General features: G+C 66.5%; 38 protein-coding genes and 7 tRNA genes. 22 read left to right on the forward strand and 23 right to left on the reverse strand.

Going from position 1 to position 54,476, the window contains the following annotated elements:
* The first annotated feature begins 88 nt into the window (after positions 1 to 88).
* The 10 genes from E8M83_RS13375 to E8M83_RS13420 all read left to right on the forward strand — a co-directional run bounded on the left by E8M83_RS13375 (position 89) and on the right by E8M83_RS13420 (position 10,282).
* Complete coding sequence (locus E8M83_RS13375; protein WP_229491518.1) at positions 89 to 2,692, forward strand: diguanylate cyclase domain-containing protein; 2,604 nt, start codon at positions 89 to 91, stop codon at positions 2,690 to 2,692.
* A gap of 22 nt (positions 2,693 to 2,714) precedes the next feature.
* Positions 2,715 to 4,112: an aminotransferase class I/II-fold pyridoxal phosphate-dependent enzyme gene (locus E8M83_RS13380; RefSeq protein ID WP_229491519.1), complete on the forward strand. Its 1,398-nt coding sequence runs from the start codon at positions 2,715 to 2,717 to the stop codon at positions 4,110 to 4,112.
* Positions 4,105 to 7,692: an AMP-binding protein gene (locus tag E8M83_RS13385; protein ID WP_137173849.1), complete on the forward strand. Its 3,588-nt coding sequence runs from the start codon at positions 4,105 to 4,107 to the stop codon at positions 7,690 to 7,692. The genes E8M83_RS13380 and E8M83_RS13385 overlap by 8 nt, the downstream gene beginning before the upstream one ends.
* Positions 7,693 to 7,773: 81 nt before the next feature.
* Positions 7,774 to 9,165: a glutamate--tRNA ligase gene (gene gltX / locus E8M83_RS13390; protein ID WP_137173850.1), complete on the forward strand. Its 1,392-nt coding sequence runs from the start codon at positions 7,774 to 7,776 to the stop codon at positions 9,163 to 9,165.
* Between the two features lie 272 nt (positions 9,166 to 9,437).
* A tRNA-Ala gene (locus E8M83_RS13395) sits at positions 9,438 to 9,513 on the forward strand.
* A gap of 55 nt (positions 9,514 to 9,568) precedes the next feature.
* Positions 9,569 to 9,644: transfer RNA gene (locus tag E8M83_RS13400), tRNA-Glu, on the forward strand.
* Positions 9,645 to 9,731: 87 nt separating this feature from the next.
* A tRNA-Ala gene (locus E8M83_RS13405) sits at positions 9,732 to 9,807 on the forward strand.
* Between the two features lie 44 nt (positions 9,808 to 9,851).
* Positions 9,852 to 9,927: transfer RNA gene (locus tag E8M83_RS13410), tRNA-Glu, on the forward strand.
* Positions 9,928 to 10,001: 74 nt separating this feature from the next.
* Positions 10,002 to 10,077 (forward strand) — tRNA-Glu (locus E8M83_RS13415).
* A gap of 129 nt (positions 10,078 to 10,206) precedes the next feature.
* Positions 10,207 to 10,282, forward strand: a tRNA-Glu gene (locus E8M83_RS13420).
* A gap of 85 nt (positions 10,283 to 10,367) precedes the next feature.
* Here the strand turns inward: E8M83_RS13420 and E8M83_RS13425 are convergent.
* The 3 genes from E8M83_RS13425 to E8M83_RS13435 are packed head-to-tail and all read right to left on the reverse strand — an operon-like array spanning position 10,368 to position 13,513.
* A complete protein-coding gene (locus E8M83_RS13425) occupies positions 10,368 to 12,266 on the reverse strand; it encodes a S8 family serine peptidase (protein WP_137173851.1) in 1,899 nt (632 codons plus the stop codon).
* A gap of 24 nt (positions 12,267 to 12,290) precedes the next feature.
* Entirely contained in the window at positions 12,291 to 12,545 is a 255-nt protein-coding gene (locus E8M83_RS13430; protein ID WP_137173852.1) for a hypothetical protein, read from the reverse strand.
* Positions 12,546 to 12,604: 59 nt separating this feature from the next.
* On the reverse strand, positions 12,605 to 13,513 hold the full coding sequence (locus E8M83_RS13435; RefSeq protein ID WP_137173853.1) for a hypothetical protein: 909 nt from the start codon (positions 13,511 to 13,513) through the stop codon (positions 12,605 to 12,607).
* Positions 13,514 to 13,879: 366 nt separating this feature from the next.
* On the opposite strand from E8M83_RS13435, the gene earP reads away from it, so the two are divergent.
* Both earP and E8M83_RS13445 read left to right on the forward strand, forming a co-directional pair.
* Positions 13,880 to 15,055: an elongation factor P maturation arginine rhamnosyltransferase EarP gene (gene earP, locus E8M83_RS13440; RefSeq protein WP_137173878.1), complete on the forward strand. Its 1,176-nt coding sequence runs from the start codon at positions 13,880 to 13,882 to the stop codon at positions 15,053 to 15,055.
* Between the two features lie 108 nt (positions 15,056 to 15,163).
* Positions 15,164 to 15,739: an elongation factor P gene (locus E8M83_RS13445; RefSeq protein WP_123072262.1), complete on the forward strand. Its 576-nt coding sequence runs from the start codon at positions 15,164 to 15,166 to the stop codon at positions 15,737 to 15,739.
* 83 nt (positions 15,740 to 15,822) lie between these two features.
* Here E8M83_RS13445 and ilvD read toward each other — a convergent pair whose 3' ends face one another.
* Positions 15,823 to 17,685, reverse strand: coding sequence for a dihydroxy-acid dehydratase (gene ilvD, locus E8M83_RS13450; protein ID WP_137173854.1), 1,863 nt, complete (start codon positions 17,683 to 17,685; stop codon positions 15,823 to 15,825).
* 181 nt (positions 17,686 to 17,866) lie between these two features.
* Here ilvD and E8M83_RS13455 point away from each other — a divergent pair, with 181 nt between their 5' ends.
* The gene (locus tag E8M83_RS13455; protein ID WP_137173855.1) at positions 17,867 to 19,468 is read left to right on the forward strand and encodes an amidase; all 1,602 of its coding nucleotides are present in this window, start codon (positions 17,867 to 17,869) and stop codon (positions 19,466 to 19,468) included.
* On the opposite strand, the gene E8M83_RS13460 is transcribed toward E8M83_RS13455, so the two are convergent.
* The 6 genes from E8M83_RS13460 to E8M83_RS13485 all read right to left on the reverse strand — a co-directional run bounded on the left by E8M83_RS13460 (position 19,465) and on the right by E8M83_RS13485 (position 24,316).
* Positions 19,465 to 19,944: a TssQ family T6SS-associated lipoprotein gene (locus tag E8M83_RS13460; RefSeq protein WP_229491520.1), complete on the reverse strand. Its 480-nt coding sequence runs from the start codon at positions 19,942 to 19,944 to the stop codon at positions 19,465 to 19,467. The two genes, E8M83_RS13455 and E8M83_RS13460, sit on opposite strands and share 4 nt — an antisense overlap.
* A complete protein-coding gene (locus E8M83_RS13465; protein ID WP_137173856.1) occupies positions 19,941 to 21,158 on the reverse strand; it encodes a hypothetical protein in 1,218 nt (405 codons plus the stop codon). Before E8M83_RS13465 ends, E8M83_RS13460 begins: the two co-directional genes overlap by 4 nt.
* Before the next feature lie 133 nt (positions 21,159 to 21,291).
* The gene (gene dbpA / locus E8M83_RS13470; protein WP_137173857.1) at positions 21,292 to 22,701 is read right to left on the reverse strand and encodes an ATP-dependent RNA helicase DbpA; all 1,410 of its coding nucleotides are present in this window, start codon (positions 22,699 to 22,701) and stop codon (positions 21,292 to 21,294) included.
* A 28-nt stretch (positions 22,702 to 22,729) separates the two neighbouring features.
* Positions 22,730 to 22,963 carry a hypothetical protein gene (locus E8M83_RS13475; protein WP_137173858.1) on the reverse strand — a complete coding sequence of 78 codons (234 nt, stop codon included), beginning with the start codon at positions 22,961 to 22,963 and terminating at the stop codon, positions 22,730 to 22,732.
* Positions 22,964 to 23,040: 77 nt separating this feature from the next.
* Positions 23,041 to 23,117 (reverse strand) — tRNA-Met (locus tag E8M83_RS13480).
* 47 nt (positions 23,118 to 23,164) lie between these two features.
* Complete coding sequence (locus E8M83_RS13485; RefSeq protein ID WP_267874222.1) at positions 23,165 to 24,316, reverse strand: MFS transporter; 1,152 nt, start codon at positions 24,314 to 24,316, stop codon at positions 23,165 to 23,167.
* A gap of 73 nt (positions 24,317 to 24,389) precedes the next feature.
* Between E8M83_RS13485 and E8M83_RS13490 the strand changes: the two genes are divergently transcribed.
* The gene (locus tag E8M83_RS13490) at positions 24,390 to 24,839 is read left to right on the forward strand and encodes a helix-turn-helix domain-containing protein (protein ID WP_137173859.1); all 450 of its coding nucleotides are present in this window, start codon (positions 24,390 to 24,392) and stop codon (positions 24,837 to 24,839) included.
* A 7-nt stretch (positions 24,840 to 24,846) separates the two neighbouring features.
* On the opposite strand, the gene E8M83_RS13495 is transcribed toward E8M83_RS13490, so the two are convergent.
* The gene (locus E8M83_RS13495; protein WP_170976798.1) at positions 24,847 to 25,983 is read right to left on the reverse strand and encodes a class I SAM-dependent methyltransferase; all 1,137 of its coding nucleotides are present in this window, start codon (positions 25,981 to 25,983) and stop codon (positions 24,847 to 24,849) included.
* Position 25,984: 1 nt separating this feature from the next.
* A complete protein-coding gene (locus E8M83_RS13500; RefSeq protein ID WP_137173860.1) occupies positions 25,985 to 26,194 on the reverse strand; it encodes a hypothetical protein in 210 nt (69 codons plus the stop codon).
* 200 nt (positions 26,195 to 26,394) lie between these two features.
* On the opposite strand from E8M83_RS13500, the gene E8M83_RS13505 reads away from it, so the two are divergent.
* Positions 26,395 to 29,286, forward strand: coding sequence for a glycosyl hydrolase 115 family protein (locus tag E8M83_RS13505; RefSeq protein WP_137173861.1), 2,892 nt, complete (start codon positions 26,395 to 26,397; stop codon positions 29,284 to 29,286).
* A gap of 69 nt (positions 29,287 to 29,355) precedes the next feature.
* Here the strand turns inward: E8M83_RS13505 and E8M83_RS13510 are convergent, their stop codons facing one another.
* The 7 genes from E8M83_RS13510 to E8M83_RS13540 all read right to left on the reverse strand — a co-directional run bounded on the left by E8M83_RS13510 (position 29,356) and on the right by E8M83_RS13540 (position 37,520).
* A complete protein-coding gene (locus tag E8M83_RS13510; RefSeq protein ID WP_137173862.1) occupies positions 29,356 to 30,741 on the reverse strand; it encodes a Gfo/Idh/MocA family oxidoreductase in 1,386 nt (461 codons plus the stop codon).
* Between the two features lie 27 nt (positions 30,742 to 30,768).
* Positions 30,769 to 32,064: a Gfo/Idh/MocA family protein gene (locus E8M83_RS13515; RefSeq protein WP_137173863.1), complete on the reverse strand. Its 1,296-nt coding sequence runs from the start codon at positions 32,062 to 32,064 to the stop codon at positions 30,769 to 30,771.
* Positions 32,057 to 32,869: an FAD:protein FMN transferase gene (locus E8M83_RS13520; RefSeq protein WP_170976799.1), complete on the reverse strand. Its 813-nt coding sequence runs from the start codon at positions 32,867 to 32,869 to the stop codon at positions 32,057 to 32,059. The genes E8M83_RS13515 and E8M83_RS13520 overlap by 8 nt, the downstream gene beginning before the upstream one ends.
* 30 nt (positions 32,870 to 32,899) lie before the next feature.
* The gene (locus tag E8M83_RS13525) at positions 32,900 to 33,709 is read right to left on the reverse strand and encodes a DUF1080 domain-containing protein (RefSeq protein ID WP_206077456.1); all 810 of its coding nucleotides are present in this window, start codon (positions 33,707 to 33,709) and stop codon (positions 32,900 to 32,902) included.
* An 83-nt stretch (positions 33,710 to 33,792) separates the two neighbouring features.
* Entirely contained in the window at positions 33,793 to 34,944 is a 1,152-nt protein-coding gene (locus E8M83_RS13530; protein WP_137173865.1) for an endo-1,4-beta-xylanase, read from the reverse strand.
* A gap of 36 nt (positions 34,945 to 34,980) precedes the next feature.
* Positions 34,981 to 36,000: a glycoside hydrolase family 43 protein gene (locus tag E8M83_RS13535; protein ID WP_137173866.1), complete on the reverse strand. Its 1,020-nt coding sequence runs from the start codon at positions 35,998 to 36,000 to the stop codon at positions 34,981 to 34,983.
* Positions 36,001 to 36,032: 32 nt separating this feature from the next.
* Positions 36,033 to 37,520, reverse strand: a complete 1,488-nt coding sequence (locus tag E8M83_RS13540; RefSeq protein ID WP_137173867.1) for an MFS transporter — start codon at positions 37,518 to 37,520, stop codon at positions 36,033 to 36,035.
* 284 nt (positions 37,521 to 37,804) lie between these two features.
* Here E8M83_RS13540 and E8M83_RS13545 point away from each other — a divergent pair, with 284 nt between their 5' ends.
* Both E8M83_RS13545 and E8M83_RS13550 read left to right on the forward strand, forming a co-directional pair.
* Complete coding sequence (locus E8M83_RS13545) at positions 37,805 to 38,902, forward strand: LacI family DNA-binding transcriptional regulator (RefSeq protein ID WP_137173868.1); 1,098 nt, start codon at positions 37,805 to 37,807, stop codon at positions 38,900 to 38,902.
* A 94-nt stretch (positions 38,903 to 38,996) separates the two neighbouring features.
* Positions 38,997 to 40,274, forward strand: a complete 1,278-nt coding sequence (locus tag E8M83_RS13550) for an SGNH/GDSL hydrolase family protein (protein WP_229491521.1) — start codon at positions 38,997 to 38,999, stop codon at positions 40,272 to 40,274.
* On the opposite strand, the gene E8M83_RS13555 is transcribed toward E8M83_RS13550, so the two are convergent.
* The 4 genes from E8M83_RS13555 to E8M83_RS13570 are packed head-to-tail and all read right to left on the reverse strand — an operon-like array spanning position 40,256 to position 46,763.
* Positions 40,256 to 41,884, reverse strand: a complete 1,629-nt coding sequence (locus tag E8M83_RS13555) for a glycoside hydrolase family 43 protein (protein ID WP_137173870.1) — start codon at positions 41,882 to 41,884, stop codon at positions 40,256 to 40,258. The genes E8M83_RS13550 and E8M83_RS13555 overlap by 19 nt on opposite strands.
* The gene (locus tag E8M83_RS13560) at positions 41,881 to 43,179 is read right to left on the reverse strand and encodes an MFS transporter (protein ID WP_137173871.1); all 1,299 of its coding nucleotides are present in this window, start codon (positions 43,177 to 43,179) and stop codon (positions 41,881 to 41,883) included. The genes E8M83_RS13555 and E8M83_RS13560 overlap by 4 nt, the downstream gene beginning before the upstream one ends.
* Entirely contained in the window at positions 43,176 to 44,546 is a 1,371-nt protein-coding gene (locus tag E8M83_RS13565) for an enolase C-terminal domain-like protein (RefSeq protein ID WP_137173872.1), read from the reverse strand. The genes E8M83_RS13560 and E8M83_RS13565 overlap by 4 nt, the downstream gene beginning before the upstream one ends.
* A gap of 39 nt (positions 44,547 to 44,585) precedes the next feature.
* A complete protein-coding gene (locus E8M83_RS13570) occupies positions 44,586 to 46,763 on the reverse strand; it encodes an alpha-glucuronidase family glycosyl hydrolase (RefSeq protein WP_170976800.1) in 2,178 nt (725 codons plus the stop codon).
* Between the two features lie 552 nt (positions 46,764 to 47,315).
* Between E8M83_RS13570 and E8M83_RS13575 the strand changes: the two genes are divergently transcribed.
* From E8M83_RS13575 to E8M83_RS13595, 5 genes are all read left to right on the forward strand, one after another.
* On the forward strand, positions 47,316 to 50,393 hold the full coding sequence (locus E8M83_RS13575) for a TonB-dependent receptor (protein WP_137173873.1): 3,078 nt from the start codon (positions 47,316 to 47,318) through the stop codon (positions 50,391 to 50,393).
* A 183-nt stretch (positions 50,394 to 50,576) separates the two neighbouring features.
* Positions 50,577 to 51,761 (forward strand): fumarylacetoacetate hydrolase family protein, encoded by a 1,185-nt coding sequence (locus tag E8M83_RS13580; RefSeq protein WP_137173874.1) that lies wholly within the window; start codon positions 50,577 to 50,579, stop codon positions 51,759 to 51,761.
* Between the two features lie 39 nt (positions 51,762 to 51,800).
* A complete protein-coding gene (locus E8M83_RS13585) occupies positions 51,801 to 52,601 on the forward strand; it encodes an SDR family NAD(P)-dependent oxidoreductase (RefSeq protein ID WP_137173875.1) in 801 nt (266 codons plus the stop codon).
* Positions 52,598 to 53,473: an SMP-30/gluconolactonase/LRE family protein gene (locus E8M83_RS13590; protein WP_137173876.1), complete on the forward strand. Its 876-nt coding sequence runs from the start codon at positions 52,598 to 52,600 to the stop codon at positions 53,471 to 53,473. The genes E8M83_RS13585 and E8M83_RS13590 overlap by 4 nt, the downstream gene beginning before the upstream one ends.
* Before the next feature lie 18 nt (positions 53,474 to 53,491).
* Positions 53,492 to 54,476: dihydroxy-acid dehydratase (locus tag E8M83_RS13595; RefSeq protein WP_170976801.1), on the forward strand; the 985-nt coding region annotated here is incomplete at its 3' end.

The raw sequence follows: 54,476 nt of genomic DNA on the forward strand, positions 1-54,476 counted from the left end.
GAAAATAAAGTCGTTAGGAAATTCCCTACCTACACTCTGAGCTTGAGCATCCACGGCACAAGTGTGCGCAACGGGGATTGGGAATCACATGGACGACGACAGCACACAGCGGTGGAGCGGGCGCTACCTGGGCGTTGCGCACCGCTTCATCCCGGCCGCGCTGCAGCAGGACGCGGCCCAGGCCGCGCGCGCCACGAATGTGGTGAACGCGGCGGTGATGGCCGGCACCGCCGGGCCGCTGTATGCGCTCGCCTACTGGTCGCTGGGCCTGGAAACGGCCGCCGTCGAGATCCTGCTGTGCTGCGCGGTGATGCTGTCGGCGCCGCCGGTGCTGCGCCTGAGCGGCAGCGTGGTGGCGGCGCGCGAAGTTTTCCTGTGCGCGCTGTTCTTCAATTTCAGCTGGCTCAGCTGGCACCTCGGCGGCATCGTCTCGCCCACCGTCAGCTGGCTGATCACGGGGCCGGTGGTCGCCATGTTCCTGGGCGGGAGGCGCTGCGCCGGCGTCTGGCTGGCCATGAGCTGTGCCAGCGCTACCCTGATCTACCTGCTCGAGGCGAACGGCCTGGCCCAGCCGCTGGCGCCGCGTACCGACATGCCGCTGCTGCACCTGGTGTGCGACCTGGGCCTGTACGTCGTGGTGCTGGTATTCGTGCTGCTGTTCGAGCTGACCAAGAACGAGGGTTTTTCGCGCCTGCGCCAGGCGCTGTCGACGATCAACGAGCTGGCGATCCGCGACGAGCTGACCGGCATCCACAACCGCCGCTTCCTGCTCGACCTGGTGGAAAAGGAAAAGGAGCGCGCCGACCGCAATGGCAGCGAATTCTGCCTGTGCCTGTTCGACATCGACTTCTTCAAGCGCATCAACGATACCTACGGCCACGCGGCCGGCGACACCGTGCTGCGCGACTTCGCCCGGACGGTGCAGGACCAGCTGCGCGCGCTCGATGCCTTCGGGCGCTATGGCGGCGAAGAGTTCCTGCTGATGCTGCCCGAGACGCCGGCGGCGAGCGCGATCGCGCTCGCCGAACGGGTGCGCGGCGTGGTCGAGGGCTTGCGCTGCACGGACGGCGAACGCAGGATCACCATGACGGTCTCGGTCGGCGTGGCCGAGTACCGGCTCGGGGAAAAGGTGGCGCAAACCATCGTGCGCGCCGACCAGGCCCTGTACCTGGCCAAGTCGGGCGGCCGTAACCGGGTGCTGTGCCATGGCGAGGACGGCCCGGTCGACGTCGTTCCTGCCCCGGCGGCGGTAAGCGATGCGCGGGCGCCGGTCGAGGGCGCGGACGGCCACGGGCGCGACCAGTTGACGGGCCTCCTGAACCGGCGCCTGCTGCGCGACCGGCTGCGCCATGCGATGGACCGCGCGCGCCGCAACGGGCGCGTGGTGGCGCTGCTCCTGTTGAACATCAACCGCTTCAAGGAAGTCAACGACGCCCTCGGCTACGAGGCGGGGGATGCGCTGCTGCACCAGGCCGGCCATGCGATCCGGCGCTGCCTGCGCGACTGCGACACGGTGGCGCGCTGGGGCGGCGACGAATTCGTGGCCCTGCTCGAAGACCTGGGCAGCCAGGCCGATGCCCAGCTGGTGGCGGACAAGATCCTGGACCGGTTCACCGCGCCGCTGCCGGTCGCCGGGCGCGATTGCTATCTCACGCTGGCGGTGGGCATCGCCCTGTATCCGGTTCCCGCCGCGGCGCCCGATTGCGATGTCGATGCGCTGCTCAAGCGCGCCGACATGGCCAAGCGCAGCGCCAAGGGCTGGGGGCAGAACATCGTGCGCATCTATGCCGGCGCCGCCGCCAATGCGGTCGCCGGGGGCGGCGCGGCGTCGCAGAGCGAGCGCCTGGCACTGAAGAACGGCCTGCGCGACGCGCTGGCCCAGGGCCAGCTGTTCATCGAATACCAGCCGCAGGTCGAGCTGCGCGAGCGGCGCGTGATCGGGGTCGAGGCGCTGCTGCGCTGGCAGCATCCAGTATACGGTCGGATCGACCCGGGCCGCTTCATTCCGCTGGCCGAGGAAACCGGGATGATCGTCCCGATCGGCGAATGGGTGCTGCGCTGCGCCTGCCTGCAGAACCGCGCCTGGCGCGCCGCCGGCCTGCCCGAGATCAAGACCGCGGTCAACCTGTCGGCGCGCCAGTTGCGCGAGCCGGGCCTGGCGGGGCGCGTGATCGATATCCTGGAACAGACCGGGATGCCGCCGGCCTGCCTCGACCTGGAGATCACCGAAGGCATCCTGATCGAGGACCTGGCTGCCAACTGCGCCGTGCTGAGCCAGCTGCGGCGCGCCGGGGTGCTGGTCTCGATCGACGATTTCGGCACCGGCTACTCGAGCCTGAACTACCTGTGCGAGCTGCCGGTGGACATCCTCAAGATGGATGGCCTGTTCGTGCGCCGCCTGGGCGCGGCCAGCGGGCGGGCGCGTGCCTACGCCGTGGCCGACAGCATCGTGGCGATGGCGCACCGCCTCGGCCTGGTCGTGATTGCCGAGTCGGTCGAGACCGCGGAGCAGCTGGGCGACCTGTGCGCGATGGGCGTCGACGCCGCCCAGGGCTATCTGTTCGACCGGCCGCTGGCGCCCGAACTGGTGGCGGCGCTGCTGGCGCGCCAGGCGCGCGAATATGCGCCTGTTCCTGTGCCTGTGCCTGCGCGCGCGCCCGGGCCCGAGCCGCCGGCCGTGCTGCCGGCGTGAAGGCAAGGACTTGCGAAGCCCCATGGACCTCATCCTCGAAGTGCAGCTGGAGAACGCCGTGCAGAATGAATCGATCCCCTTCGACCCGGTGCGTGACCCGGCCGCCCTCGGCGCTTCCGGCGCGCTGGACGGCAACGTTGCCATGTATGCCCAGCCGCGCGGGCCCGACCTGCTGCGCCGCGGCGGGGCGCTCGACGCCTGGGTACAGCTGCGCGCGCGTCATGGCGTGTGGCCGTATGGCCGGGTGCTGACCGGTGCGCCCGGGCCGCTGGCCAGCGTCGCAGCCGGCGGCGAGGCGCCCGCGCGCGGCATCAATTTCGCCTCCCAGGATTACCTGTCGCTGGCCGCCCATCCGGCGGTGCACGAGGCGGCGCGGCGTGCGCTGCACGACGCCGGGCCGCACAGCGCCGGTTCGGCCGTCTTGCTGGGCAATACCCGCTATTCGCAGGCGCTCGAAAGCGCGCTCGGCGAGCTCCTGGGCCTGGACCAGCTGGTGCTGTTCCCGACCGGCTGGGCGGCGGCCTTCGGCGCCATCACGGCGCTGGTGCACTCGCTCGACCACGTGGTGATCGACGCCCTGGCCCACGCCTCGCTGCGCCAGGGCGCCGCCTGCGCCACCCGCAATGTGCTGGTGCACCGCCACCTGGATTGCGACCATGTGCGCGAGCTGCTGGCGCGGATCCGCGCCCAGGATGCGGCCAATGCCATCCTGGTGGTGACCGAAGGCCTGTTCAGCATGGATGCCGACAGCCCCGACCTGCCGCTCCTGCAGCACCTGTGCCGCGAATACGGCGCGACCCTGCTGGTCGACGTGGCCCACGACCTGGGCGCGCTGGGAGCGGGCGGGGGCGGGGTGCTGGCCAGCCAGCGCATGCTGGGCAAGGTCGACATCGTGATGGGCAGCTTTTCCAAGACCTTCGCCACCAATGGCGGCTTCGTCGCCTGCGCCAGCCAGGCGGCGCGGCGCCAGCTGCAGCTGTACGCCGGGCCGCATATGTTCTCGAATGCGCTGTCGCCGATGCAGGCCGCGGTGGCGGGGGAGAGCCTGCGCATCGCGGCGTCCGGCGAGGGCGACGGACTGCGCGCCGACCTGCTGCGCAACGCGGTCGAGTTGCGCGCGCTGTTGACCTGCTCTGGCCTGCATTGCCTGGGCAATCCGTCGCCGATCGTGCCGGTGTGGACCGGCCACGAGTCGGCCGCGCGCGTGGCCGGCATGCTGCTGGCGCGCGACGCGGTGTTCGTCAATCCGGTCGAGTTCCCGGGCGTGCCGCTCGGCGCCGCGCGGCTGCGGCTGCAGCTGATGGCCCAGCACACGCCGGCCCAGCTGCGGCGCGGCGCCAGCCTGGTCGCCAGTGCCTGTGGGCGTGCCGGCGTGACGCGTCCTGCAGTCCCGGCTTGCCAGGGGCGTTATCGTGGCTGAGCGCGAGCCGCTGCAGGCGGCTTTCGTCCTTCGCCAGATCGAGCGCCACGCCAGGGTGGCGCCCGAGCGCATCGCCTTCACCTTCGTGCGCGAAGACGGGCGCGAGGATTCCATGAACAATGGCGAGCTGGCGGCGCGGGTCGACGCGCTGGCCGGCCTGCTGGTGCACGAGGCGGCGCCAGGCGAGCGCGCGCTGCTCCTGTATCCGCCTGGCCTGGCTTTCGTCACCGCCTTCTTCGCCTGCCTGCGCGCCGGATTGGTGGCAGTGCCGGCCCCGCTGCCGCGCCGTCATGGCGGCGCGGCGCATCTACGCGCGCTGATGGTCGACGCCGATCCGGCGCTGGCGCTGGCCATGCGCGAGGCGGCGCCCGCCCTTGCTCCGGCGTTGGACGGCGGGCGTACGCGCCTGCTGTGCACCGATGCGGTGGAGGGCTGGCCGGCGCCGGGGCCGCTGCCGGCGATTGCCGGCGATGCGCCGGCCTTCATTCAATACACCTCGGGCTCCACCATGGCGCCGCGCGGGGTCGAGGTCGGCCACGCCAGCCTGGCCGCCAACGTCGCGATGATCCGCGCCGCCTTCGGCTTCGATGCCGACAGCGTGATGGTGAGCTGGCTGCCGCCGTTCCACGACATGGGGCTGGTGGGCAGCATCGTGACGCCGGTCAGCGTGGGGTTTCGATCGGTCTTGATGGCGCCGGCGACGTTCCTGCGCCAGCCGCTGCGCTGGCTCGAGGCGATCCACGCCTACCGTGCGACCTGCGCCGGCGCCCCCGACTTCGCCTGGGACCTGTGCGCACGGCGCCTTACGCAAGACGACAAGGCGCGACTGGACTTGTCCAGCCTGACGGTGGCCTATAACGGCGCCGAACCGGTGCGCGCGGCCACAGTGCGCCGCCTGTTCGCGGCCTTCGCCGAATGCGGGCTGCGGCCCGGCGCGATCTTTCCGTGCTACGGCCTGGCCGAGCACACACTATTGGCCACCGGCGGCCCGCGGGGGCAGGCGCCGCGCACCTTCGCCATCAGCCAGTCGCGGCTCGAGGCCGGCCAGGTGCGCGAGGCCGAGCGCAGCGACCCGGATGCACGCGAACTGGTCAGCTGCGGCCCGCCGGCGCCGGGTGTCGAGCTGCTGGCGGTGGACCCGGACAGCTGCCGTCCGGCGGGGCCGGGCAGGGTCGGCGAGATCTGGCTGGCCGGCGCCGCGGTGGCGCGTGGCTACCGCAACGCGCCGCCGGCGGCCCAGGCGGCTTTCGAGGCCACGCTGGCCGATGGGAATGGCCCCTGGCTGCGCACCGGCGACCTGGGTTTCGTGCGTGACGGCGAGCTATACGTCACCGGGCGCCTGAAGGACCTGGTGATCGTCAATGGCCGCAATCTCTATCCGCAGGACGTAGAGATGCTGGTGGAAGAGGTGGCCGGCTTCCTGGAGCCGAATCGTTGCGCCGTGTTCGCCGTCGACGACAGTGGCCAGGAGCGGCTGGCAATCGTGCTCGAGGCCGACCGCCGGCTGGTGCGGGTGGCGCGCCGCGCGCGCAGCGACGCCGCCAGCCTGGCCCAGCTCGACACGCTGGCCCAGCGCATCCGCAGCGCGGTGGCGAGCCGTTTCGGCACCACGGTCGAACTGCTGGTGCTGGTGCGGCCCGGGAGCTTTCCGCGCACCAGCAGCGGCAAGGTGCAGCGCGCGCTGTGCCGGGCGCTCAGTGCGCGCGGCGAACTGGATGTGGTGTATGCGGCCAGGGAATTGCATCCGCGCCGTCGCAGCAGCGACGCGCACGCGCTGGGCGCGGCCGAGCAAAGCCGGCGCACGGCGGGCGAGATGCGCGACTGGCTGCGGCGCTGGGCGCCGCGCCGGCTAGATTCGCGCCTGATGGACGAGCGCCGCACGATGCCGCCGCATGTCTTGCTCGACCTGGGCAACCACGGCTTCCTGGGCATGCAGGCGCCGGTCGCGCTGGGCGGCAAGGCGCTGGCGACGGGCGACTTGCTGCGCCTGATGGAGCAGCTGGCCGCGATCGACCTGACCCTGGCCACGGCGGTGGGCGTGCACAACGGCCTGGGGCTGCGGCCCTTGCTGCGCTTCGCGCCCGAGCGCCTGCGCGCGGCGGTGGCGCCGCACCTGGCCGGCGGGCGCCAGCTGGCCGCGTTCGCGCTCACTGAACCGGCGGCCGGCGCCAATCCGCTGGCGATGCGCACGCGCGCCCAGCGCTGCGCCGGCGGCTGGCGCCTGAACGGCGACAAGCACCTGATTGGCCTGGCCAACTGGGCCGGCTGGATCACGGTGGTGGCGCGTGCGCTGGATGAAGACGGCATGGCGCTGGGGACAGTGGCGTTGCTGCTGCCGGACGACGCGCCGGGCCTCCGCCAGCAAGCCGAGGCGCTGACCATGGGCATGCGCGCCATGGTCCAGAACGCGTTGCGCTTCGACGATGTGTTCGTGCCCGATACCCACGTGCTGGGCCAGCCCGGCGCCGGGATGGAGGTGGCGCGCGATGCGATGGCCTTCGCCCGGCTCGGCATCGGCGCGCTGTGCGTGGGCGGCATGAAGCGCTGTGCCCAGTTGATGCTGCGCTATGCCGGGCGGCGCGAGGTGGCCGGCGGGCGCCTGCTCGACCATCCGGTGACCCTGGCGCGCCTGGACGGCCTGACCGGCGCGATCGGCGCGCTCGAGGCGCTGGTGCGCGCGCTCGGCGCGTACGACGATCGCGGCAACGCTCAGGGCGGCCTGCCGCAAGAGGCCTGCATGGCCTGCAAATGCGTGGCCTCGGAACTGCTGTGGGAGGCAACCGACATGCTGATGCAGCTGCTGGGCGGACGCGGTTACCTGGAGCCGAACCTGGCGCCGCTCTTGATGCGCGATGCGCGCGTGATGCGCATCCTGGAGGGGCCGACCGAGGCGCTGTATGTGCATTTGGGCGCTGGCGCGCTGGACGGCGGCTGCCTGGCCTTCGCCGCCGAGATGCTGGACGCACCTGGCGTGGCGCAGCAGGCGCGCGCTGCGCTGCTGGAGGCCGGCGCATCCTGCCCGAGCCATGCGGCGGGCGAGCTGTGCGCATGGACCCTGCTGGTGGCGGCTTGCGGCGACGGTCCGGCCGCCGGCTGGGCGCGACGCCGCTGGTCGGCCTTGCTGGCGCAACTGGAACAGCCCGGCACGCCGGCGCCGGCGGCGACGCTGGCGGCGCGCATCGCGGCCTATGCCGATGCAATCGGCACGCCCGACCAGGACGCGGCCGGGCAGGGCAGCGAGCGCGATCCGCTGCTGGGGGCGGACTGGATGCCCGGCGCCGGGGAAGCGGCCGCGCCGGCGCCGGATACCGGGAAGGTTGAGGTGGTGGCGGATGCGGGCGATACCCGGGCGCTGGTGCGGCGCTGCCTGCTGTATGGCCTGGATGGCGGCGTCGAGACGCTGGGCGACGACCAGCCCTTTGCCGAGGTGGGGCTCGATTCCCTGTCGGCGATGCCGGTGGCCTTGGCCCTCGAGCGCCAGACCGGGATGACGATCAATGCCGAGCTCTTATATGAATACCAGACGGTGGCGCAGCTTGCCGCCTATCTCGACGCGAGGAGGGCGGCCGGACCGGGATAGGCTCCAGCCACGGGCCTGGGCGATGCTGCCGCGCGCAGGGCAACGGGGTAAAATAGGCCTTTTACCTGATTGCTTCCTGCCATGACCGTCCGCACTCGATTCGCTCCCAGCCCGACCGGCTACCTCCACCTTGGCGGCGCGCGCACCGCGCTGTATTCCTGGGCCTATGCCCGCCACTTCGGCGGCACCTTCATCCTGCGCATCGAAGACACCGACCTTGAACGCTCGACCCCTGAAGCGGTGCAGGCGATCCTGGACGGCATGAAGTGGCTGGGCCTGGAGCACGACGAAGGTCCGTTCTACCAGATGCAGCGCATGGACCGCTACCGCGAAGTGGTCAAGGGCATGCTGGAAGCCGGCACCGCCTACCTGTGCTACTGCTCGCCAGAAGAAGTCGAGGCGATGCGCGAGCGCATGCGCGCGGCCGGCGAGAAGCCGCGCTACGACGGCACCTGGCGTCCGGAGCCGGGCAAGACCCTCCCAAGCGTACCGGAAGGCGTCAAGCCGGTGGTGCGCTTCAAGAATCCGCTGGACGGCGAAGTGACCTGGCTTGACGTGGTCAAGGGTCCGATCACGATCGGCAACAAGGAACTCGACGACCTGGTCATCGCGCGTCCGGACGGCACCCCGACCTATAACTTCTGCGTCGCGGTCGACGACTGGGACATGAAGATCACCCACGTGCTGCGCGGCGACGACCACGTGAACAACACCCCGCGCCAGATCAACATCCTGCGCGCGCTCGGCGCCGAGCTGCCGCAGTACGGCCACCTGCCGATGATCCTGGGCGCCGACGGCCAGAAGCTGTCCAAGCGCCACGGCGCCGTGAGCGTGATGGAATACCCGGAGCAGGGCTATCTTCCAGAGGCGATGCTGAACTACCTGGCGCGCCTGGGCTGGAGCCACGGCGACGACGAGATCTTCTCGATGGCGCAGTTCACCGAGTGGTTCAACCTGGAGCACCTGACCGCATCGGCGGCCCAGTTCAACCCGGAAAAGCTGGGCTGGCTGAACAACCACTATATCAAGGCGAGCGACAACGAACGCCTGGCGCAGCTGGCGCTGCCGAAGCTGGAACGCGACGGCGCCCGCTTCGACGGCGCGCCGGCTTTGCCGACCGTGCTGGGCCTCATGAAGGAACGGGTCAATACGATCAACGAGCTGGCCGATGCGGCGATGCTGTTCTACCGCGATCCGCAGCCGGATGCGGAGCTGCTGGCCCTGCACCTGACCGAGGCGGTACGTGGTGCGCTGGCGACCTTCGCCGAGCGCTGCGCCACGGTGGAATGGAACAAGGCGGCGCTGGCGGCCATGCTGAAAGAAGTGCTGGCGGCCCACAGCCTCAAGATGCCGCAACTGGCCATGCCGCTGCGCCTGCTGTTGACGGGGCAGCTGCAGACGCCGGCGATCGACGCGGTGCTCGAGCTGTTCGGCCGCGAGGTAGTGCTGGCGCGGGTGCAGAAGGGGTTGTAAGAAGGCGTAGGGTTGGCGGCTACGCCGCCGACGCGGTGATTGTTACCGGCGCCGATCTCGCGCCGAATGACCTCGCTGCCAACCATCACCGCGTCGGCGGCAAAGCCGCCAACCCTACGGATGTGGCGTCGATGATGCGGCGCCGAATGACGGCACAGGCGATGTGCCGCAATTGAAGTAAATCGGCCGCCAAATTGAGCGCTACACAAACGCCAAATCGTAGTTTGCGAAATGCAAGGGCGTCCTATATAATGCTCGCACTTCAGCGCTGCGGGGGTATAGCTCAGCTGGGAGAGCGCTTGCATGGCATGCAAGAGGTCAGCGGTTCGATCCCGCTTACCTCCACCAACCCTGAAGTGGCAGTAAGGTAGTAGAACAGTAAAAGTAGTATCGGTTGTTCCCGGTCCCTATCGTCTAGAGGCCTAGGACATCACCCTTTCACGGTGAGTACCGGGGTTCGAATCCCCGTGGGGACGCCAGGTAACTGGCAAGAATGACCGGACGAAAGCAGCGAAAGCCGCACTAGTCGAAGCAGTAGCAGTGTAGTAAAATGTTGTTTTCCCGTAGGGGGTATAGCTCAGCTGGGAGAGCGCTTGCATGGCATGCAAGAGGTCAGCGGTTCGATCCCGCTTACCTCCACCACGTTGGAAGAACAACAGCAGTTTGCAGTATCGGAAGTTACTAGGGTCCCTATCGTCTAGAGGCCTAGGACATCACCCTTTCACGGTGAGTACCGGGGTTCGAATCCCCGTGGGGACGCCAAGAATTTGGTAATGCGCCGCGCCAGCGGCGGCGCATGGTAAGGTATCGGTAGTTTAAGTTTTGTGCAGTTTTAGGTCCCCATCGTCTAGAGGCCTAGGACATCACCCTTTCACGGTGAGTACCGGGGTTCGAATCCCCGTGGGGACGCCAGCTTAAAACCGGAGTAGACCAACGCGCATGCGCGTCGAAGGTACTCCGGTTTTTCTATTGTGCTGGCAAAATAGGCCCGACATGATGCAGCAGTAGTCAAGTCGGCCAGTAGCAGTAGTACAGTTTTAGGTCCCCATCGTCTAGAGGCCTAGGACATCACCCTTTCACGGTGAGTACCGGGGTTCGAATCCCCGTGGGGACGCCAGACAGAAGCCGGAGCCGGCCACGCGAGTGGGGCTCCGGTTTTTCTTTTGGCGCGCCATATTCGGTGGCCTGGACGCCAGGTGGTATCACCACCCCGACGAACGCAATGCCCTGAACGGATAGTTGATCGCCCCAGGCTGCCCCGCGGCGCCGATGCCGGGCGGCCCCACGCCCATGCGCGCACCGTCGCCCGGCGCCCCTGCGAACATGCCGGCCGGAATGCCAAAGCCGGCAGCCACACTCTGCCACGCCATGCCGGGCTGCGCCACGGGCAGGCCCAGCGCCACCAGCGCGTCCGGCAATCCATAGCCGATCCGGTTCGGATCGCTCACCGTGACAGGGCGCGCACTCATGCGCAAGACCTGGAACAAGCGCTCGACCCGCTCTGGCGAGCGTGGCAGGGACATGGACTGGAACTCGGGCCGGTGCGCAAGCACCAGCGCCGCCAGGCCGGTGACGTGCGGCGCCGCCATCGAGGTCCCGTCCCAGGCCGCGAAATTATTGGGCGGCACCGACGACACGATGGCCACGCCCGGTGCGCAGACGTCGACCTGCGGACCGAAGCAGCTGAACCTGGCCGTAAAGTAGCCTTGCGCATCGCGGTCGGGACCGATGGTCTCGGCATGGTAGCTGTCGGGAGGAAACTCGTGGACATTGCCGATCGCCGCCACCGCCAGCACATGCGGTGACGATGCCGGGTACTGGACGGCCGCGGCCGAGTTGCCCGCCGCGGCGATGCAGGCCACGCCGGCCTGCCTGGCGCGCACGATCTGCCGCTCCAGCGCCTCGGACGGCGACCCGCCGCCCAGGCTCATGTTGACGACGTCGATTCCCTGTTCGATGCAGTATTCGAGCGCATCGATCAGCTGGCTGACCTGGCCGCCCGGGAACAGCTTGCAGACGTGGATCTCGGCCTCGGGCGCGAAACCGCGGATGCCCCAGGCGGGATCGGTGGCGGCGATCACACCGGCGCAGTGCGAGCCGTGGCCAAACGTATCGACGTTCCAGGTGGAGCGGTCGACCTGCTTGTTGACGACGTCGAAGCCGGAGCGGATCTGGTTCAGGTTGCCGTGGGTGGTGGCGGCGCCGGAATCGATCACGGCGATCTTGACGCCGCGGCCGCGGAACTGCTGCGGCACCTGGTCGAGGCGCATGGCGCGGGCGCCCCAGCCCAGGGCGGCCTGTTGCGGCATGCCGCGCAGCGCCGGCCAGTCGGCCAGCGCACGTACCATGACGACGTTCGGCTCGTCCAGGCTCAGGTCGGGGTCGCGCTGGTAGAGGCTCCAGTAGTCGGTGCGCGGCTTGACGTACAGGCCGCTGATCGTGTGCGCGTCTTCGCCATACAGGCGCAGGCGGGCCACGCCGTCGGGACCGGTGACCGCGGTGCTCGGCAGCGCGCCGCCGAACAGCGAGACCTCGACGTCGGCCAACGGTACGCCATCCTTGCCGACCACGGCGAGCAGCAGCTCGGCCTGTGGCCCCTGATAGGGCGTCAGCGAATTGACCAGGTCGGGCCGCCGCAGCATGGGATCGAGCAGCTCGAGATGCTGGTCGCGCTCGACCAGCAACTGGCCCTGGCCGCGCTGGAACAGCTCGCCCGCTTTCTGGTCGGTCATGCGCGCCACCACGACGCCGTCGGCCGGTTCGCCCATGGAGGCCGGGCCGAAGCCGGCCGGCGCCATGCCGCCGCGGGTGGCGATGGTGTCGACCACGTCGATGTCGGGCAGGGCGTGCAAAGCCTGCTGCACGGCCGACAGGCCGAGCGGCGCGACCCAGCTGCTGGCGCCGAAAGCGCCGCCGAGCGCCGTGCGCGGCGCGACCAGGTATTTCTTCTTGCGCTCGACGACCGGGCGGCCGCGCGCGATGGCCGCGGCGCCATCCACGGCGCCTTCGGCAGCCGCGGTACGCTTGCCTGCGGCGCCGTCAGGGGTTGGATCTGGCGTCTCCGGCGCTTCGCTGGCGGCGCTTTTCGTATGTTTTGGCATGGGATGTCCTTTGCCCGGATGCGCTCAGTCGGACAGTGAGAGCGGCTGGTCCGGTTCGATCGTTAACTGGTGAAGAGTCTGTTGCCGCAGCCGTTCGGCAGTCGGCGCGTCGGTCTCGACGACGGCCGTGTGCGGCGGCCCGGAAGAGGGGCCGATAATGTCGACCAATTGCACGCCGGGTTCGGAGGCCAGGGTCGTGAGAAACCGGGCGAGTGCGTTGTCGTCGCTTGCGGCGCGCACGATGTAGCGGCCGAGCGTGGGAGGCAGGGATGCCGGCATGGCGGAGCTCCTGGATACCGGCCTGCTGCCATGGCAACAGGCCGGCCGTGAGTGATGGTTTAGTGCACGGTTTGCTGGCCGCCGAACTGCTGGCCAGGGTAGGGGCCTTGCTGGACCGGATATTGTTGAACGGGGTATTGTTGACCGCCGAACTGCTGTTGCTGGCCATACGGATCAGCCGAGAACGGCACATAGCGGCCGAGCTCCTTGGCGACATTGCCGATCGCGCTGCCCAGGCCCTGGTTGCCCAGTTGTTCACCGATGAAGCCGCCGACCGGGCGAGCATACTGGGTGATCGCATTGCTCACCCAGCCTTGCGGTGCAATCTGGCCGCCTTGCTGGGCGCCCTGCTGGGCCAGTTGCTGTTGCAGCAGCGCCTGCTGTTGCTGGACTTGCTGCAAGGTTTGCTGCAATTGCTGTTGCAGCACTTGCAGCTGCTGCAGTTGCACCAGCGGCGACTGCGGCTGTTGCTGGGCTTGTTGCACGGCCTGCGGATCGGCGCCGAACGGCACCATGCGGCCGTAGCTGGAGCCCTCGCTGATGATATTGCCCAGCGTTTTATTGCCGGTCAGGTTGCCGATGAGGGCGCCGGCCGGACGGCCGATCGTGCTGATCAGGTTGCCGAAGAAGCCGCCCTGCGGGGTCAGCTGGCCTTGCTGTTGCTGCAGTTGCAGCTGCTGCAATTGCTGGAGCTGCTGCAGCTGCTGCAATTCTTGCAGCTGCTGCGGATCCAGTTGCTGTCCGCCGAGGCCTGCCGACGGATCGGCCGACAGCGGCGAGAAGCGGCCCAGGAAGCCGCCGGCCGTTTCACCGATGCGGCTGCCCAGGCCCGAATTGTTGAACAATCCGCCGATGCCGCGCCCGATCAGGCCGCCCAGCGGTGCGCCGAACATGCTGCCCAGCGATTGCGGTGCAAACTGTTGCGGTGAGAATTGTTGCGGATAGCCTGCTTGCTGATACTCGTTCATGTTTCAACTCCTCCAGGTAGTCGGCCGTGTTGCGGCGAGCGGATGACGGAAGCAAGCCTGCCGCAAACGGCCGTGTTCACATAGTCCGCGCCAGGGCAGGGCCGAAGGCGCGAGCGAAGGGCAGGAAGGGCTGCCATCGAGGCCGCCTTCCCTGCAGGTAGGCGTTCGACCGGGCGTCGATGGCGAAGTTTATGCATGCTGGTGCCCGAGGCTCACTTCGTTTTTGGTCATTGCGATAACGCAGACGCGCGCCAGAAAGGATGGTGTTTCTTCGCGCATTGCACTGTGTTCAAGGACATTTTGTCGGATGACGGTAGAATGGCGGCCCCTGCCACCGGGGCTTGCCAGGCCCGCTTCTTCTCCACCATGCTCCAGAACGCTTCCGCGCCATCGCTGGCCATTTTCTGCAAGGTCGTCGACAACTACGGCGACATCGGCATCTGCTGGCGCCTGGCGCGCCAGCTGCGCCACGAGCACGGGGTCGCGGTCACGCTGTGGGTGGACGACCTGGCGAGTTTTCGCCGCATCTGTCCGCAAGTCGATCCGGCGGCCGAGGAGCAGGCCGTGCAGGACGTCGCCGTCCGCCACTGGCGCGGCCAGGACGGCAGCCATGCCGCCAGCGACATTCCCGACATCGTCATCGAGTTCTTCGGCTGCGAACTGCCGCCAGGCTATGTCGAGGCGATGGCCGCGCGCACGCCGCGTCCGGCCTGGATCAACTACGAAGGCTTGACGGCCGAGGACTGGGTCGAGGGCTGCCACCGGCTGCCGTCGATGCATCCGCGGCTGAAGCTGACCAAGCATTTCTTCTTCCCCGGCTTTAACGAGCGCACCGGCGGCCTGTTGTGCGAAGCCGGCCTCGACGTACGGCGCCGCGCCTTCCAGCACGATCCCGCGCAGGCCGCCGCCTTCCTGGCGCGCTTCGGGGTGACGGCGCAGGAGGCGGCCGGGCGCAAGGTGTCGCTGTTCTGCTATCCGGATGCGCCGGTGGATGACTTGTTCCGCGCCTGGGAGAAAGACCGGCAGCCTACCCTGTGCCTGGTGCCCGAAGGCGTGGCGCGCGGGCAGGTCGAAGCCTTCATCGATGGCGCGGCGCTGGCGGGCACAAGCGCGACCCGCGGCCAGCTGACCGTGCGGGTACTGCCTTTCGTGCCGCAAGAAGATTACGACTCGCTCTTGTGGGCCTGCGACCTGAACTTCGTGCGTGGCGAAGACTCCTGGGTGCGTGCGCAATGGGCGGGCCGCCCCTTCATCTGGCATATTTACCTGCAGGATGAAAACCTGCACCACAAAAAGCTGCGCGCCTTCCTGAAGATATATGCGCAAGACTTGCCGGCGCTGGATGCCTTTATGCTCGGCTGGAACGGCGCGCAGGCAATTGGCGATTGGACGGCGGCCTGGATGGCGCTGGAGACCGAGTTGCCGCGCATCGCAGCCCGGGCCGAAGCCTGGCGCGAGCAGGTCACGGCGCATGGCGATTTGGCGACGAAGCTGCTCGATTTCGTACGCGAGCTGGGGCAGGGCCAGGAAAACCGCGTATAATGCCCGGTTAGTTTCTTCCGGATTCCGACGATCAAACGCAGGTTCCGAGGCGCTCAGCCCGCCAGCCCGCGATGATTTAATGCAACTATCTTTTTACGTAAAATACCTATGAAACCCGCAAAAGAAATTCGTGTTGGCAACATCATCATGGTTGATGAAAAGCCGTTCATCGTGCTGCGTTCCGACGTCAATGGTTCGAGCCGCACGGGCTTCACCTACAAATGGAAGATGAAGAATCTTCTGACCAACGCTCCTCTCGAAAACGTGTTCCGCGGCGACGACAAGTTCGACGTGGTCGTGCTCGACAAGAAGCCGGTCACCTATTCGTACTTCGCCGACCCGCTGTACGTCTTCATGGATGCCGACTACGAACAGTTCGAAATCGAAGAAGAGAACCTGGGTGACGCGCTGCACTACCTGAAAGACGGTATGGAATGCGAAGCCGTGTTCTATGACGGCAAGGCCATCTCGGTCGAACTGCCGACCATCATCGCACGCCAGATCATTTACTCGGAACCAGCCGTCAAGGGCAATACTTCGGGCAACGTCCTGAAAGAAGCCAAGCTGGAAAACGCGATCGAAGCCCACCAGCACACCATCATGGTGCCGCTGTTCGTGAGCCAGGACGACGTGATCGAGATCGATACCCGTACCAACGAGTACAAGAAAGTCGTGCGTAACTAAGCACTGGCTGTCCAAGAAAAAACGCTGCCTCGGCAGCGTTTTTTTTCGTCCCGGCGAGGCCGGGAACCCAGGCTCAGCCAGCCTCAGCGTCGCAACTGCGACAAATCCCGCACCGCGCCGCGGTCGGCCGAGGTGGTCAGCGCCGCATACGCCTGCAGCGCCTGCGACACATACCGCACGCGCCCGACAGGCTGCCAGGCATCCTGGCCGCGCGCTTCCATCGCCGCGCGACGATGCGCGAGTTCCTCGGTCGATACGCGCAGGTTGATGGTGCGCGCCGGGATGTCGATGTCGATCAGGTCGCCTTCTTCCACCAGCCCGATGGCGCCGCCTTCCGCTGCCTCTGGAGATGCATGGCCGATCACCAGCCCCGACGAGCCGCCCGAGAAGCGCCCGTCGGTGAACAGCGCGCAGGCCTTGCCCAGGCCTTTCGACTTGATGTACGAGGTCGGGTACAGCATCTCCTGCATGCCCGGGCCGCCTTTCGGGCCCTCGTAGCGGATGATGACCACGTCGCCCGCATGCACGGTGTCGCCCAGGATCGCCTCGACCGCCGCGTCCTGGCTCTCGAACACGCGCGCCTTGCCCGAGAATTTCAGGATGCTCTCGTCCACGCCGGCGGTCTTCACGATGCAGCCCTTCTCGGCGATATTCCCGTACAGGACCGCCAGGCCGCCATCCTGCGAATAAGCATGCTCGCGATCGCGGATGCAGCCGGTCGCGCGGTCCAGGTCGTTCTGTTCGTAGCGCTCCGATTGCGAGAACGCGACCTGGGTCGGCACGCCGCCCGGCGCCGCGCGGAACCACTGGTGCACGGCCTGGTCGTCGCTGACCCTGATATCGTATTGCGCGATCGCAGCGCCAATGCTCGGGCTGTGCACGGTCGGCAGCGAGGTGTCCAGCAGGCCCGCGCGCGCCAGCTCGCCCAGGATCGCGGGGATGCCGCCGGCGCGGTGCACGTCCTCGATATGGAATTTATCGGTCATCGGCGCCACTTTGCACAGGCAGGGCACCAGGCGCGAAATGCGGTCGATGTCGGCCATCGTGAACTCGACCTCGGCCTCGTGGGCGGCGGCCAGCAGGTGCAGCACGGTATTGGTCGAGCCGCCCATCGAGACGTCGAGCGCCATCGCGTTCTCGAATGCGGCCTTGGTCGCGATCGAACGTGGCAGCACCGAGTAGTCGTCGCCCTCGTAGTGGCGCTTGGCGGCGTCGACGATCAGGCGGCCGGCGCGCAGGAACAGTTCCTTGCGGTCGGCGTGGGTGGCGACGATGGTACCGTTACCCGGCAACGACAGGCCCAGCGCCTCGGTCAGGCAGTTCATCGAATTGGCGGTGAACATGCCCGAACACGAACCGCAGGTCGGACAGGCCGAGCGTTCCACTTCGGCCACCTCGGCGTCGGACACGCTGGCGTCGCCGGCCTTGATCATGGCGTCGATCAGGTCGAGCTTGATCACCTTGCGGTCGTTGTTGACGACCTTGACCACCTTGCCGGCTTCCATCGGGCCGCCCGAGACGAACACGGTCGGGATGTTCAGGCGCATCGCAGCCATCAGCATGCCGGGCGTGATCTTGTCGCAGTTCGAGATGCACACCATGGCGTCGGCGCAGTGGGCATTGACCATGTACTCGACCGAGTCGGCGATCAGGTCGCGCGACGGCAGCGAGTACAGCATGCCGCCGTGGCCCATCGCGATGCCGTCGTCGACCGCGATGGTATTGAATTCCTTGGCCACGCCGCCGGCCGCCTCGATCTCGCGCGCGACCAGCTGGCCCAGGTCCTTCAGGTGCACGTGGCCCGGCACGAACTGGGTGAAGGAATTGACGACCGCGATGATCGGTTTCTCGAAGTCGCCGTCCTTCATGCCGGTGGCGCGCCACAGCGCGCGTGCTCCGGCCATATTGCGGCCCTGGGTGGTGGTACGTGAACGGTAAGTCGGCATGGGATGCTCCTGCGATTCAAAATGGGGCGAAAAACAATGTTGGCATCAGGGTGAAGGCTGGGGCTGGATTTGTCCAATATATGATCGTGTAGTCTGTAAGTGGTTCTGCGTATCACACGGCACTGTGGAGCATGGCGTCGTGCTGCTATGCTATTGCTTTGTAACGTAGGAGTAGCACGGCATGGAGCGCAGGGATTTCGTACGACTGGGATTGGCGGCCGGGGCGGCCGCGGGAGCACCTGGCCTGGCGCTGGCGGCGCCGGCGAAGAAGGCGGCGCCGTTGAAATTCGCGGCCGACGCCATGCTCGAAGCCGGCGTACAAGTCCAGCAGCAGGCCATGCGCGCCGGTAAATTGACGGCGCACGGCCTGGCTACGCGCTACCTGGCCCGCATCGACGCCGTCGACCGCGCCGGGCCGCGGCTGCGCTCGGTGATCGAGCTGAACCCCGACGCCCTGGGGATCGCGCGCGAGCGCGACCGCGAGCGCAAGGCCGGCAAGCTGCGCGGCCCGCTGCATGGCATTCCCGTGCTACTGAAGGACAATATCGCCACCGGCGACAAGATGTGCACCACGGCTGGCTCGCTGGCGCTGGACGGCGTGCGCGCCACGCGCGACGCCCACCTGGTTGCACGCCTGCGCAATGCCGGCGCCGTCATCCTGGGCAAGACCAATCTGTCGGAATGGGCGAATATGCGCTCGGTGAGATCCACGAGCGGCTGGAGCGCGCGCGGCGGCCAGACCCGCAATCCATATGCGCTCGACCGCAATACCAGCGGCTCGAGCAGCGGCTCGGCGGCGGCCATGGCGGCCAGCCTGGCCACGCTGGCGGTGGGCACCGAGACCGACGGTTCGATCGTGTCGCCCAGCGCCAGCTGCGGCATCGTCGGCATCAAGCCGACCCTGGGCCTGGTCAGCCGCGCCGGCATCATCCCGATCGCGCACTCGCAGGATACGGCCGGCCCGATGACGCGCAGCGTGGCCGACGCGGCATTTTTGCTGGGCGCCTTGTCCGGCCCCGATCCCGAGGACGGTGTCACCGCGAAGGCGCCGCGCGTAAACTACGCCAGCTTCCTGCGCAAGGACGGCCTGCGCGGCAAGCGCCTGGGCGTGGCGCGCGATTTCTTTGGCGCCAACGATGGCGTGAATGCGCTGGTCGAGCGGGAATTGAGCCTGCTGAGGGAGCAGGGCGCGATCCTGGTCGACGTCGCCATCCCCCATGGCGACAAGTACGGCGAGACCGAGCTGACGGTGCTGCTGCACGAATTCCGGCCCGACCTCGAAGCCTGGCTGGCCGCCTATGCCCCGCATGCGCCGGTCAAGACCATGGCCGACATCATCGACTTCAACGTGCGCAATGCGGACAAGGAGATGCCGTACTTCGGCCAGGAACACCTGATCGCGGCCCAATCGAAGGGCGGCCTGCAGGCGCGCGACTATGTAAAAGCGCTGGCCAATAATCGGCGCTATGCGCGCGACAAGGGGATCGACCAGGTGATGCGCGACCAGAAGCTCGATGCCCTGGTGGCGCCGACCGGCGGCCCGGCCTGGCTCACCGACTACATCAACGGCGACCACTACGGCAGCAGCTTTTCGTCGCCGGCGGCGGTGGCCGGCTATCCGCACATCACGGTGCCGGCCGGCCTGCTGCATGGGCTGCCGGTGGGGCTGTCCTTCGTGGGCAAGGCCTGGAGCGAGCCGGCGCTGATCGCCATGGCCTATGCCTACGAGCAGGCTGGCCGGCGCCGCCGCGCGCCGACCTATGCGGCGCGCATCCCGGTTTAACGGCTTGCGGCCTGCCTGGCCTGCGCGAACACGGGGCCCCACTGCGGGTGTCCATGTTCGCCCGGGCCGAGGTCGAACGACGCATCGAGCTTGAAGGCGCGATCGAACGTCTGGCGGCACAGCGCCTGGCGGCCCGTCAGGCAGTAGCTGAACGCGGTGTATTTCAGGGCGCTCAGCCGTTCGCGCTGGCCGGCGCCGTTCATGTCGCTGCCGTTCAGGCGCCGGATTGCGCCGTTGTAGTCGCCCTTGTCGTACAGAGCGATGCCTTCGCGCAGCGCGGCGTCGTCGCGTTTCGACTCTGGCGCGGTTGGACGGTTGGCCTGCGCGCGCTGGGCGCGTGGCTTGCCGCCGTCGGCGCGCGGATGGGGACGGGCTTTTTCCTGGCCGCCCAGCACGGGGCCGAACTGGGTGCAGCCCGCCATGGCCAGCGCCATCAGCGCCAGCATGCCTGCACGGCCATAAGATCCAATGTTCACTGCGCTGCCTCCTCGGTGAAATCAAGTTCGATCGTGCCGGCCTGGCCCTGTACCGACTGCACGGTCACGGTATGTTCGGGGAAGCTCGGGTTGACGATGCGGATCGTGTGCTCGCCCGGCGGCAGCGTGATGTGCCTGAGCGGCGGGCTGGCGCCGCGCTCGACGCCATCGACGACGATCGTGCCCCAGGGCTTGACCGCCAGCGTATAGGTGGTGCCGGCGACGGCCGCCTCGGGCGGCGTGCCTTGCGGCGCGAGCTGCACCGCCGTCGGCGGCACCGTGGCGTCCGGCGCGGGCGGCGGCGCGATCGGCGCGCCGGATGCGGATTCGTCGATCACCGGGCCGTGCAGCTGGGCCGGCGGGTCTTGCGGCAAGGTCACCAGCGGCGCATCCGACGCATGGTGCGGATCCTCGAGCGCCGGCGGCACCGACAGTGCCAGCGCATCGCTGGAGTCGGCCTGCTGCAATAGCGCGACCAGGGCGGCCAGCGCAGCGACCACGACCAGCGCGGCGATGCCGGTCAAGAGCCAGCGTCGTGGGCGCTCCGGGGCGGCAGGCGGCGCCGGATCGGGGGCGGAGCGGGTTCGTGGCACGTGCACCGGCGCCCGCGTGGGCGCAGCCGCTGGCGCTTCGAGCGGCGCATCCGGCGCGACGGCGGCCGGCAGCGGCGCCGCCACCTCGTTGTCAGGCGGCAGCGGCGCCGCCACCTCGTCGTCAGGCGGCAGCGGCGCCGCGGGCGGCGGCCCAAGCACCACGATGCCCAGCAGGTCGCGCATGCGCTCGATGGTGCGCGGCCGCGTGGGCGCATCGGGCGCCAGGCAGCGGTCGATGGCGTCGATGAAGCCGTCGCTGTAGTCGGGCAGCGGACGACCGCGCAGCGGCGTGGTGGGCGCAAGGTCGAGCGTGACCGCGTAATGGACCACGGCCGCCAGGTCGTGCACGTCGCGCGCTTCGATCTCGGCAAGGGCGTCGGGATCGGGCTCCTGGTCCGAGCTGGGCAGCAGGACTGGATCGCCGGAATCGAGGATGAGCAGGGTGTCGGGCGTGATCACGCGGTGCGGCATGCGCATGCCGTATTGCACCTCGAGCGACTGCAGCACCTGGCGGACGATGCGGCGGCACCAGGCTTCGCTGACCATCTCGTGGTTGTGCTCGACGATCTCGCGGACGGTGCGGCCGTCGAGCTGCTGTGCTGTGGTGTCTGGGGTCATCATGGCATCGTGCCGGACGCGCGGAGTGCGTCCGGTGAATGTTTATTTATTGCAAATAATGCCAGAATTGCGCCGAGGATGGCGCGGTCCCGCTCAACCGTGCGCAGGTGTTACAGATAAAGGCGGGGTGAGGCGTTCAGGTTTCGATGAAGCGCATCTTGAACCAGCGCCCCTTGATGGCGCCGAAACCCGGGCCTGGCGTATCGCCCTGGCCCAGGCGCGCAACGGCTGCCTGCGCCACATTGCGGTCGAGCGCGACATAGCTGTTGAACTCGCCGATATTGATCTTGCCGACCTGTTCGCGGGTGAGGCCGGCGTCGCCGGTCAGCGCGCCCAGCAGGTCGCCGGGACGCAGCTTGGCCTTCTTGCCGCCGGCCACGCACAAGGTCACCATCGGCGCCGGGGCGGCCGCTTCCTCGTGTTCGCCCAGCCCATCCAGGTTTTCCCACACGGCTTGCTGGTCCTGGTATTCCTCGACCAGGCGCACCCATTTCTTTTCGTTCGGCGCTACCAGCGTATGCGCCATGCCGCTCGCGCCGGCGCGGCCGGTGCGGCCGACGCGGTGCACGTGGACTTCGGGGTCGCGCGAGATGTCGACGTTGATCACGGTATCGAGGTCGGCGATATCGAGGCCGCGCGCTGCAACGTCGGTGGCCACCAGCACCGAGCAGCTGCGGTTACTGAACAGCACCAGGATCTCGTCGCGTTCCTGCTGTTCCAGTTCGCCATACAGCGCCAGCGCCGAGAAGCCCTGCGCCTGCAGGCTGTCGGCCACCTCGCGGCAGCGCGCCTTGGTATTGCAGAACACCAGGGCCGACACCGGCCGGTGGTGCTTGAGCAGGCGGCCGACGGCCTGTTCGCGGCCTTCGAAGCCGATTTCGTAGAAGCGCTGGTCGATCGCCTCCAGGCTGTGCTGGCCCTCGACCGTCACTTCGAGCGGGTCGCGCAGGAAGCCGGCGGTGGCGAAGCGGATATCGTCAGGGTAGGTGGCCGAGAACAGCAGGGTCTGGCGATGGACCGGCGTGGCCGAGACGATGTCCGCGATCTCGTCGTAGAAGCCCATATCGGTCATGCGGTCGGCTTCGTCGAGCACCAGGGTCTGGACATTCGACAGGTCGAGCGTGGCGCGGCCCAGGTGGTCGCGGATGCGGCCCGGGGTGCCGACCACGATGTGGGCGCCGTGCTCCAGCGAGGCGATCTGCGGACGCATCGACACGCCGCCGGTCAGGGTCAGGATCTTGACGTTGCCGACGCCGCGCGCCAGGCGGCGCAATTCGCCCGCGACCTGGTCGGCCAGTTCGCGCGTGGGGCACAGCACCAGGCCCTGCACCGCGAACCAGGCCGGATTGAGCTTGTTCAGGATGCCGATGCCAAAGGCCGCGGTCTTGCCGCTGCCGGTCTTGGCCTGGGCGATCAGGTCGCGCCCGCCCAATACCGACGGCAAGGTCTCGGCCTGCACCTGGGTCATGTGGTGGTAGCCGAGCGTGGCCAGGTTGGCGAGAAAGCGCGGTGCGAGGGACAGCGCGGTGAAGGAATCGGATTGCATGGCAAAGCCTCCAGCCGGCAGGGCCGGGCTATTCGGGATCGGGCGCCCAGACCGGCAGGCCGGTCAGGTCGAGTTTGTCGTCGCGCTGCCAGACTGGCAGGCCGGTGGTGTCGGTTTCGTCGAGCAGGTGAAGTTGCTCTTGCTTGAGCCCACTGCGGCGCGGACGAGGGCCGGTGCGTTTCGGCTCAACAACTGGAGCGAGCGGCGCCGCCGGCTCGAAGCCCGGCAGGTCGAACGTTGCGTTGTCTTTCTTGTCTCTCACACTTTGCCTCATTTTCTGCATTTGTTGCCGCAGAAAACAAAAGCCCGGCTCTCTGAGTCGGGCTCTTGTATCGAATTTGGTTGCGGGGACAGGATTTGAACCTGTGACCTTCGGGTTATGAGCCCGACGAGCTGCCAGACTGCTCCACCCCGCGTCTGAGAACGATAGTATAGCGCGTCTGGCGGCCGTTTGCAATCGAGGCTAGTCAGATAGTCTCCGTGTCGCCGCCCAGAACCACAGTGCCGCCAGGCTGATGCCACCGCCGAGCAGGCACACGCCGTTCCAGCCGGCATGCGCGTAGACCTGGGTCGAGGCCATCGCACCCAGCCCACTGCCCACGGCGTAGAACAGCATATAGGCGCCGACCAGGCGGCTGTGTTCTTCGCTGGCGGTGCGGAAAATCATGCCCTGGTTGGTGACGTGGATGGCCTGGCCACCGAGGTCGAGCAGCACGATGCCGATGACGAGCGCCCACAGCGAGAGCGGCATCAGCGCCAGCGGCAACCAGGCCAGCAGCAGCAATAGCAGCGCCGCCAGCGTGACCTGCCGTTCCCGGCCGCGGTCGGCCAGGCGGCCGGCCCAGGTGGCGGCCAGGGCGCCCGCCGCGCCGACCAGGCCGAAGGCGCCGATGGCGGTGTGCGAGAAACCGTAGGGCGCTGCGCTCAGCGGCAGCACGAGCGCGCTCCAGAACACATTGAAGGCGGCGAACATCAACAGGGCCAGCACGCCGCGCACCTGCAGGACGCGGTGCCGGCGCAGCAGGGCGAACATCGAGGCCAGCAGCGCCGGATACGCCATGCTCGCCTTGCCGCGCGCGAGCACCGGCAGCCGCCGCCACAACAGCGCCGCGAGCAGCAGCATCGCGCCGGCCGAGCATAGGTAGACGCCGCGCCAGCCCGCCACATCGCCGATGGCGCCGGCCACCACGCGCGCCAGCAGCAGGCCGACGAAGACGCCGCCCTGGGTGGCGCCGACCACGCGGCCGCGTTCATGTTCGGCGGCGCTGCTGGCCGCGTACGCGATCAGGCCCTGAGTCATCGCGGTGCCGAGCAGGCCCGTCAGGAGCATGGCCGCCAGCAGCAGCGGCGCCGACCCCACCATGCCGACGGCGGCCAGCACCGCGGCCAGCAGCAGGGCTTGCGCCAGCATCAGGCGCCGGCGCTCGAGCAGGTCGCCCAGCGGCACCACGAACAGCAGCGCCAGGCCGCAGCCGAGCTGGGTGGCGGTGACGATGCCGCCGATGGCGGCCTGCGGTAGCGCGAAGTCGCGCGCCACGGCGTCCAGCAGCGGCTGGGCGAAATAGACATTGGCGACACTCATGCCGGCGGCGATGGCGAACAGTGGGGTGGGCAAGAGTTCATCTCCATTCGGTTGCAAATTGAAACCAGTTGAAGCGTAGTCAATCTGGTTTTAAAATGCAACCACTATGGCGAAAAAAGATACCCTGATCGATGAGCCATGTCCGGTGGCCAGGTCGGTCGACCTGATCGGCGACCGCTGGTCGCTGCTGATCGTGCGCGATGCCTTCGATGGAATGCGTCGTTTCACCGACTTCCAGCGCAACCTGGGCGTTGCGCGCAACATTCTGGCGGACCGCCTGCGGCGGCTGGTGGAGGCCGGCATCCTGGTCGCCCAGCCGACGGCGCCGGGCGGCGCCTACCACGAGTACGTGCTTACCGCGCGCGGCCAGCGGCTGTTCCCGGTCGTGGTGGCGCTGAGACAGTGGGGCGAGGGCGAACTGTTCGCGCCGGGCGAGGCGCATTCGGACCTGGTCGAGAAGAAGACCGGCAAGCGGCTGGCGCGCATGGCGCCGGTGGGGGAGGACGGCAACTTGCTGGCGCCCGGTGACACCGAGGTACGCAAGTTGCCGCAATAAGACAGGGTCAGCCGGCGCGCAGGCGCCACAGCGAGGTGACTTCCTTCGAACGCGCCGCATGCAGCGGATCGTCCGGATCGCTGGCGCGAGGGTGCACGGGACGCGTATCGTGGCGGGCGACGACTTCCAGGCCGGCGCCCTGAATCCAGCCCAGCAACTGCTCGCGGCTGCGCAGGCCCAGGTGCTCGGCGAAATCCGACATGACCAGCCAGCCTTCGCCATCTGGTTCAAGGTGCGCGGCCAGGCCATCGAGAAAACCGCGCAGCATGCGGCTGTCCGGATCGTAGATCGCGTATTCGATGGCAGAACTTGGTTTGCCCGGCAGCCAGGGCGGATTGCACACCACCAGCGGCGCCCGGCCTTGCGGGAACAGGTCGGCCTGCTGGATGTCGACCTGGGCTGCAAGACCAAGCCGCGCGATGTTCTCGCGCGCGCAACCGAGCGCCCGCGCATCCATGTCGGTGGCGAGCACCTGCATCCCGCGCCGCGCCAGCACGGCCGACAGCACGCCGGTGCCGGCGCCGATATCGAAAGCCGTTTTCGCGCCCGTGGGCAGCGGCGCCTGCGCCACCAGTTCCACGTACTCGCCGCGCACCGGCGAGAACACGCCATACCAGGGGTGGATGCGGTCGTCGAGCGCCGGCACCATGACGCCCTTGCGCCGCCATTCGTGGGCGCCGATCACGCCCAGCAGCTCGCGCAGCGACGCGACATAAGGTTCATCGGCCGGGCCGTAGGCTTCCAGGCAGGCCAGGCGCGCATCGGGTGCGCGCCGCAAGGGGATGCCATGGTCGGCTTCGAACGGGATCAGGAGCATCGCCAGGGTGCGGGCGCGCTGCAGCTGGGTCAGGCGATGGCGGTGGAAAGCCTCGGTTGGCGTGGCCGGCGCCTTGGGCTTGGCGCGGCGGCCGCGTTCGCCCTTGTGCTCGATGCGGCGCACCAGCGCCTGCAGCAGCTGGCGCGCGTTCTGGAAGTCGCCGCGCCACAGCAGGGCGGTGCCGTCCAGCGCGAGGCGATAGGCGGCGTCGGCGCTCATGGTGTCATCGGCCAGCACCACTTTCTTCGGCGCCGGCCAGCCGCTCTCCGAGCGCCACAGCGCCCAGCGGGTTTCTCCACCTTCCTGCCATGCGATCCGCGTCGTCATATCAGTGATGGTGATGCCAGTTGGTATCAAGCGATTCGAGATAGCCCTTGACCGCGTCCGGGCTGCCGGTTGCGTGGCGTTTCACTTCGCCGCAGGCGCAGATGCCCTGGTAGGGCTGGATGTGCGAGCAGGCGGACACTTTCTGGAGGAAGACTTTGACCGGCTTCGTGCATTTGGCGCACTTGAAGGTCAGGATGCGGGCAGGCTTCATGGTTGCAGCTTATAGATAGGGGAAGAAAGGCGGCATTCTACACCCGCCGTCATTGCCGCCCGGGCGCCTGCCCGTGTCACGTATGAATTGACAACAAATAACCGTCAAACCTATACTCGAATGATCGCGCTAACACAAAATGTTATAAATTGTTATTACAGTTGGAGATCACCATAAAAACTCAGGAGACAAGGAAGCTCATGACACTGACGATGAAGCTGTTTCGGCGCGCCCTTGCGCCAGGGATGGGACTATGCGCGGCGCTCTGCGCGGTGCTGGCCGCGCCATCGGCCTGGGCGGTGGGCGAGCGCCAGATCGTGCGCTTCGAGGCCGGCCCGCAAACCGTGGTGCTGGCGGACAAGGGCCGCGCCGCGCCGCTGCTGGTCGATCCGGAGGACGACGCTGGCGTGCGGCGCGCCGTGGCCGACCTGCAGGGCGATATCGCGCTGGTCACCGGCGCCAGGCCGGCCTTGACGCACGCCGCGGGTAGCGCGGCCGATAGCGTCATCATCGTCGGCACCCTTGGGCAAAGCGCCCTGGTCGACCGCCTGGCCGCGGAAGGCAAGATCGACGTCGCCGGCCTGCGCGGCAAGTGGGAAGGCTTCCTGATCCAGGCCGTCGCCAACCCGATGCCGGGCGTGGCGCGGGCATTGGTGGTGGCCGGCAGCGACCGTCGCGGCGCCATCTTCGGTGTCTATACCCTGTCGGAACAGATGGGCGTCTCGCCCTGGAAGTGGTGGGCCGACGTGGTCCCGGCGCGCCAGGCCACGCTGGCTGTCCCCCTCGATACCAAGGTGAGCGACGCGCCGGTGGTGCAGTACCGCGGCATCTTCCTGAACGACGAGGCGCCGGCCCTGACCAATTGGGCCAAGGAGAAATACGGCGGCTTCAACCACAAGTTCTACGAAAAAGTCTTCGAGCTGGTGCTGCGCATGCGCGGCAACTACCTGTGGCCGGCGATGTGGCCGCCCGCGGCCTTCTATGCCGACGACCCCGAGAACGGCCGCCTGGCGCACGAGATGGGCATCATCATGGGCACCTCGCACCACGAGCCGATGATGCGCGCGCACGACGAATGGGCCCGCTTCGGCAAGGGCCCGTGGGACTACAGCAAGAACGCCGGCGTGCTGCAGGAATTCTGGAAGCAGGGCCTGCGCAACTCGCATGGCCAGGACCGCGTGATCACGCTGGGCATGCGCGGCGACGGCGACGAGCCGATGTCCGAGGACGACAACGTCGACCTGCTGCAGAAAATCGTGCGCGACCAGCGCGCGATGATCGAGAAGGACACCGGCAAGCCGGCCGGCGAGGTGCCGCAGGTCTGGGCGCTGTACAAGGAAGTGCAGGGCTATTACGAGAAGGGCATGCGCGTGCCGGACGACGTGCTGCTGCTCTGGTGCGACGACAACTGGGCCAATATCCGCCGCCTGCCAACGCTTGACGAACGCGCGCGTCCGGGCGGCGCCGGCGTCTACTATCACTTCGACTACGTGGGCGGCCCGCGTTCCTATAAATGGCTGAACGTGACGCCGATCCCGAAGATCTGGGAACAGATGCACCTGGCCTGGCAGTACGACGCCAAGCGCATGTGGATCGTCAATGTCGGCGACCTGAAGCCGATGGAAGTGCCGATCGAGTTCTTCCTGACCTATGCCTGGAACCCGCAAGCCTGGCCGGCCGAGCGCCTGCCGGAATACCTGCGCCTGTGGGCGACGCGCGAGTTCGGCGCCGAGCATGCGGTGGAGATCGCCGACCTGGTCGATCAGTACACGCGCTTCAACGGCCGCCGCAAGCCCGAGCAGCTCGCGCCGGACACCTATAGCGTGCTCAATTACGATGAAGCCGGCCGCATCGCGCGCGACTACGCCGCGCTGGCCGAACGTGCGCGCAAGATGGCCGGGAAACTGCGGCCCGAACAGCGCGACGCTTTCTTCCAGCTGGTGCAGTATCCGGTCGCGGCATCGAGCAATATGAACGAACTGTACGTGGCGGCGGGCCTCAATCACCACTACGCCACCCAGTTCCGCGCCACCACCAATGACATGGCCGAGCGTGTGCAGGCGCTGTACAAGAACGACGTCGAGCTGGCGCGCCAGTATCATGCGGTCAAGGGCGGCAAGTGGAACCACATGATGTCGCAGACCCGCTTCGGCTACGTCAATTGGGAACAGCCGCGCGCCAATGTGCTGCCGGCCGTGCACCGCATCGATGTGCCGGCTGGCGCCAATATGTCGGTGGCGGTCGAAGGCGGCGTCAAGGCCTGGGGCGCCTACGGTCTCAAGGCGCTGGACTTGCCGGTGTTCGATCCCTACGCGAAAAAATCGCACTACCTCGATATCTTCAACCGCGGCAGCGCGCCGTTCGACTTCCGGATCGAGTCCAATCAACCCTGGGTGGTGGTGAGCCAGGCCAGCGGCAAGGTGACGGGCGAGCAGCGCGTGACGGTCGATGTACGCTGGGACAAGGTGCCGGCCAGGCCGCAGCCGGCGGTCCTGACCATCACCGGGCCGAACGATACGCGGGTGCTGGTCAATGTGCCGCTACGTCGTGCTGACATCCCGGTTGGCTCCAAAGGCTTCGTCGAGACCGACGGCGTGGTGTCGATCGAGGCCACGAACTATGCGCGTGCACTGGCGCCCGAGGGCCGCAACTGGCTCAGGATTCCGGGCCATGGCCGCACCGATTCGGGTGTGACGACCTTGCCGGTCACCGCCAAGGCACTGGACGTGAAGCAGGGCATGCGCCTGGAGTACGACGTGAATACGGTCAGCAGCGGTCCGGTCAAGGTGCAGGTAACGCTGGCGCCGACCCTGAAATTCCAGCCGGGCGCGGGTTTCCGCTATGCCGTGTCGATCGACGACGAGGCGCCGACCATCGTCAATGTGCATGCTGACGAGTCGGAGAAATTCTGGGAAAAGATCGTGTCGGATGGGGCGGCGGTATTCACGACCGAGCATCAGTTGAGCAAGCCGGGCAAGCATGTGCTGAAGTTCTGGGCGCTCGATCCGGGCCTGGTGGTGCAGAAGCTGGTGATCGATGCCGGCGGCCTGAAACCGAGCTACCTGGGGCCGCAGCAAAGCCCGCGCCTGTAGATACCTCCAGGGCGGCGCGCCACTATGTGACGCGCCGCCATTGCTGCGCGGCTGAGAGTCGGGCCGCTGTTACGCCAGCTTGTAGAAGCTCTCCCACTCCTTGCGCGGCGGTGCTCCGGCAAGCAGCGCATTGGCGCGCTTGTGATTCGTGATCTGCTTGCTGACCGGATCGAAAGTGAGCCTGGCATTGACCCGTTGGGCAATGACGCCTAATGCCATCGCCTGGCACAAGGGACCTGCGACGGCAAAGTTCGAGCGGCAGGTTTCCTCTCCCATGCACGCCTTGAGGAAATTCGCATAGTGATTCGATGGGCTTTTCGGCACGGCTGGAAGGGCGAGGTCCTGTCCGGCCTCGCCAATAATGCTCAGTTCGGATCCATGTGTACCGCCCTTGAACGCCAGGTCGTCGCCGTAGATGATCTTCCCAGGAGGCAGCTTTGCTGCAGTACCACTGCCTTTCGACGGGGGCGGGACGTTTGGATCGACAATGGCTGCACCGAAATTCTTTGGCAGCGGCGGCAGGTTGTCGACACCGTCATACCACGTCAGTTCAAGCGGCGGCAGCGCACCGCGTTGCGGGAACCTGAATGCCAGCGTAGAGGCTTGAGGGAAGATGAGCGGACTGTAGCCTTCAAGCCGGACGGCGTCGATTTCGGTCGGCAGGCCAAGCTGGAGAAACTCATGGGCCGTGTCAAAGATATGGGCGCCCCAGTCGCCAAGGGCGCCGTTGCCGTAGTCGAACCATGAGCGCCAATCGCCGTTGATATAGCCTTGATTGTATTCATGGAACGCGCCGGTGGCGGTCCACCCGTTCCAGTCGAGTGTCGCCGGTATCGGCTGGCGCGGCAGGTAACCGGACACCTTCATGCCATGCCAGCGGCGCGGATTGTTCATGTGCGCCGTGATGGCGCGCACGTTCTTGATGATGCCGGCGTCGACCCAGGACTTGAACTGGAAATAGTTCGCCTCGGAGTGGCCCTGATTACCCATCTGGGCTGCAACCTTGTACTTGCGTTCGGCTGCCATCATCAGTTCGATTTCGCGAAAGCTCTGCCCCATCGGCTTCTCGCAGTAGACGTGCTTGCCCTCCGACATTGCCAACATCGCGATCGGGAAGTGCGAGAAGTCCGGCGTGCCGATACCGACGGCGTCGATACGCCCGCCCATCGCATCGAACATCCGGCGGAAATCCTGGAAGCGCGGCACCTTCGGGAACATCTCGAGGATCTCGGCCGTGTGCGGCGCACCCATGTCGACGTCGCACAGCGCCACGATGTTGGCGAGGCCGGTGGCATGCAGTTCCTTGATGATCTGTGCGCCGCGATTGCCGATGCCGACGCAAGCCAGGTTGACCTTGCCGGTCGCTTTGCCTGCATGGGCGAACCCAGGCACAGCGAGGGCGGCGAGTGCCCCCTTGACGAGTCGGCGGCGGGTCGAAGAGTGCGAGTGCTGCATGAAGTCTCCTTGAGTTGTTATAGGTTCTTACTTGTAGTCGCCGGGCCAGGCAATTTCACCTCCCTGGTCCATTGCTGCTTGCCCCATCAGTGCGGCAATGCCGGAACGGTAAGCGTGGTCGATCATTTGCGGAATCGGCTGGTCGAGGCGAATTGCGTTGGCAAATGCAGCCATCGATAGCAGGGTGCCGTCGTCACCGCCCAGGTCGCGGCGCAGCGCCTGTCCAAGCGCGTCGCTCTTGCTGTCCGCTTGCCAGCTCGGCCCGCCAATGGGAATCGTCTCCATGCTGGCGCGCTCCACGCGATCGATGGCTGTCTTGATGCCGGGCGCGGGAGGCGGTTGTTCCGAATACATTTTTCCGCTCTCGCCTTCGATCGTGCCCCGGGAGCCCAGGATCTGGATTTCCATGCCGTGGTGGCGATTACTGGTGAGCGAGTCATAGATAAAGGTGACGCCATCGCGGTAGCGAAACAGCACGTTCACGTTGTCGTACACCTCACGTTGATCTTTCCAGTGATTGATGCTGCCGTAGCCGACGCAGGATAGGGGCGCGGCATCGAGATACCAGTTGGCGATCTGCAGATGATGCGAAGCCAGCTCAGCCATGAGACCAGCCGATGAGGCGCGATACAGCCGCCAGTTCAGCTTGCGTTCGAGCCCGGGCGTCGGTACCTGGCGGCGCCAGTCATTGTTCCGGTGCCAGCTCGCGCGGATCTGCGTAATGGGTCCTATCCGACCCGACCGCACGATCTCGTGCGCGTGCAGGAACGAAGCACTGAACAAGCGCTGGTGCCCGACCTGGAATACACGTTTGCTGGTGCTTGCCGCCCGCGAGATGGCCTTGCACTCGTCCACGGTCAACGCCAGGCTCTTCTCACAGAACACATGCTTGTCGGCAGCCAGAGCATGCAGGCACATGGGAGCGTGCTCATGCAGCGGCGTCGAGATCAGCACACCGTCGAGGTCCGGCATGTCGAGCAGCTTGCGGTAATCGGTGAAGGCTTTCGGCTTGCCTCCCGCCAGCGCAAGGGCGGCGGTCAAGTGTGGCGGGTAATCGTCACACAGCGCCGTCACCTCGACGCCAGGCGTGTTCAACAAGTGTTGCAGCAACAGCTTGCCGCGCGAACCAGTGCCGATCATGCCAAGCCGTACGCGGTCCGAAGGTGCGTCGCCCACTGGCTGCGCGCGCAATGGCGCCATCCATGGCAAGCCACTGAGCAGGCTCGAGCCGGCGATGCTCGCAGCCAGTCGCGCAAGGAAGCGGCGCCGCAGGGCCGGATCGCTCGCTGCAGTGTGGGGTTTGTCGGGGAATTGACTATTCATGCTGCCATCTCTTTTCTACAGTCCAGCTTGCATCTCGTTCCAGATACGCGAATTCCACTGCCTGCGCGCCAGGGTAGTTCCGCAGGACGCTTGCGCGCCGCGAGCTGGGCAGTACGAATAGTGCGGTGGACAGTGCCTCGGCGTCCGCTGCGCCTGGACAGGAAACGGAAATCGTGGTGCATCCCTCTACCAGTTCGCCGGAAGCCGGAATGACGATGTGCGCCTGGCCATCACGGTTGCCGGAGGTGGACATCGCACCGCCGCGCAGTTCGAAGCGGTGCAGCGATCTACCCCGCTCATAGAGGTGTTCGACGCCGATCGGCCAGTGGTCGCCGGCCGGATGGGCGCCAATGACACCCACGGAACTTTCTCCGAAGCTCAGGAGGGCCTGTTCCACTCCCTGGTCGACCAGGTATTGCCTGACCACGTCGACAGCGATTCCTTTGCCGATGCCGCCAAGGTCCAGTTGTATGCCTGGATCGGCGAAGTGCAGCGTGCGCGCCGTGGCGTCGAAGTGCAGCAGCGCCATGCCGTGGCCGCGGCGCCGTGCGCCCTGGGCGATATCGAACGCGCCCCCGGTCAGGCGATGATGGCGCCTGCAGGTATCCAGCACCCGCCATAGCCCGTCGGGCACGGGCGCCGGACCGTGGGCGGCAGTGCGATTGAGCGTGGCCAGATCGCCTTCTGGAATAAAGCGGCTCATCATCAGCTCCTGCTCGCGCAGCAGCGCCTGCGTATGGCGAGCAAGCACCATTCCTTCGCGGGCGTCGACAGCCGGCAAGACCATGCAAAAGCGCGTATTCATCGCGCCTAGCGTGTGATGAAACATGGGCGCTTATTGTGGGCGCAGGTCGCGAATCATGATATTGCGAAAAGAGACCTGGTCGCCGTGATCCTGCAGCAGGATGTGGCCATCGGCCCATTCACCGAAGCCGGGAATGTCACGGAACTTGCTCGCCGCAGCGGCGGCGCGAAATGCAGGGGAACCGCGTTCAAATTCCACGGTCTTCCTGCCGTTGAGCCAAAACGTCACGTGTTTGCCCTGCGACAGGATGCGCACCTGGTTCCAATCGCCAACCGGCGAAGGCGTCTTGTCTTTTTTGGCAGCAATAAGATCGTACAAGGAGCCAATGGTGCGGTTGCCGTCGCGGCCCGCCTTTGCATCCGGATGGCGTTCGTCGTCAAGCACCTGGAATTCAAGCCCGATGGCCGAGCCGACTGCGGCCGGCTTGCCAGTCAGCCTGTCGATCGGGGCCAGGTTCGGCTGGGTGAAGATCTTCACGCCGCTATTGGCGCCAGGTGCGATCTTCACCTCCAGTTTGAGGTCGAAATCGGCGTAGCGCTTGCGGGTAATGATGTCTCCGCCGCCGCGCGATTCCTCGCCTCCCTCGCCCTGGACGGTCAGGATCCCATTGCAGGCTTGCCAGCCATGTTGCGGGAACTGCTCCGAGTTGACACCGCGCCAGGCGGCGTTGGATGTGCCGTCCCACAAGACGCTCCAGCCTTCGGCAATTTCTTGCGTTGTGAGTGCGGCCGAAGTTGCCGAACTCGTGGTGGAGCATTGGCCGGACTGTGCTGTTGCAAGCGGCGACGCGGCTGAAACAGCGGCGGCGAGAATCGCGGAAAACATCGGGTAAAAACGCATACGGATCTCCTTCGATACAACGATCTTGTGAGTGCTGCGGCTGATCGTACCGCACAGCAGGCTTGACGCTGTGCGATCGACGATCAGGCCTTACGCATCGGCATCGCGCGCAGCGAGGCGGCGATAGCTTCACGCATTGGTTTCGCGCGCAGCTGGCTGTCGTAAGGTGTCGGACGCTGCGCCAGGCCGTCCGGACGCTTCGCGTCGGCCCAGACCTGCAGCCAGTTCACGTGGTCGGCCATGCCCCACAGCAGGAAATCGCGGCAAGTCGGATAGCTCAGGGTCACGTCGAGGTAGTCGCGCGCCAGCGCCGCAGTGGCCGCGTCGCGCTTGGCGAAATCGGCGGGGAAGGCCTTGTCGTTGACGTCGAACTCGGTGATCAGCAGGTCCAGGCCCATGCCGGTGACCTCGTCCAGGAACTTGCGCCATTCGCGCAGCACCGCCGCGTTGGCGGGGCCGGACATCATGTCGCCGGCGCTGACATGGCTTTGCAGACCGAGGGCATGGATCGGGGCGCCGCGTTTCTTGAGTTCGGCCAGCAGTTTCAGCACGCCGGCGCGGTGCTTGGCGTCGTCACCCAGGCCCGGGCCCATGAAGTCGTTGTACACCAGCTGCGCCTTCGGCGCGTGCTCGTGGGCCTGGCGGAAAGCGAATTCGATCTGCTCGACGGCGCCCATGCGCTTGGTGAACACGTTCTGGATCAGGCTGCCGTCCTTCGGCGACACCGCCTCGTTGACGACGTCGTGGCTGATCACGTCCTTCAAATGCGTGCAGACGGTCTTGGCGTGCTCGCGCAGGATTGCTTCGGCGTGGCCGACTGGCTTCGATTTCAGGTCTAGCGCGTTGACCCAGGCGGGCAGCCACTTCGGATCCTGCCAGATCAGGGCATGGCCGCGCATCGCCATCCCTTCCTTGCGCGCCCAGGCGAACATCTCGTCGGCCGGTCCCCATTGGTAGGGGCCCGGTTTCGGCTGCAGGGCCTGCCACTTGGTCTCGTTCTCGGCGACGATCATATTGCACTCGCGCGCCATCAGTGCGCGGTAGGCTGGGTCGCGGAAACTCTTGCGGGTGTCCTGGTCTTCCAGCAAGCCGATGGCATTACCGAAGCGCATGCCTTTGGCCTTGGCCAGGTCCTTGAGGGCGGGGCCGGCGTTCTGCGCGGCCAGTACGTTGGGGGCGAGCATGGCGCCGGCGGCGGTGCCGAGCAGCTTGAGGGTGTCGCGTCGCGATGTCATCGGGTGTTGTCTCCTTTTATGTTGTCGATGTCCGGTTCACGCCTGGCGATAAGGCGCGATGGTGACGATCTTGCCGTCGTCGTCGTAATGCAGCTCGGTCACCTTCACCGAGCGCAGGTGGGTGACGCCGCCGGACAGGCTGCTGTCGTGATAGAACAGATACGAGCGGCCTTCGAAATCGCAGATCGAATGGTGGGTGGTCCAGCCGATCACCGGCGTCATGATCTGGCCCTGGTAAGTAAATGGGCCATAGGGACTATCGCCAGTCGCGTAGCACAGCAGGTGGGTGTCGCCGGTCGAGTACGAGAAGTAGTATTTGCCGTCGTGCTTGTGCAGCCACGGCGCCTCGAAGAAGCGGCGCTCGTTGTCGCCGGCCAGCAGCTCCTTGCCGTCGGCGTCGAGGATCTGCACCGCGCGCGGCTCCTCGCTCAGTTCCAGCATGTCGCCGCAGAGGCGCGCCACGCGCGGCTGCAGCGCCGGCTCGTGGGCGGCCGGTTCCTCATGCTCGGCGCCATACGCATTGTCGCGGTATTTCTGCAGCTGGCCGCCCCAGATGCCGCCGAAGTACAGGTAGAACTCACCGTCGTCGTCGCCGAACACGGCCGGGTCGATCGAATAGCTGCCCGCGATCGGCTGTGACTGCGCCGTGAACGGGCCGGTCGGCTGGTCGCTGACGGCCACGCCGATCTGGAAGATGCCGTCCGGGCGCTTGGCCGGGAAATACAGGTAGTACTTGCCGTCCTTGCTGGCGCAGTCGGGCGCCCACATCTGGCGCGCGGCCCACGGCACGTCGCGTACGTGCAGGGCCACGCCGTGGTCGACCGCCTCGGCGCCCGGATGGTCCATCGAGACCACGTGATAGTCTTCCATCGCGAAATGGGCGCCGTCGTCGTTGAAGGGCACGCCGGCTTCGATATCGTGCGAAGGATAGATATAGATGCGGCCGTCGAACACGTGTGCGGACGGATCGGCGATGTAGATGTGCTCGAGCAGGGGTGTGGAAATGGCGCGCTCCGTGAGGGATTGGACGCGGTCTTTGTCGATGATTTCAGGCATTGGAGTTCGTCTGGTTCGGGTTCAAGTGAAAATCATTGCTGGGCCGCGAGCGCGCGGCGTTCGCCGAGTTCGCGTTCGATCTGCAGCTCGGTGGTCTTGCGGATGTCGTACAGCGCCAGGCAGCACACGGCCAGCAGGAAGGGGATGGCCGCATACACGCTGACCGACAGGCGCACGCCATCGGCGACCTGGGCCGGCTGGACGGCTTGCGCGGCGTCGTAGCCATAGCCTGCCAGCAGGGCTGCCACCAGGGCGCCGCCGATCGAGAGGCCCGCCTTGAGGCCGAAGATCATGGCCGAGAACAGCAGGGCGGTGGCGCGGCGGTTGTTTTTCCACTCGGAGTAGTCGGCGACGTCGGCGATCATGGCCCACAGCAGCGGGATCGTGATGCCGTAGAAGAAGCCGTACAGGATCTGGGCGACGAACACCAGGCCGATCGAGCTCGGTCCGATCCAGTAGTAGCTGAGACGGAACACGGCCGCGAGCAGCAGGGCTGCGCCAAACACGTCGCGCTTGCCGAAGCGGTCGGCCAGCGGTTTCGAGAAGCCGATCCCGACGATCATCAGGATGATGCCGACCGCGTTGAACAGGGAAAAGCCCGAGGTGGCGGCGTCTTCCGGCCAGTGGAACTTGGTCAGGCCCATATTGGTGAGCATCGCGTTCAGGCCGTCGATGAAGGTCAGGAAGCCGACGTCGTTCAGGAAGGCCGCCAGCGCTGCCTCTTGCAGGAAGTTGCGGAAGTAGAAGATGTACATGCCGCCCTTGAGCGACAGCGTGATGAACACCAGGATGGTCAGCACCAGCATCACGACCCAGGGGCGGTTGCGCAGCAGGTCGGCAACGTCCTGCCTGATGCTCGAGCGCTGGCTTGCGCTCGGCACGATGCGTTCGCGGGTGGTGAAGAAGGTAATCAGGAAGCAGATGGTGCCGGCCACGGCGAAGATCATCATCGTGGTCTGGAAGCCGGCCACCTTGTCGCCGTCGCCCAGGATCAGCACCAGCGGCAGCAGCAGCACCTGGATTACCAGCTGGGCGACCAGCACCGCGACGAAGCGGTACGACGACAGGCTGTTGCGGTCGGCCATGCTGCCGGTCAGCACGCCGCTCAGGGCCGAATAGGGCAGGTTATTGGCCGAGTACACCAGCATCAGGAGGATGTAGGTCAGCAGCGCGTAGATGTACTTGCCGCGCTCGCCCAGGTCGGGCGTGCTGAAGGCCAGGATCGCCACCAGGCCGAACGGCACCGAGGTCCACAGGATCCACGGACGGAACTTGCCCCAGCGGGTCGAGGTGCGGTCGGCGATGATGCCCATCAGCGGATTGAAGCACGCGCCGACCAGGCCGCCGATGAAGATGATGCTGGCCGCGGCGTTCGGCGAGATCTGGTATACGTCGGTGTAGAAGAAGGCCAGGAAGGTGAGCAGGGTCTGGAAGATCAGGTTGGCGGCCAGGTCGCCCAGTGCATAGCCGATTTTTTCAGTTGTCTCCAGCGTCGGCTGCGCTTTGGTAATTGTCGTCATTGTCTTGCCAATCTATGTGTTGAAAAGCAATTGCAACCGTCTACCGTCTAGCGCCGGGAAGCCGTCGTGCGGTAGTCAGGTCACGCATGTATCACGCCGCATCAGTAAAAAGTTAGCGCAATCATTATTGTCGATTGTGGATGAGACAGCATGCTTCCGTCAACCGCTTTATTACCATTTCGCATAGCGGATATAAACGCTGGAGCTGTCGTAAGTACAAGGCCGCGTGGTAGAATGGGATCATTCAAGTTCGCGCTAACATTGCCTGTCAGAGGTTGCTCCGCATGTCTAATTCCAATACCGGATTCATCGTCCCAGCGGATGCCAAACGCGGCCCGAACATGGCCGATGTGGCGAAGCTCGCCGGGGTGTCGCCGATGACGGTCTCGCGCGTCATGAACGGCAAGTCGACCGTGCGCGCCAGTACGCGCAAGAAGGTCACGGCCGCGGCGGCCGCCCTGAACTACGCGCCGAACCCCGAGGCGCGGCTGCTGGCCGGATCCCGGCCGATCCGCATCGGCTTCCTGTACAGCATGCCCAGCGTGCGCAGCGGCGCCTACCTGACCGAGGTCTTGCTGGGATTGCTGAACAAGGTCAGCCTGAACAACGTGCAGCTGCTGGTCGAGAAGTGCGCCGACGGCGACCAGATCGCCGAACAGACCCAGCGCCTGATCGACAACCATATGGATGGCATCATCCTGCCGCCGCCGCTGGTCGACAATGCCGAGATCGTGTCGCGCATCGTCGATGCCGGCATCCCGCTGGCCCTGATCGCCTGCGGCCAGCCCGATCCGCGCGCCAGCGCGATCGGCATCGACGACCGCCAGGCCGCCTATGACATGACGCGCCACCTGATCGAGCTGGGCCACCAGCGGATCGGCTTCATCACCGGGCATCCCTACCAGTCGGCGAGCAGCGCGCGGCTGGAGGGTTACCAGGCGGCGATCAAGGAGCTGGGTGCCGACCCGGCGCCCGAGCTGGTGACGCAGGGGATGTTCAACTACCGCTCCGGGCTGGACGCGTCAGAAATCCTGCTGGCGCTGGCCGACCGCCCGACGGCGATCTTCGCCAGCAACGACGACATGGCCGCCGCCACCGTCGCCGTGGCCCACCGCCTGGGGCTCGACGTGCCGGGCGATATCACCGTGGTCGGCTTCGACGACACCGCCTTGTCGACCACGATCTGGCCGGCCCTCACCACGGTGCGCCAGCCGACCATGGACATGGCCGAGGCGGCGATCGAATGCATCGTCCAGCGCGTGACGAACGAGCGCACCGGCCTGCCGGCCGGCCCCGAGCACGTCAAGACCGATTTCGCGCTCGTGCGGCGCCAGTCGGACGCGGCGCCGCGTATCCGGCCGCCGGTCCGCATATTCGCCTGAAACACCACACTCCGGTACTTTGATTGCGCTATCATTGGCGTTACAGATTTGGTAGTCCTGCCTTTTGCGGGTCATGCCATCACCGGAGACAAGCTTGAATATATATCGTCGAGGCCGTCTGGCCATCGCCGTCCTGGCCGCATTCGGCCTGGGCGCCTGCGCACTGCCGCCATCCGCCGGCCATGCCGAAGCCCGGCACTGGGTAAGCAGCTGGGGTACCTCCCAGATGTCGTACGGCCAGGCCGAAGCCATGCCGGCCGAGCTGTGGAAGGACGGCACCGTGCGCCAGGTCGTGCGCCTGTCGCTTGGAGGAAGCCAGGTGCGGGTCCGCATCAGCAATGCCTATGGCAGCGAGATGCTGGTCGTGAACGAGGCCAGCATCGCGCGCGCCGTGAAGCCGGGTTCCTCTGAAGTGGTGGCGGGTTCGCTGCAGGGTCTGCGCTTCAACGGCAGCACCGCGGTGCGCATACCGGCCGGCGCCGAGTACGTCAGCGACCCGGTCGACATGGCGGCGACGAGCGGCCTCGATGTCGCCGTGACCATGCACCTGGCGAATGCGGCGGGCCAGCAGACCGGCCATGCCGGCGCCCGCACGACCACCTTCCTGGCCCCGGGCCGCCAGACCGCCGCGGCAAGCCTCGACGATGCGAAGACCGTCACGCGCTGGCACCAGCTGGCAGATATCGAAGTCAGCGCGCCGCCGCCGGCGCGGGCCGTGGTCGTGATCGGCGACTCGATCACCGACGGCTATGGCGCGACCACCGACGCCAACAACCGCTGGACCGATCACCTGGTGCAGCGCATCGCCCAGGACGGCAAGCGGCCGCTCGCCGTGATCAATGCCGGCATCGGCGGCGGCCGCCTGCTGCGCGAAGGCCTGGGCCCGAGCCTCATCACCCGCTTCGAGCGCGACGTGCTGGCGAGGAATGGCGTGAGCCACGCGATCGTCTTCATCGGCGTCAACGACATCGGCGTGCTGCGCCGCTCAAAGGAAGACACGCCGCAGGCAATCGAGGCGATGCTGGGCGACTTCAGGCAGGCGCATTTGCAGATGATCGCGCGCGCCCACGCCAGGGGGATCTGCGTCATCGGCGCGACGATCACGCCCTTCATGGGCAGCGGCTACTATGCGCCGGCGCAGCACAACGAGGCGCTGCGCCAGGCGGTCAATGACTGGGTGAGGGGAGAAAAGGCCTTCGACGGCGTGTTCGATTTCGACGCGGTGCTGCGCGATCCGGCCCGGCCGTCCTACCTGGCCAAGGCCTACGACAGCGGCGACGGCCTGCATCCGTCGCATGGGGGCTATGCCGCGCTGGCGGCGGCGGTGCCGCTCCAGCAGCTGGACAACTGCGCCTACGGCCGGGGCAGGTAAGGCCGCTCGCGGTATTCGAAATAATCGAAGTCGGCATGCAGGGCGGTGCCGGCCATGTCCTGGCAGGCCACGCCCACGAACGCGCCCGTGAAGTTGGGCTGGCCGGGCGCGCCGGCTTCGTCGGACAGGATGCTGGCGTCGAATTGCTGCGCCAGCCACTGCCAGGGACCGTCGCCGAGGCGGTAGCCGAACAGCAGGCGTTCTTCGTCCACTTCCACCCGCAGCTGCACCGGCACGCCAGCCGGGATGGCGATCGGCGCGGTGAAGCTGTCGGCCTGCATGTGATTCGGCAGGCTGCTCATTACGCGCAGGTGCTTGCCGACCTCGTCGTCATGGGTGATGTACAGGTAGTGGAACTTGGCCGCGCCGTAGTAGCAGACCAGGCCGGCCTGCTGCTGGAAGTGTTCCGGCTCGAACTCGACCACGGTCGCCGCGCTGAAGCAGTGCGCCTGCTGGCGCCGCGCCACCAGCGCCTGGCGGAAGGTGCTGCCCAGGGTTTCGCGGCCGAACAAGCGCAGGTGGCCGGGCCGCGCCGTCAGGCTGAACAGCTCTTCAGGATATGGCGTGCGCAGCCACTGGAATTCCGAAGGCAAATCGGGCGTGTCGAACTCGGCCCGTTCAGGCGCGGCGTCGAAGCGGTGTTCGGGCAGGCCCGGCGCCTCGGCCTCCAGTTGCGGCATGCCCTCGCCATCGAGCGTGCGCAGCCAGCCGTCTTCTCCCCATACGACTTCCTGGATCGCAGTTTCGCGTCCCAGGGTGCAGGTGCCGCGGTTGCGCAAAGGCCGGCCGCACAGGTAGACCATATACGTACGGCCATCTGGCGTATCGACCAGGTCGGCGTGGCCGGCGCGCTGCAACGCCGCGTCGGGACGTGAACGCGTGGTGAGGACATTCAGGTCAGGATGCAGCTCGTACGGCCCGAGCAGGTCGCGCGAACGCGCCATTGTCACGCCATGGTTCCAGCCGGTGCCGCCTTCGGCGGTGAGCAGGTAGTAATAACCCTCGCGGCGGTACAGGTGCGGCGCCTCGGTCAGGCCGTGCTCGGTGCCGGCGAAGATATTCGTGCGGCTGCCGACCAGGCGCTGCTCTTGCACCGAGTACTCTTGCGCCACGATGCCGGCGAAGCGCTTGCCGCCGGGGCGGTGGTCCCACAACTGGTTCAGCACGTACTTGCGGCCATCGTCGCCGTGGAATAGCGATGGATCGAAGCCGCTGCTGTTCAGGTGTACCGGATCGGACCAGGGACCATCGATGCTGGGACTGGTGACCAGGTAATTGTGAAAATCGCGCAGCGAGGCACTGCCGCCGGCAGCGCCGGTCGAGGTGCGGCCATAGCGCTTGACGTCGGTGTAGACCAGCCAGAACAGGCCATCCGCATGCGTGAGGCAAGGCGCCCACACGCCGCAGGAATCGGGCGCGCCGCGCATGTCGAGCTGGCTGGCGCGGGTCAGCGGACGGCCGGCCAGGCGCCAGTGCACCAGGTCGCGCGAATGGTGGATCTGCACGCCGGGGTACCACTCGAAGGTGGAGGTGGCGATGTAATAGTCGTCGCCGACCCGCACGATGGACGGGTCTGGATTGAATCCGCGCAGGATCGGGTTGTGGATCATGTTTTTTCCAGGGGAGTGTGGGGCTGTGCCGGCTCACGCACCAGGGTCCACAGCAGCACCGCCGCGATCAGGTCGAGCACCGCCAGGCTGACGAAGAAGGGCGTATAGCCGACGCTGGCCAGCAGGGTGCCGATCAGCAGCGAGAAGATGAGCAGGCCCAGGTTGCCGAAGGTGCCGCACATGCCGGCCACGGTGGCGACCTCGTTGCGCCGGAACAGGTCGGACGACATCGTGATGACGGTGACCGACAAGGTCTGGTGCGCAAAGCCTGCAAGGCTGAGCAGGGCGATCGCCGCATAGGCATTGTCGACATAGCCGACGAAGGCCACGCCCATCATCATGATGGCGCCGAGCGTAAAGGCGCCGCGCCGGGCATTGATCAGGCGCACGCCGCGCTTTTGCAGGGCCAGCACTACCATCGGGCCGAACATGCAGCCCAGGTCGGCCGCCAGGAACGGCAGCCATGCGAACATGGCGATGTCCTTCAGCTCGAAGCCGCGCACCGTAGTCAAGTACAGCGGCACCCAGAACGCCAGCGTGCCCCAGGCCGGATCGGCCAGAAAGCGCGGCAGGGCGATGCCCCAGAAATTGCGTTTCTTGAGGATGCTCATGACCGACGGCTTGCTGCCGTCGCCCGCCAGGTGGTCTTCCTGGCCGGCGGCGATGTACTGCGCCTCGGCCTCGGACAGGCGGCGGTGGCGCTTGGGCGCGTCGTACAGCAGCAGCCAGGCGCAGACCCATACCAGGCCGAGCGCGCCGGTGATCACGAAGGCCGATTGCCAGTTGTAGTGCAGGATCGCCCACACCACCAGCGGCGGCGCCAGCATCGAGCCGAAGGAAGCGCCGACATTGAACACGCCGCCCGCCAGGCCGCGCTCCTTGGCCGGGAACCATTCCGAGACCGCCTTCATCCCGGCCGGATTGGCCGAGCCTTCGGCAAAGCCGAGCAGGCCGCGCAGGATGGCCAGGGTCTGCCAGTTGGTGGCCATGCCGTGCGCCATGCAGATCAGCGACCAGGCGGTGGCGAAGATCGCGAAGCCATATTTGAGGCCGATCACGTCGAGCACATAGCCGCACAGCGGCTGCAGCATGATCGCGCCCTGGAAGGCGGCCGTGATATACGCGTATTCCTGGGTCGTGATATTCAGCTCGGTCAAGAGGGTGGGGGCGGCTACCGCCAGCGAGCTGCGGGTCAGGTAGTTGACCACCGCTCCCAGCATGATCAGGCTGATCATCCACCAGCGCAGGCCACGGATGGTGCGGCCCCGGGTCCTGGCCAGGATCGCTGCGATCATCGGTTCACCATGCTGGGGCGCTTCGGATCGTAGACGAAATCGGGCAGCAGGTAGCGCATCGCCATCGCATCGTCGCGCGCGCCGCCCGCGACCTTCTTGTACAGTTCGTGCGCCTCACCGATGCGCGCCATGTCGGGCTCGATACCCAGGCCCGGACGCTCCGGCACCGCCACCTGGCCGCCCACGATCTGCAGGGGTTCCTTCGTCAGGCGTTCGCGGCCCTCCTGCCAGATCCAGTGGGTGTCGATCGCCGTGATCGTCCCCGGCGCGGCGGCCGCGCAATGGGTAAACATCGCCAGCGAGACGTCGAAGTGGTTGTTCGAATGCGAGCCCCAGGTCAGGCCCCAGTCGTGGCACAGCTGCGCCAGGCGCACCGAACCCTGCATGGTCCAGAAGTGCGGGTCGGCCAGCGGGATGTCCACCGCGCCCAGCAAGTGCGAATGGGCCATCTGGCGCCAGTCGGTGGCGACCATATTGGTGGCGGTGCGGATGCCGGTGGCGCGCTTGAACTCGGCCATGATCTCGCGTCCCGAATAACCGCCCTCGGGGCCGCACGGGTCTTCGGCATAGGCCAGCAGGTGGCCCTGGCCGCGGCAGGCATCGATTGCTTCGGCCAGCGACCAGGCGCCGTTCGGATCGAGCGTCACGCCGGCGTCCGGAAAGCGGCGCTTGATGGCGGCCACCGCTTCCATCTCTTCCCCGGCCCGCATCACGCCGCCCTTGAGCTTGAAGTCCTTGAAGCCGTACTGCTCGACCGCCGCCGCGGCCATGTCGCCGATCGATTCGGCGCTGAGCGCCTCCTGGTTGCGGACCCGGTACCACCCGTCGCGGCCGGCGTCAATGTCGTAACCGAGGTCGGTGCGGCCACGGTCGCCGATATAGAACAGATAGGCCAGCATCGGCACGTGGCTGCGCTGCTGCCCCTCGCCCAGCAGCTCGCACAGGGGCAGGTGCATGAACTGGCCGAGCAGGTCGAGCAGGGCCGCCTCCACGGCCGTCACCACGTTCTCGAGGCGCAGGTTGATCTCGTGCGGCTGCTTCATCACCGCCGCCTCGGCGCTGGACGTGACCTGGTGGCTGGCGCCCGAGATGCTGGCGCGCAGGCGGATCAGGGTCTGGCGGTGGTGGCCGATCTCGGTGCCTTGTACCAGCGGCGCCAGCTTCTGCAGCGCCAGAAGGATGCCGTTCGAGCCGGGCACCTCGCCCATGCCGGTACGGCCGGCGCTGTCCTTCAACAGCACCAGGATGCGGGTGAAATACGGCGCATGCGCGCCGCACAGGTTGAGCAGCATGCTGTCGCGGCCGGCGACCGGGATGACTTGCATCTCCACGATGGTCGGGGTGGCGGCGCGTTGGATTGGGTTCATCTACACAATCTCCAGTGAATCAGGCAAACAGGATGGGCCTCAGATGCCGGGGGCATACGGGAAGCGGATCGACTTGTAGTGCTCGAGCGAGTGCGCGGGCTTGCGCACGCCGGCCGGCAGCGGCAGTCCCGACCTGTCCTGGAAATAGGCGATGCTGGCGTCGCGCCACCATTGCGCCTCGACGTGTTGCTGGGCCAGGCGCTGGGCCGTGTCGGCGAAGCGTTCGGCGTCCACGAATGGTTTCAGGCCTTGCCACTCGGCCTGCATCGCCGCGGCTTCGGCCACGCCGTGGTCGTAGCGCGTCACCAGTTCTTCCCACAGGGTGCGGCCGGACGGCATGCGGTAGTCCCAGGGCAGGCGGTGGAACCAGAGCAGCAGCTCGGGCGGCGTGGTCTTGGGATCGGCGAAGCGGCGCGCCACCTCGGGTGCGTACTGGGCCACGGCATTGCTGCCGCTGGCGGTGCGGTCGAAGCCGATGCCGTCGCGGGCGGCGCGGTGGTAATAGATCGGATTCCAGTCGGCGCGTTCCAGGTTGTCGACCCAGGGCGCCGGGCCGTGGTGGTGGCTGCTGCCCATCACGTGGTTCAGGCCGAGCGGCGTCATGTAGTCGACCACGGCTTCGCGCGAACGCATCATGATGTTCACGACCGGGTCCAGCAGCTTCGGTTCGGGGCTGAAGGTCTGGGCAGCCCATTCGCGCGCGACGGCGCGGCTGTCCAGGCCCTGGTCCCAGGCCATGCGGCCGTAGACATACCAGTTGGACTGGTCGAAGATCGAGCCGCTCCAGCTGCGGCTGGCGCCGATATTGGCCACGCCCGCGATGCCGCCCACGCGGCCCTGCTTGCCCTGGATGGTGTCGGCTACTGTGACCTTGCTACCGCCGATGCGGGTATCGAATTCCAGCGTTTCCTGGAACATGGGGCCGAGATAGGCCAGATGGGTGGCGAAGCCCAGGTACTCCTTGGTGATCTGGAATTCCATGATCAGCGGCGTCTTCGGCATGGCGCCGAACATCGGGTGGGCCGGCTCGCGCGGCTGGAAGTCGATGGCGCCGTTCTTGACCTGCACCAGCACGTTGTCGTCGAACTTGCCGTCCAGCGGGATGAACTGGTCATAGCCCTCGACCGCGCGGTCATGCGCCTTGCCGGCCTTCGATTCCTCGGGCGAGGCGTAGACAAAGGCGCGCCACATCACGATACCCTTGTGCGGCGCCACCGCGCGCGCCAGCATATTGGCGCCGTCGGCGTGGTTGCGGCGATAGTCTTGCGGGCCCGGCTGGCCTTCCGAATTGGCCTTGACCAGGAAGCCGCCGAAGTCGGGAATGGTGCGGTAGATCTCGTCGGCCTTGTTCTTCCACCAGGCGGCGACCTCGGGGTCGAGCGGATCGGCGGTTTTGGTCTGCTTCATCTCGAGCGGGGTCGACCAGCGCACCGACAGGTAGACCCGGATGCCATACGGACGCAGCACGTCGGCGATGGCGGCGGCCTTGGCGATGAACGGCGCGCCGAGCACCTCGGCCTTGGAGTTGACGTTGTTTAACACAGTGCCATTGATGCCCAGCGAGGCATTGGCGCGCGCATAGTCGGTGTAGCGCGGATCGATGATGTGCGGGAGTTCCCACCAGTTCCAGATCGACTGGCCGGCATAGCCGCGCTCCACGCTGCGATCGAGGTTGTCCCAGTGATTCAGTACGCGCAGGGGCAGGGCAGGCTTCGACGCCAGCGCCACGCGGTCGGCGCCGGTGCCCAGCTGCAGCTCGCGCAGCCAGGCGAAGCTGCCATACAGCAGGCCGGTGTCGGTGTTGGCAGCGACCAGGGTGACCGGTAAGCCGTCCAGCTTGGCGCGCCGCACCAGATAGCCTTCATCGCCAAGCTTGCCCAACTGCTCGCGCACGGCGGAGGCGGCATCCAGGCCGGCCGGCAGCTCGGCGCCGCGCGCCAGCACCACGCTATTGGCGCGCGCCTTGGCGACGATGCCCGGCGCCTTGCCCAGCAAGCCGTGCAGGCCGCGCTGCAGCTCGGCGCGTGCGGCGCCCTTGGCGGGACTGTCGGCGCCGAGTACCAGGATCGAATCGGCGACCTGGGCGCGCTGGGCGTCAGGGAGAGGTTGATAGCGCAACCACAGTTGATAACCATCTTCTGCGGCGGCATGGGTCGGCAGGCACAGCAACATACCGAGAAGAAGTGCGGCCCACAGCCGCCCGAAGAGTCCTTGCATTGATTGTCTCCATATCTTTTTTGGTTCCGGATGTTGTTTTGTATCATCCGGTGTCAGGGAATGTTAGCGCGAACCTTTTCGATTTGAAAGTGTTTTATCGGCCAATTTAGCGCGATGGCATGGGTGGCAGCGGTATATCGCTTGATAGAGTCCGCACAACTGATACCTCTAACATTCGCGCTTTACCAACGTTCGGAATATTTTGTTGACAATCATTATTTTTGACCAGTAGACTGGGATGGTTGCGATAACATTCGTGTTAGTAGAAATGTTCGCATCCAGTGCTTGAAGTAAAAAAATAATGAGGAGATGAGCATGCACCACAGAGACGTCACCGCACGTCCGGCCGCCTGGCCGGCGTCACCTAGCCCGCGACAGCCCTATCCCGCCATTTCGATCAGCGTTACCAGCCAGCCGGCCGTGGCAAGTTAGGCCTGCCTGTTCGCAGAACAGGACGGCAGGCATTCCTTTTCTGGAATGACCTCGCCCGCACCAGACAACCGTAGACGGTTGCTTACGTAGAAACAAAAAAACCATCAGGAGACAGCAAACATGACTCGCAATTCCAAGCAGCAGGGTGTAGCACGCCGGCGCCAATGGGCGCTCGGGGTGACCGTACTGGCGGGCCTGGTCCACCAGGCTTACGCGCAAGACACGACCACGACGACCGACGCCAACGCGCAGGCCGGCGTGAACGTCGTGAAAGTGACCGGCTACCGCGGCAGTCTGCTGGCGTCGGCGAAAGACAAGAAGGAATCGGTCGGCTTCCAGGACACCATCAGTTCGGAAGACATGGGTAAATTCCCCGACAAGAACATCGCGGAATCGCTCAGCCGCATTCCCGGCATCCAGATTTCGCGCGACGTGACCGGCGAGGGCATGAACGTCCAGATCCGCGGCCTGGGCTCCAGCTTTACCAAGGTCTTGCTGAACAATGCGCAGATCGCGGTGGCATCGTCCGGCCCGATCGATGGCGCCAGCACCAACCGCGAGATCGATCTCGACCTGCTGCCGACCGAACTGTTTACCAAGCTGACCGTCAGCAAGAGCCCGAATGCCTCGATGCTCGAGGGCGGCGCCGCCGGTACCGTCAATCTGCGCAGCGCGCGCCCATTCGACAAGGAAGGCGCCTACGTCGTGTATAGCGCGACCGGGCAGAAGCAGGAAATCGCCAACGACATCGGCGGCCGCGGCTCGCTCCTGGCCAGCAAGACCTGGGGCGACAAATTCGGTATCCTCGCCGGCGTTTCCGTCAATCGTCAAAAAGCACGCACCACCGGCTACGAGACGGTCGGCCTGACCAATGCCAACCTGTCGGCCGCGCAGAATGGCTTGCCATCGCGTAACAATACCGGTGGCGGCAACTGGACGATTCCAGGGACGGTGCCAAACGGCGCCGGCGCGGGGCTGGTTCCCGGCACCGTCATCGACCAGGCTTTCCTGGAAGGCCGTAATCCGGGCACCAGCATCACCGCGATCGACAACGCGCTGGTTCCCCGTCTCGGCCGCTACATGGAATACTACGGTGACCGCGACAAGACCGCGGCGATCGTCAGCGCCGAGTACCGTCCGACCGAAAACCTGCACTTCTACGTCGATACGCTGTACAGCGAGAAAGACGACGACATGCAGCGCATCGGCTACACCTGGGCCATGCGCAACGAGTTCGCGATCCCGCTCGACATGAAAGTGGACCGCAGCGATTGCAACGCCGGCTGCACGGCGACCAGCGGCACCTTTGCCAATGCGCGCTACTTCATCGAATACGGTCCGCGCCGCGACAAGACCACGCTCAAGGGCATCAATCCAGGGATGACCTGGCAGATCGCGCCAACCCTGAAGCTCGAGGCGCAGGCCAACGCGACGGAGTCGGACTTCACGCACGAAGCGCCGACCGTCATGCCGATCACCGCAGCGGGCAGCGGACTGGTGGCCAGCTATGACGCCACCAATGGCGGCGTCCCCAACATCACCTTCAACAACGATGTGAACAACCCGGCCAATCTCGGCTGGGCGGGTGGCCGCGTCAACATCCAGAACGAGCTGCGCGAAACCAGCACCAAAGGCTTCCATACCGACCTGACCTGGGGCGACAAGAAGCTGAACCTGAAGCTCGGTTATGCCTATGACGACATCGACCGCCGCATCCGCGGCCAGGACAACTCTGCTGCCTGGCAGGCGGCGGTGTGCGGCAACAATCCGAGCGTCTTCATCCAGGGTCCGAACGGCGCTCCGCCGTGCGATGGCGCCAACACCCCCGGCGCCAGCGCCGCTGCGCTCTATCCTGGCTATGGCACGGGCTATACCGCGGGAGCGACCGCACCGCTGGTCTACCAGGGTTCGCTGATCCCGGCCGACAAGCTGGCAGGCTACCTGGTGCCTGGCGAGTATGGCCGCCTGGTCGTCGACTGGGACCGCTTCAAGAAGGATTCGAACTACGACCACTACAACTCGACGGCGCCGGATTCGACCAGTTCGTCGACCGGGGCGAGCTCGGGCTATATGCGTGAGAAGACCTCGGGATTCTATACCGAGATCAACGGTTCGACCCTGCTCGCCAACATGCCGTTCCGGTATAACGCCGGTGTTCGCTACGTGCGCACCAAGCAGGAAGTCGGCTCCCTGAATTCGTTCAGCGACCCACGCAATGCGAACCTCACGCTCAATGGCTCCAAGTACCCGAACGCCACCGAGTGGCAGTATGTGAACAACACCTACAACAACACGCTGCCATCGGGTACCGCCGCCCTGACGGTCGCCAACAACGTCATCGTGCGCGCCGCGGCATCGAAGAGCATGACGCGCGCCAATCCGAACTCGCTGCGTCCCGGCATTAACTTCAGCTCGGTGTCGGCCGACGTCGGCACCATCGGCAGCCCCGAACTGCAGCCCTATATCTCGAAGAACCTGGACTTCGGCGTCGACTGGTACACCGGCGGCGAAGGCTATGTGAGCCTGACCGTGTTCCAGAAGAAGCTCAAGGGCTTCACGGTGATCGAGAACCGTAATTTGCCGTTCAGCGCGCTGGAGCAGTATGGTGTCACCTATAACAACCTGATTCCTAACCAGCAGGCGGCGATCGACGCGCGCGGCGGTCCGGGCGCGGCGACCGTGGTGATGAGCCAGGAGCGCAATGCCGGTGGCATCCTGCGCATTCGCGGCCTGGAAATCGGCTGGGTCCAGCCGCTCGACAGGTTCTTGCCGATCAAGGGCTTTGGCTTCAGCGAAACCGCGACCCTGATCAACCAGACGGCTAGCGGCGAAGGCACCAACGGCTTCGTGGCGCTGAACGTGCCGCGCAAGAGCAACAACTTCGGCGTCTATTACGAGAACCACGGCTTCATGGCGCGTTTCTCGCATACCTATCGCGAAGGCAGCCAGGCGGCCAACGGCGGCCAGAACGGCATCGCGGCGGCCGCGCTGTATGGCCGCGCCTACAAGCAGGCCGACTTCTCGTCGAGCGTGGATCTCGAGCAGGTCTTCGATCGCGAAGGCTGGCCGACCATCACCTTCGACGTGGTCAACATCAACAAGGCCAAGCGCGATTCGTACTTCCAGTTCGAGAGCGCGCAGTTCGGGTTCTACGACCCGGGCCGTACCTTCCAGCTTGGTGTCCGCGGCCAGTTCTGACGCTAGCGACGCCTGACTGTCAAGTCCCGCGCTCGCCGTTGACCGGCGAGCGCCTGTCCGGTCAAGCTGCAATGAACGAGCGCCGATGATTGCGTTAACATTAATGTTAAAATCATGTCCGAAGGCTACATCCCGAATCCTATACTGCCGCCCCCTGGGGCGGCGTCAGCAATAGAGGAACCCATGACTACCATCCAAGCCAATCCGCTTCCCGACGACATCGACCGCGCGCTGCTGGTGGGCCGGGTCTGGCGCACCGGCGCCAACGAAGGACCAGCCGTGGTCGCCGTGCGCGGCGGCCGCGTGGTCGACATTACCCGCCATGCGCCGACCGTGGCCGACCTGTTCGAGCGCCGCGACCTGTTGGCCATCGTCGGCAGCGCCGAGGGCGAAGACCTGGGACCGGTGCGCGAGCTGGCCGATGCCGCCCTGCGTGGCGACGCCGCCCTGAACGGCATCCGCCTGCTGGCGCCATGCGACCTGCAGGCGATCAAGGCCGCCGGCGTGACGTTTGCCGTCAGCCTTCTGGAGCGGGTGATCGAAGAGCAGGCCAAGGGCGATCCATCGCGCGCGGCGGACCTGCGCGAACACCTGCAGGCGACCATCGGCGTCGACCTGTCCGAAATCGTGCCGGGTTCCGAGGCCGCGCAGCGCCTCAAGCAAGAGCTGTCGGCCCAGGGCTTGTGGTCGCAATACATGGAAGTGGGCATCGGCCCGGACGCCGAAGTCTTCACCAAGTCGCAACCGATGTCGTCGGTGGGTCACGGCGACCCGATCGGTCTGCACCCGACGTCGCACTGGAACAATCCCGAGCCCGAGATCGTGCTGGCGGTGAACAGCCGTGCCGAGATCGTCGGCGCCACGCTGGGCAACGACGTCAACCTGCGCGACATCGAAGGCCGCAGCGCCCTGTTGCTGGGCAAGGCCAAGGACAATAACGGCTCCTGCGCCATCGGTCCCTTCATCCGCCTGTTCGACGCCACGTACACGCTGGACACCCTGCGCGAGTGCGAGGTCAATATGCTGATCGAGGGCGTGGACGACGGCTTCATCCTCGAAGGCAGCAGCCGCATGCGCGAGATCAGCCGCGACCCGCTCGACCTGGTCGCGCAGACCTGCGGCCCGCACCACCAGTATCCGGACGGCTTCATGCTGTTCCTCGGCACGATGTTCTCGCCGATCAAGGACCGCGACGCCGCAGGCGGCGGCTTTACCCACCATCTGGGCGACCGGGTCGGCATCTCGACCCCATCGCTCGGCACCCTGGTCAACACCGTGCAACGCAGCGACGCGATCGCACCCTGGACCTTCGGCGTGCGCGCCCTGTACGCCAACCTGGCGCAGCGCGGCCTGCTGGCGCCGGCATAAGACAGCCCTCTGCAACACACCCTGGAATACGAAAAACCCATGTCTGACACTATTCAACCAGCCTTTGTTTACGCAAGCTATCCTGACCTGAAGGACAAGCGCGTGGTCATCACCGGCGGCGGCAGCGGCATCGGCGCCGAACTGGTCACCGCCTTCGCCGGGCAGGGCGCCCGGGTCTGGTTTCTCGACATCGCCGAGGCCGCAGGACGCGCCCTTGCCGAGTCGCTGGCCGCCGCGTCGAGCACGGCGCACGCGCCGCGCTTCTTTCCCTGCGACCTGACCGACCTCGATGCGCTCAAGGCCACGTTCGACGCTATCGTGCGCGAGGCCGGCGCCGTCGACATCCTGCTCAACAACGCGGCCAACGACACTCGTCACACCATCGAAGAGGTCACCCCGGCGTACTGGGACAGCCGGATGAACGTCAACCTGCGCCACCAGTTCTTCTGTGCCCACGCCGTCCTGCCCGGAATGAAGGAGCAGGGCCATGGCGTGATCCAGAATTTCGGTTCGATCTCGTGGCATCTGCCGCATACCGAACTGTCCCTGTACATGACCGCCAAGGCCGGCGTCGAAGGCATGACGCGCGCGATGGCGCGCGAGCTTGGCCCGCACGGCATCCGCACCGTGGCCCTGGTGCCGGGCGCCGTGCGCACCCCGCGCCAGGAAGCGCTGTGGCATACGCCGCACGAGGAAGCGCGCATCCTTAACGGCCAGTGCCTGCAAGAGCGGGTCGAGATGCAGGACGTGGCGGCGTTGTCGCTGTTCCTGGCCTCGAACAATGCGCGTCGCTGCAGCGGCCGCGAATACTTCGTCGACGCGGGCTGGTACGGCGCATGAGCAGCGCGATTCCACATTGCCTGTGGGAGGTGGGGGCGACCCTGGGCGAAGGCGCGCTGTGGCATGCCGCGGCGGGCCAGGTCTGGTTCGTCGACATCAAGGGCCGGCGCCTGCATTGTCTCGACGTCGCCAGCGGCGGCCAGCGCAGCTGGGACGCGCCTGGGCAGGTGAGCTTTGTCGTGCCGATCGAAGGCGGCGGCTTCGCCTGCGCGCTGGAAGATGGGCTATACCGCTTCGATGACGAGAACGGCGGGTTCATTCCCCTGCTGAAGGTCGAGGCCGACCAGCCGGGCAACCGCTTCAACGACGGCCACGTCGACGCCGCCGGACGCCTGTGGTTCGGTTCGATGGACGATGCCGAAGCCCAGGCCACCGGCGCGCTGTATTGCTTCGATGGGCGCGACGTGCGCCGCATGGACGACGGCTATGTGATCACCAACGGCCCGGCCATCAGTCCTCACGGACGCACGCTGTACCACACCGATACGCTCGCCCAGCGCATTTATGCCTTCGACCTGGATGACGACGGCCAGGTAGCCGGCAAGCGCCTGTTCGCCGAGCTGCAGGACGGCGGCTACCCGGACGGCATGGCGGTCGACGCCAGCGGCCACCTGTGGGTGGCGACCTTTGGCGGCTGGCGCATCGACCGCTTCGATCCGCAGGGCCGCAAGGTCGGCGAAGTGCGCTTTCCGTGCGCGAACATCACCAAGCTCGCCTTCGGCGGCGACGACCTGCGCACCGTGTACGCCACGACCGCGCGCAAGGGCTTGTCGGCGGCCGAGCTCGAAGCCCAGCCCCTCGCGGGCGGCTTGTTCACTTTCCGCGCCGACGTGCCGGGACTGCCGCAGCATGCGCTGCGCTTGCAGGAGTAGAAAAGAAAGAGCAACAGAATGACCGATAGTAAAGTCAACAACGCCACGCGCCGCTTCCGGTCGCAGGACTGGTTCGACAATCCCGAGCGCATCGACATGACCGCGCTCTACCTCGAGCGCTTCATGAACTACGGGATCACGCCCGAGGAGCTGCGCTGCGGTAAGCCGATCATCGGCATCGCCCAGAGCGGCAGCGATATCGCGCCGTGCAACCGCGTCCACCTGGAGCTGGCCAAGCGCGTGCGCGACGGCATCCGCGACGCCGGCGGCATCCCGATGGAATTCCCGCTGCACCCGATCTTCGAAAACTGCCGCCGCCCAACCGCGGCGCTAGACCGCAACCTTGCCTATCTGGGCCTGGTCGAGATCCTGCACGGCTATCCGATCGACGCCGTCGTACTCACCACCGGCTGCGACAAGACCGTGCCGGCCCAGCTGATGGCCGTGTCGACGGTCGACATTCCCGCCATCGTGCTGTCGGGCGGGCCGATGCTCGACGGCTGGTTCGAAGGTGAGTTGGTCGGTTCGGGCGCCGCGATCTGGAAGGCGCGCCGGCAGCTGGCGGCGGGCAGCATCGACGAAAAGAAGTTCGTCGACATCGCTACCGCGTCGGCGCCGTCCGCCGGTCACTGCAACACGATGGGCACGGCGTCGACGATGAATGCAGTCGCCGAAGCGCTGGGCATGTCGCTGACCGGCTGCTCGGCCATTCCCGCACCATACCGCGAGCGCGGCCAGATGGCGTATGAGACGGGCCGCCGCATCGTGGAGCTGGCCAAAGAGGATATCCGCCCATCGAGCATCCTGACGCGCGAAGCCTTCCTGGACGCGATCGTGGTCAATGCCGCGATCGGCGGCTCGAGCAACGCCCAGCCGCATATCGTTGCGATGGCGCGCCATGCCGGGGTCGACATCACGCCCGAGGACTGGATGGAATACGGCTACCAGGTGCCGCTGCTGCTGAACATGCAGCCGGCCGGTAAATACCTGGGCGAGCGCTTCC

It is taken from the genome of Massilia sp. HP4 (genome assembly GCF_005222695.1).
GTDB lineage: Bacteria > Pseudomonadota > Gammaproteobacteria > Burkholderiales > Burkholderiaceae_D > Telluria.

Excerpts from the sequence above, each read along its gene's own strand:
- E8M83_RS13380 (WP_229491519.1), top strand. The coding sequence starts at position 2,715 with ATGGACCTCATCCTCGAAGTGCAGCTGGAGAACGCCGTGCAGAATGAA.
- E8M83_RS13590 (WP_137173876.1), top strand. The coding sequence starts at position 52,598 with ATGAGCAGCGCGATTCCACATTGCCTGTGGGAGGTGGGGGCGACCCTG.
- E8M83_RS13500 (WP_137173860.1), bottom strand. The coding sequence starts at position 26,194 with ATGAAGCCTGCCCGCATCCTGACCTTCAAGTGCGCCAAATGCACGAAG.
- E8M83_RS13510 (WP_137173862.1), bottom strand. The coding sequence starts at position 30,741 with ATGCAGCACTCGCACTCTTCGACCCGCCGCCGACTCGTCAAGGGGGCA.
- E8M83_RS13525 (WP_206077456.1), bottom strand. The coding sequence starts at position 33,709 with ATGCGTTTTTACCCGATGTTTTCCGCGATTCTCGCCGCCGCTGTTTCA.
- E8M83_RS13505 (WP_137173861.1), top strand. The coding sequence starts at position 26,395 with ATGACACTGACGATGAAGCTGTTTCGGCGCGCCCTTGCGCCAGGGATG.
- E8M83_RS13455 (WP_137173855.1), top strand. The coding sequence starts at position 17,867 with ATGGAGCGCAGGGATTTCGTACGACTGGGATTGGCGGCCGGGGCGGCC.
- E8M83_RS13465 (WP_137173856.1), bottom strand. The coding sequence starts at position 21,158 with ATGATGACCCCAGACACCACAGCACAGCAGCTCGACGGCCGCACCGTC.
- E8M83_RS13530 (WP_137173865.1), bottom strand. The coding sequence starts at position 34,944 with ATGACATCGCGACGCGACACCCTCAAGCTGCTCGGCACCGCCGCCGGC.
- E8M83_RS13490 (WP_137173859.1), top strand. The coding sequence starts at position 24,390 with ATGGCGAAAAAAGATACCCTGATCGATGAGCCATGTCCGGTGGCCAGG.
- E8M83_RS13570 (WP_170976800.1), bottom strand. The coding sequence starts at position 46,763 with ATGCAAGGACTCTTCGGGCGGCTGTGGGCCGCACTTCTTCTCGGTATG.
- E8M83_RS13425 (WP_137173851.1), bottom strand. The coding sequence starts at position 12,266 with ATGCCAAAACATACGAAAAGCGCCGCCAGCGAAGCGCCGGAGACGCCA.
- E8M83_RS13560 (WP_137173871.1), bottom strand. The coding sequence starts at position 43,179 with ATGATCGCAGCGATCCTGGCCAGGACCCGGGGCCGCACCATCCGTGGC.
- E8M83_RS13445 (WP_123072262.1), top strand. The coding sequence starts at position 15,164 with ATGAAACCCGCAAAAGAAATTCGTGTTGGCAACATCATCATGGTTGAT.
- E8M83_RS13540 (WP_137173867.1), bottom strand. The coding sequence starts at position 37,520 with ATGACGACAATTACCAAAGCGCAGCCGACGCTGGAGACAACTGAAAAA.
- E8M83_RS13535 (WP_137173866.1), bottom strand. The coding sequence starts at position 36,000 with ATGCCTGAAATCATCGACAAAGACCGCGTCCAATCCCTCACGGAGCGC.
- E8M83_RS13555 (WP_137173870.1), bottom strand. The coding sequence starts at position 41,884 with ATGATCCACAACCCGATCCTGCGCGGATTCAATCCAGACCCGTCCATC.
- E8M83_RS13515 (WP_137173863.1), bottom strand. The coding sequence starts at position 32,064 with ATGAATAGTCAATTCCCCGACAAACCCCACACTGCAGCGAGCGATCCG.
- E8M83_RS13435 (WP_137173853.1), bottom strand. The coding sequence starts at position 13,513 with ATGAACGAGTATCAGCAAGCAGGCTATCCGCAACAATTCTCACCGCAA.
- gltX (WP_137173850.1), top strand. The coding sequence starts at position 7,774 with ATGACCGTCCGCACTCGATTCGCTCCCAGCCCGACCGGCTACCTCCAC.
- E8M83_RS13375 (WP_229491518.1), top strand. The coding sequence starts at position 89 with ATGGACGACGACAGCACACAGCGGTGGAGCGGGCGCTACCTGGGCGTT.
- E8M83_RS13545 (WP_137173868.1), top strand. The coding sequence starts at position 37,805 with ATGTCTAATTCCAATACCGGATTCATCGTCCCAGCGGATGCCAAACGC.
- E8M83_RS13565 (WP_137173872.1), bottom strand. The coding sequence starts at position 44,546 with ATGAACCCAATCCAACGCGCCGCCACCCCGACCATCGTGGAGATGCAA.
- E8M83_RS13495 (WP_170976798.1), bottom strand. The coding sequence starts at position 25,983 with ATGACGACGCGGATCGCATGGCAGGAAGGTGGAGAAACCCGCTGGGCG.
- E8M83_RS13430 (WP_137173852.1), bottom strand. The coding sequence starts at position 12,545 with ATGCCGGCATCCCTGCCTCCCACGCTCGGCCGCTACATCGTGCGCGCC.
- E8M83_RS13575 (WP_137173873.1), top strand. The coding sequence starts at position 47,316 with ATGACTCGCAATTCCAAGCAGCAGGGTGTAGCACGCCGGCGCCAATGG.
- E8M83_RS13585 (WP_137173875.1), top strand. The coding sequence starts at position 51,801 with ATGTCTGACACTATTCAACCAGCCTTTGTTTACGCAAGCTATCCTGAC.
- earP (WP_137173878.1), top strand. The coding sequence starts at position 13,880 with ATGCTCCAGAACGCTTCCGCGCCATCGCTGGCCATTTTCTGCAAGGTC.
- E8M83_RS13580 (WP_137173874.1), top strand. The coding sequence starts at position 50,577 with ATGACTACCATCCAAGCCAATCCGCTTCCCGACGACATCGACCGCGCG.
- ilvD (WP_137173854.1), bottom strand. The coding sequence starts at position 17,685 with ATGCCGACTTACCGTTCACGTACCACCACCCAGGGCCGCAATATGGCC.
- dbpA (WP_137173857.1), bottom strand. The coding sequence starts at position 22,701 with ATGCAATCCGATTCCTTCACCGCGCTGTCCCTCGCACCGCGCTTTCTC.
- E8M83_RS13520 (WP_170976799.1), bottom strand. The coding sequence starts at position 32,869 with ATGAATACGCGCTTTTGCATGGTCTTGCCGGCTGTCGACGCCCGCGAA.